This is a genomic window from Paenibacillus sp. FSL R5-0810 (assembly GCF_038002285.1).
GTDB classification, from domain to species: domain Bacteria; phylum Bacillota; class Bacilli; order Paenibacillales; family Paenibacillaceae; genus Paenibacillus_AQ; species Paenibacillus_AQ lactis.
The window spans coordinates 5,826,953-5,884,623 of the sequence record NZ_JBBOCF010000001.1 but is presented as its reverse complement, the minus strand read 5'-3'; the positions used below and the strand labels follow the sequence as shown (position 1 = coordinate 5,884,623).

At 52.9% G+C, this 57,671-nt stretch carries 38 protein-coding genes, 1 tRNA gene and 3 rRNA genes (2 of these 42 running past the window's edge); 3 read left to right on the top strand and 39 right to left on the bottom strand.

Going from position 1 to position 57,671, the window contains the following annotated elements; translation table 11 throughout:
• A protein-coding gene (locus tag MKX76_RS25915; protein ID WP_007132591.1) for a PIN/TRAM domain-containing protein crosses the window boundary here: on the bottom strand, positions 1 to 539 show its beginning. The gene continues 550 nt to the left of window position 1, outside the view; the window shows 539 of its 1,089 coding nt (coding positions 1-539); its start codon is at positions 537 to 539; its stop codon lies beyond the left edge, outside the window.
• 276 nt (positions 540 to 815) lie between these two features.
• Between MKX76_RS25915 and MKX76_RS25910 the strand changes: the two genes are divergently transcribed.
• The gene (locus MKX76_RS25910) at positions 816 to 1,211 is read left to right on the top strand and encodes a hypothetical protein (RefSeq protein WP_007132592.1); all 396 of its coding nucleotides are present in this window, start codon (positions 816 to 818) and stop codon (positions 1,209 to 1,211) included.
• A gap of 184 nt (positions 1,212 to 1,395) precedes the next feature.
• On the opposite strand, the gene pssA is transcribed toward MKX76_RS25910, so the two are convergent.
• From pssA to MKX76_RS25760, 30 genes are all read right to left on the bottom strand, one after another.
• A complete protein-coding gene (gene pssA / locus MKX76_RS25905) occupies positions 1,396 to 2,127 on the bottom strand; it encodes a CDP-diacylglycerol--serine O-phosphatidyltransferase (protein ID WP_007132593.1) in 732 nt (243 codons plus the stop codon).
• 59 nt (positions 2,128 to 2,186) lie between these two features.
• Positions 2,187 to 3,263: a DNA integrity scanning diadenylate cyclase DisA gene (gene disA, locus MKX76_RS25900; protein ID WP_007132594.1), complete on the bottom strand. Its 1,077-nt coding sequence runs from the start codon at positions 3,261 to 3,263 to the stop codon at positions 2,187 to 2,189.
• Positions 3,264 to 3,276: 13 nt separating this feature from the next.
• Positions 3,277 to 4,644 carry a DNA repair protein RadA gene (radA, locus tag MKX76_RS25895; RefSeq protein WP_007132595.1) on the bottom strand — a complete coding sequence of 456 codons (1,368 nt, stop codon included), beginning with the start codon at positions 4,642 to 4,644 and terminating at the stop codon, positions 3,277 to 3,279.
• A gap of 401 nt (positions 4,645 to 5,045) precedes the next feature.
• Entirely contained in the window at positions 5,046 to 7,502 is a 2,457-nt protein-coding gene (gene clpC / locus MKX76_RS25890; protein WP_007132596.1) for an ATP-dependent protease ATP-binding subunit ClpC, read from the bottom strand.
• 204 nt (positions 7,503 to 7,706) lie between these two features.
• On the bottom strand, positions 7,707 to 8,774 hold the full coding sequence (locus MKX76_RS25885) for a protein arginine kinase (protein ID WP_144873031.1): 1,068 nt from the start codon (positions 8,772 to 8,774) through the stop codon (positions 7,707 to 7,709).
• Between the two features lie 41 nt (positions 8,775 to 8,815).
• Positions 8,816 to 9,340, bottom strand: coding sequence for a UvrB/UvrC motif-containing protein (locus MKX76_RS25880; protein ID WP_007132598.1), 525 nt, complete (start codon positions 9,338 to 9,340; stop codon positions 8,816 to 8,818).
• A 24-nt stretch (positions 9,341 to 9,364) separates the two neighbouring features.
• The gene (locus tag MKX76_RS25875; protein WP_007132599.1) at positions 9,365 to 9,826 is read right to left on the bottom strand and encodes a CtsR family transcriptional regulator; all 462 of its coding nucleotides are present in this window, start codon (positions 9,824 to 9,826) and stop codon (positions 9,365 to 9,367) included.
• A gap of 415 nt (positions 9,827 to 10,241) precedes the next feature.
• The gene (locus tag MKX76_RS25870; protein WP_040740231.1) at positions 10,242 to 10,958 is read right to left on the bottom strand and encodes a GntR family transcriptional regulator; all 717 of its coding nucleotides are present in this window, start codon (positions 10,956 to 10,958) and stop codon (positions 10,242 to 10,244) included.
• A gap of 13 nt (positions 10,959 to 10,971) precedes the next feature.
• Positions 10,972 to 11,988 (bottom strand): PfkB family carbohydrate kinase, encoded by a 1,017-nt coding sequence (locus MKX76_RS25865; protein WP_144873034.1) that lies wholly within the window; start codon positions 11,986 to 11,988, stop codon positions 10,972 to 10,974.
• Positions 11,981 to 12,736: a 2-dehydro-3-deoxy-phosphogluconate aldolase gene (gene dagF, locus MKX76_RS25860; protein WP_341034841.1), complete on the bottom strand. Its 756-nt coding sequence runs from the start codon at positions 12,734 to 12,736 to the stop codon at positions 11,981 to 11,983. Before dagF ends, MKX76_RS25865 begins: the two co-directional genes overlap by 8 nt.
• Before the next feature lies 1 nt (position 12,737).
• The gene (locus MKX76_RS25855) at positions 12,738 to 13,841 is read right to left on the bottom strand and encodes a DgaE family pyridoxal phosphate-dependent ammonia lyase (protein ID WP_007132603.1); all 1,104 of its coding nucleotides are present in this window, start codon (positions 13,839 to 13,841) and stop codon (positions 12,738 to 12,740) included.
• Positions 13,819 to 14,922 carry an amidohydrolase/deacetylase family metallohydrolase gene (locus tag MKX76_RS25850; RefSeq protein WP_213616953.1) on the bottom strand — a complete coding sequence of 368 codons (1,104 nt, stop codon included), beginning with the start codon at positions 14,920 to 14,922 and terminating at the stop codon, positions 13,819 to 13,821. Before MKX76_RS25850 ends, MKX76_RS25855 begins: the two co-directional genes overlap by 23 nt.
• Before the next feature lie 263 nt (positions 14,923 to 15,185).
• Complete coding sequence (locus MKX76_RS25845) at positions 15,186 to 17,387, bottom strand: glycoside hydrolase family 3 N-terminal domain-containing protein (protein WP_341035080.1); 2,202 nt, start codon at positions 17,385 to 17,387, stop codon at positions 15,186 to 15,188.
• 17 nt (positions 17,388 to 17,404) lie between these two features.
• Positions 17,405 to 19,819, bottom strand: a complete 2,415-nt coding sequence (locus MKX76_RS25840; protein ID WP_341034840.1) for a beta-galactosidase — start codon at positions 19,817 to 19,819, stop codon at positions 17,405 to 17,407.
• 202 nt (positions 19,820 to 20,021) lie between these two features.
• On the bottom strand, positions 20,022 to 21,299 hold the full coding sequence (locus MKX76_RS25835) for a hypothetical protein (protein WP_341034839.1): 1,278 nt from the start codon (positions 21,297 to 21,299) through the stop codon (positions 20,022 to 20,024).
• Positions 21,300 to 21,332: 33 nt separating this feature from the next.
• The gene (locus MKX76_RS25830) at positions 21,333 to 22,592 is read right to left on the bottom strand and encodes a glucoamylase family protein (protein ID WP_341034838.1); all 1,260 of its coding nucleotides are present in this window, start codon (positions 22,590 to 22,592) and stop codon (positions 21,333 to 21,335) included.
• 28 nt (positions 22,593 to 22,620) lie between these two features.
• On the bottom strand, positions 22,621 to 23,559 hold the full coding sequence (locus tag MKX76_RS25825) for a carbohydrate ABC transporter permease (RefSeq protein ID WP_007132609.1): 939 nt from the start codon (positions 23,557 to 23,559) through the stop codon (positions 22,621 to 22,623).
• A gap of 13 nt (positions 23,560 to 23,572) precedes the next feature.
• On the bottom strand, positions 23,573 to 24,430 hold the full coding sequence (locus MKX76_RS25820; RefSeq protein ID WP_341034837.1) for a carbohydrate ABC transporter permease: 858 nt from the start codon (positions 24,428 to 24,430) through the stop codon (positions 23,573 to 23,575).
• Positions 24,427 to 26,631, bottom strand: a complete 2,205-nt coding sequence (locus MKX76_RS25815; protein ID WP_341034836.1) for a DUF5696 domain-containing protein — start codon at positions 26,629 to 26,631, stop codon at positions 24,427 to 24,429. Before MKX76_RS25815 ends, MKX76_RS25820 begins: the two co-directional genes overlap by 4 nt.
• Positions 26,624 to 28,654: a YIP1 family protein gene (locus MKX76_RS25810; protein WP_213616939.1), complete on the bottom strand. Its 2,031-nt coding sequence runs from the start codon at positions 28,652 to 28,654 to the stop codon at positions 26,624 to 26,626. Before MKX76_RS25810 ends, MKX76_RS25815 begins: the two co-directional genes overlap by 8 nt.
• Before the next feature lie 11 nt (positions 28,655 to 28,665).
• Positions 28,666 to 29,538 (bottom strand): carbohydrate ABC transporter permease, encoded by an 873-nt coding sequence (locus MKX76_RS25805; RefSeq protein ID WP_007132613.1) that lies wholly within the window; start codon positions 29,536 to 29,538, stop codon positions 28,666 to 28,668.
• Between the two features lie 12 nt (positions 29,539 to 29,550).
• Positions 29,551 to 30,510 (bottom strand): carbohydrate ABC transporter permease, encoded by a 960-nt coding sequence (locus MKX76_RS25800; protein WP_034274210.1) that lies wholly within the window; start codon positions 30,508 to 30,510, stop codon positions 29,551 to 29,553.
• Positions 30,500 to 33,457, bottom strand: a complete 2,958-nt coding sequence (locus MKX76_RS25795) for an extracellular solute-binding protein (RefSeq protein ID WP_213616937.1) — start codon at positions 33,455 to 33,457, stop codon at positions 30,500 to 30,502. Before MKX76_RS25795 ends, MKX76_RS25800 begins: the two co-directional genes overlap by 11 nt.
• A gap of 32 nt (positions 33,458 to 33,489) precedes the next feature.
• On the bottom strand, positions 33,490 to 34,914 hold the full coding sequence (locus MKX76_RS25790; RefSeq protein WP_007132616.1) for an extracellular solute-binding protein: 1,425 nt from the start codon (positions 34,912 to 34,914) through the stop codon (positions 33,490 to 33,492).
• 118 nt (positions 34,915 to 35,032) lie between these two features.
• Positions 35,033 to 36,025, bottom strand: coding sequence for a LacI family DNA-binding transcriptional regulator (locus MKX76_RS25785; protein ID WP_007132617.1), 993 nt, complete (start codon positions 36,023 to 36,025; stop codon positions 35,033 to 35,035).
• A 363-nt stretch (positions 36,026 to 36,388) separates the two neighbouring features.
• On the bottom strand, positions 36,389 to 37,135 hold the full coding sequence (locus MKX76_RS25780; protein WP_341034835.1) for a hypothetical protein: 747 nt from the start codon (positions 37,133 to 37,135) through the stop codon (positions 36,389 to 36,391).
• A 1-nt stretch (position 37,136) separates the two neighbouring features.
• Positions 37,137 to 37,835, bottom strand: coding sequence for an ABC transporter ATP-binding protein (locus MKX76_RS25775; protein WP_341034834.1), 699 nt, complete (start codon positions 37,833 to 37,835; stop codon positions 37,137 to 37,139).
• Positions 37,836 to 37,860: 25 nt separating this feature from the next.
• Positions 37,861 to 38,226: a GntR family transcriptional regulator gene (locus MKX76_RS25770; RefSeq protein WP_007132620.1), complete on the bottom strand. Its 366-nt coding sequence runs from the start codon at positions 38,224 to 38,226 to the stop codon at positions 37,861 to 37,863.
• A gap of 51 nt (positions 38,227 to 38,277) precedes the next feature.
• Positions 38,278 to 39,033 (bottom strand): ABC transporter permease, encoded by a 756-nt coding sequence (locus MKX76_RS25765; RefSeq protein ID WP_341034833.1) that lies wholly within the window; start codon positions 39,031 to 39,033, stop codon positions 38,278 to 38,280.
• Entirely contained in the window at positions 39,026 to 39,967 is a 942-nt protein-coding gene (locus MKX76_RS25760; protein WP_341034832.1) for an ABC transporter ATP-binding protein, read from the bottom strand. The genes MKX76_RS25765 and MKX76_RS25760 overlap by 8 nt, the downstream gene beginning before the upstream one ends.
• A 268-nt stretch (positions 39,968 to 40,235) precedes the next feature.
• Here MKX76_RS25760 and MKX76_RS25755 point away from each other — a divergent pair, with 268 nt between their 5' ends.
• Positions 40,236 to 40,475, top strand: a complete 240-nt coding sequence (locus MKX76_RS25755; protein WP_007132623.1) for a hypothetical protein — start codon at positions 40,236 to 40,238, stop codon at positions 40,473 to 40,475.
• A 176-nt stretch (positions 40,476 to 40,651) separates the two neighbouring features.
• Here MKX76_RS25755 and rrf read toward each other — a convergent pair.
• The 4 genes from rrf to MKX76_RS25735 form a co-directional block, all read right to left on the bottom strand.
• A 5S ribosomal RNA gene (rrf, locus tag MKX76_RS25750) occupies positions 40,652 to 40,768 on the bottom strand.
• 277 nt (positions 40,769 to 41,045) lie between these two features.
• Positions 41,046 to 44,091 (bottom strand): 23S ribosomal RNA (locus MKX76_RS25745).
• 271 nt (positions 44,092 to 44,362) lie between these two features.
• A tRNA-Ala gene (locus MKX76_RS25740) sits at positions 44,363 to 44,438 on the bottom strand.
• Between the two features lie 122 nt (positions 44,439 to 44,560).
• Positions 44,561 to 46,114: ribosomal RNA gene (locus tag MKX76_RS25735) — 16S ribosomal RNA — on the bottom strand.
• The 16S, 23S and 5S rRNA genes sit together here with 1 tRNA gene alongside, the layout of an rRNA operon.
• 485 nt (positions 46,115 to 46,599) lie before the next feature.
• Between MKX76_RS25735 and MKX76_RS25730 the strand changes: the two genes are divergently transcribed.
• Positions 46,600 to 47,856, top strand: a complete 1,257-nt coding sequence (locus MKX76_RS25730; RefSeq protein ID WP_341034831.1) for an MFS transporter — start codon at positions 46,600 to 46,602, stop codon at positions 47,854 to 47,856.
• A 216-nt stretch (positions 47,857 to 48,072) separates the two neighbouring features.
• On the opposite strand, the gene MKX76_RS25725 is transcribed toward MKX76_RS25730, so the two are convergent.
• From MKX76_RS25725 to pcrA, 4 genes are all read right to left on the bottom strand, one after another.
• Positions 48,073 to 48,267: a hypothetical protein gene (locus MKX76_RS25725; protein WP_007132219.1), complete on the bottom strand. Its 195-nt coding sequence runs from the start codon at positions 48,265 to 48,267 to the stop codon at positions 48,073 to 48,075.
• Between the two features lie 137 nt (positions 48,268 to 48,404).
• Positions 48,405 to 52,973, bottom strand: coding sequence for a S8 family serine peptidase (locus tag MKX76_RS25720; RefSeq protein WP_341034830.1), 4,569 nt, complete (start codon positions 52,971 to 52,973; stop codon positions 48,405 to 48,407).
• 399 nt (positions 52,974 to 53,372) lie between these two features.
• On the bottom strand, positions 53,373 to 55,388 hold the full coding sequence (gene ligA, locus MKX76_RS25715) for an NAD-dependent DNA ligase LigA (RefSeq protein WP_341034829.1): 2,016 nt from the start codon (positions 55,386 to 55,388) through the stop codon (positions 53,373 to 53,375).
• Positions 55,389 to 55,518: 130 nt separating this feature from the next.
• On the bottom strand, positions 55,519 to 57,671 hold the 3' portion of the coding sequence (pcrA, locus tag MKX76_RS25710) for a DNA helicase PcrA (RefSeq protein ID WP_341034828.1). 178 nt of this gene lie beyond the right edge of the window; the window shows 2,153 of its 2,331 coding nt (coding positions 179-2,331); the start codon falls outside the window, past its right edge; it ends in the stop codon at positions 55,519 to 55,521.

The following is a 57,671-nucleotide window of genomic DNA, read 5'->3' as shown; positions in this document are numbered from 1 at the left end:
CAAATATCGGCAATTCTTCCGTCGATAATGACGCTGGTATCCAGAATTTTATGCTCTTCGACGCGCCGGCTTTCCGGCTCGGCCGCCTGGCTCCATCGTCCCGACATCCACAAGGAAGCCAGTTCTTCCTTCTTCTCCAGTCCGATCCGAAGCCCGAGATACCCGCCCAGCACGGTAATCCCCACCTGCAGCAGCTGCCCGACTTGTCCTAACAAGGATAATCCCGGCGAGAGAAGCAAGGATAACAGAAGACCGCCTAATAGCCCGGCTGTTCCGGCTGCCAGATCATTCATCGGAATGCGTGAGAACGAAGAGATCAGGCTGTGCAGGCTTCGGGTCACCCGTTCCGCCGACAGCACGCCAATCATGCCGAATAATAAACCTCCCAGCAGCGCGAAGGCACCGCTCCCCGCCGCAAACACGCCTTGACCAAACATCGGCGAGAGCTCGGGAAATGACCGTTCGATTGTATGATATAACGTATAGCCGCTCCATGCTCCGCATAATACCGTAAATGCTAAAATAGCTTTTTTTAACATGAGCTTTCGCACACCTCCTTATTGTAAACTGAATTATGGTTATTTCTATTTTCCAGTATGCTCCAATTTCAGCCGACCTAATCGTTACGGGGCATATTTTTTATCAGGATCCCCATACCGCACGCCTTCCCCCTGTTGAAACTCACGCGATTTCCAGGCCCGCAGCGTGGGCCGCAATCTGGAATCGAATCCCTCTAAACGCCTGAAACTGGTTGAAATTGGCCGAAGTAGTGGAATATAATGAACTCAATTCATAATATCGAGGTGGATGTATAAATGAGCGCTCCTAGTTTACAGGCCTTTCAGGATCAAGTTTCCGAATTGTTGCTCCGTCACCGCAGTCTATTGGATGTTCTGTCGAAAAATGGTCAAAGCAATGCATCAGTCAACCGTGCCGTTACCAAAGCCATCACAGAATGCGGATGCATCGAGCTCCATGCCACGAAGCAAACCTTCGATATCAACGCTGATCTCGAATCCGCCCGGGAATTAGTGGGCACCCATGTCCAGGGCCATCTGTGCGAGAACTGCCGCGAAGCGGTTAGCTCCGAGCTTGGCCGCAACCTTTTTTATATGTCGGCCCTTGCCAATCTGCTCGATATTCAGCTGGATGACGTGGTGGTGAAGGAGTCGCAGAAATGCTCGACGCTGGGTCTGTTCAATCTGTCCTAAAGCTGCCATGTTCCGGATAAGTGATTGCAGGTATTTAGGGTATTCCAAAATAAACACAAAAAAGCATTTATCTCTCTGCAAGGAGCAGGGAAATAAATGCTTTTTATTTAATGTGCGCGGGCACCAACGTTTCATACCCCGCGCGGTTTGGATTGCAAATGAAGTTAATGAAGCCATAGCGGACCTACCGGTCCGAGGAGCGATAGGCTTCATCCGATTGGCTGTCATCCTTGCGGCGCTTTCTCCGCGTCAGTCTGCGGAAATTTTGCTGAAGGCCGTACCCGGCATACAGCACGAGCGGGACAAAGATCAGCATGGAGGTCTGCTCCGGAAAGAACACGGCCACCATAACGGCACCGATAATGACCAATGGCGTGAATTTGATCGCCGTTTTCGGAATGCCGATCTTCTTGAAGTTCGGGTACTTGACGGCACTGACCATGAGATAAGAAAGAAGCAACATGCCAAAAATCATATAAGGTGCCGTAATCTCTTCATGGAACAGCGCCAGCGTAGCAAGCACGCCGCCTGCAGCGGGGATCGGCAGGCCGATAAAGTATCCCGGTATTCCCGGACGGACGTTGAATCTCGCAAGCCGAAGCGCTCCGCACATCGGAAAGATCGCGGTCACGGTCCAGGCCAAGGCTGAATTGATATCTGTAAAAGCAACTGTATACATAATAAGTGCAGGTGCTACACCAAATGAGATCACATCCGATAAGGAATCCAGTTCCTTGCCGAATTCGCTCTGTGCATTCAGCGCCCGGGCCACCCGGCCGTCCAGACCGTCGAGAAGCATGGCGATGATAATCATAATGGCCGCCATACTTGTTCGGCCTTCTGTCGCCAAGATGATGCCAATCATTCCGAGAAACAGATTACCTAAAGTAAACATGTTCGGAATTGATTTCGTCATTTTATATTCACCTCGTATAATTGAACGTTCCAAACACCGATTGTTCGATTGTAGGCCTTTTAAATCTGTCTGTCAATGAACACTTGCTCCTGCAGCCTCTTCAATCCTTCCTTGATGTTCCGTGCCCGTACCTCGCCGATGCCGTCGACTTCGTCCAATTCGTGGATCGAGGCGGACATGATGCTGGACAGATCCTGGAACCGGTCGACTAGGTTACGGATGATGACATTCGGCAGACGCGGGATCTTGTTCAGGATCCGGTATCCGCGCGGCAGAATCTCTTCTTCGGAAGCGGCGGCGGAAGCTGGATAGCCGAGAAGTCTGACGATATGGTGAATGTCCAGGAGCTCTTCATCGGTCGAACGTTTAAGCGCCAGAATGATCTCGCGGATCTTCTCTTCGCTGTATTCGCGCGCATAATCCGCGTACAAGAGCCATGCTTCCTCCTCCATATTGCTTACCAGCTCATCCATCTGCATGCTGATCAGCCGGCCTTCATTGCCAAGCTCGTTAATATATCGCTTGATTTCCTTCTTGATGCGCAGCACCATCTCTACGCGCTGGATGACGTTGACCACTTCGGGGATCGTAACCAGCTCCTCGAATTCCGAGGCGGACAGGTTGGTCAGCGACTGGTTGAGCACGGCTCTGTACCGCTCCAGCGTCTGAATCGCTTGGTTGGCTTTGGTCAAAATAACGCCGATTTCCTTTAACGCATACCGCAGCGAGCCTTGATACAATGTAATGATATTCCGGCGCTGCGAGATGGACACCACCAGCTTGCCCGTCTGCTTCGCCACCCGCTCCGCCGTCCGGTGACGTATCCCTGTCTCAATGGAAGAAATGGATGAGTCGGGGATGAGCTGGGTGTTGGCATATAGTATCCGTTTCAAGTCTTCGCTCAAGATGATGGCGCCGTCCATCTTGGCAAGCTCATACAAATAGTTCGGCGAGAAATCGCAGTTGATGGAGAAGCCCCCGTCGACAACCTCCATCACCTCGGGGCTGTAGCCCACAACGATCAGCGCGCCCGTCTTCGCCCGCAGCACGTTCTCCAATCCGTCGCGAAACGGCGTTCCCGGTGCTACCAGCTTTAGCAAATCATTCATTTTGTCCAGTTGGCTCGTTTCCTTCACCTTCGTATGCCCCCTAATCTAACGCAACCGCTAATGCATCTGCAACGGTATTAACTCCGATAATTTCAATTCCTTTGGGGTGCTTCCACCCCTTCAAGCTCTTCTCTGGTAAAATCACGCGTTTGAAGCCGAGCTTCTCGGCTTCCTTCACCCTTTGCTCCGCCCGGGAAACGGCGCGAACCTCGCCGGTCAGCCCGACCTCGCCGAAGATAACATCATACGGCTTGGTCGGAATATCGCGAAAGCTGGATGCGATGCTGACAGCGATCGCCAAATCGACGGCAGGCTCATCCAGCTTGACGCCGCCGGCCACATTCAAATAGGCGTCCTGCGTCTGCAGGAACATGCCCATCCGTTTCTCCAGCACGGCGATAATCAGGTTCATGCGATGATGGTCGACGCCTGTGCCCATCCGTCTCGGTGACGGAAAATGCGTCGTGGATATAAGCGCCTGAAGCTCCACGAGCACAGGACGCGTTCCCTCCATGCTGGCAACGACGGTCGACCCGGCTACGCCTAGCGGACGCTCGGAGAGGAACAGCTCGGACGGGTTACCCACTTCACGCAGACCGTCCTCTCCCATTTCAAATATGCCGATCTCATTTGTCGAACCGAAGCGGTTCTTGACCGCACGCAGCAGGCGGTACGTATGATGCCGCTCTCCTTCAAAGTAAAGCACGCAATCCACCATATGCTCCAGCATCCGCGGCCCTGCAATGGCCCCTTCCTTGGTCACGTGGCCGACCAGCACCGTGGCAATGCCCTTCACCTTCGCCAGACGCATGAATCGGGAGGTGCATTCCCGAACCTGGGATACGCTTCCCGGCGCACTCGTGACCTCCGGCAGGTATACCGTTTGAATGGAGTCGATCACGACAAAACCCGGCTGAACGCTCTCCACCGCTTCCTCGATCGATTCCAGGTTCGTTTCGCAGAGGACGAACAGCTCCGGCGACAGCGCGCCGAGCCGGTCGGCCCGAAGCTTCGTTTGCCGAACCGATTCCTCACCCGATATATACAGGACGCGGATGCCGCTTTGCGCCAAACGGTTCGAGGCTTGCAGCAGCAGCGTCGATTTCCCGATGCCGGGGTCTCCTCCAACCAGCACGAGCGATCCGGGAACGAGCCCGCCGCCGAGCACACGGTTCAATTCCGCAATCCCCGTCTGGATTCTCGGTTCCTTTCCGCTCTCTATATTTATGATGGAAAGGGGCTTTTCTTTACTATGAAAAAGAGGGGAATTCATCCCCTGCGTCTTGATTACCGTCTCGGTCTCCTCTACCATGGAATTCCATGATTGACAGCCCGGACATTTCCCGAACCATTTCGGCGCTTCATAGCCGCATTCGGTACAGAAAAATTTCGTCTTAGTTTTGGCCATGGAAGTCTCCTTTATGTTGCCTTTTCCTTTGTCGGAATCCGTAAAACCCTGCAAAATCAGGCATTAATCAAAGTTTACCATTTCTTCTAATTGACCGTAAAGGCAAATTGCACAACTTTACACAGGATGGGATGGATTTGTCTAAAATTTAAAGAGCCGAAGGAGAATCGGCATTTGTTTAATGATCATTTACGAACAAGCGGTGTGTCCGCTTCGCTGCCTGATCATTCTTACGATCGCTGTTAAACAAGGGGAACTGGAATGGATTATCGTGGTGGCTTCCCGGTTTTTAAAGGCGAGCGCTGTCGCTTCTTCGGAACGATTCCATCCTCTCCGCTAGGTTGGTACCCTAAAATCAAAAACCCCCGCTGGAAATAATCCAGCAGGGGGGGAATCTACGCTTATTCGGTCTCGGACGATGCGGCAGCAACGCTATCCTTCTTGCGGACGGACAGCTCGCCGTTCTCCTCGTCGATGATGAGGGCATCGCCTTTCTTGACATTGCCCTTCAGCAGTTCCTCGGAAAGACGGTCCTCGATATGCTTCTGGATGGCCCGGCGCAATGGACGGGCACCGAAGGCAGGGTCGTAGCCTTCTTTCGCGATGAACGCCTTCGCCTGATCGGTAAGCTCGAATTCCACGTCGAATTCGCGCAGCCGCTTGCGCAGCTCGTCGGACATCAAGGTCACGATCTCGGCGATATGCTTCTCTTCGAGCGAGTGGAACACGATGATCTCATCGATCCGGTTCAGGAACTCCGGACGGAAGCTCTTCTTCAGCTCATCCATCACTTTCGTCTTCATATTGTTATAATCGCGGCCCGCATCGGTCACGGCGGTGAAGCCGAGCGTCGAATTGCGCTTGATCGCCTCGGCGCCGACGTTCGACGTGAGGATGATCAGCGTGTTGCGGAAGTCAACGACGCGGCCCTTGGAATCGGTCAAGCGTCCGTCCTCCAGCACCTGGAGCAGAATGTTGAACACTTCAGGATGCGCCTTCTCGATCTCATCCAGCAGGACGACGGAGTATGGCTTGCGGCGAACCTTCTCGGTCAGTTGGCCGCCTTCCTCGTAGCCCACGTATCCCGGAGGCGCTCCGACGAGACGTGCCGTGGAATGCTTCTCCATGTACTCGGACATGTCGATCCGAACGACCGCATTCTCATCGCCGAACATCGCTTCGGCAAGCGCGCGTGCAAGCTCGGTTTTACCAACGCCTGTAGGTCCAAGGAAGATGAAGGAGCCCATCGGACGCTTCGGATCTTTCAGACCTGCGCGTGCACGGCGTACCGCACGGCTGACAGCCTTAACGGCTTCTTCCTGACCGATGACGCGGCTGTGCAGAATCTCTTCGAGATTGAGCAGGCGCTCCGTCTCTTCTTCCTTCAGCTTATTCACCGGAATTCCGGTCCAGTTCGCCACGACATCGGCGATATCCTCAGGCGTAACCTCGGAATCGGTGCGGCCCTGCTTTTCCTTCCACTGATTCTTCGTAATTTCGAGCTCTTCGCGCAGCTTCTGCTCGGTATCGCGAAGTGCAGCGGCCTTTTCGAATTCCTGGCTTTGGACAGCGGCATCCTTCTCCTTGCGGATGTCTTCCAGATGCGCTTCCTGGTCTTTCAGATTCGGCGGAATCGTGTACGTATTCAAGCGTACCTTGGAGCCCGCCTCGTCGATCAGGTCGATGGCCTTATCCGGCAGGAACCGGTCCGTAATGTAACGATCGGACAGCTTCACGGCTTGCTCGATCGCCTCATCCGTAATCTTCACGCGGTGATGCGCTTCATATCTGTCACGCAGCCCGTAGAGGATCTGAATCGCTTCCTCCGGAGAAGGCTGATCCACCGTGATTGGCTGGAAGCGCCGTTCAAGGGCAGCATCCTTCTCAATATATTTGCGGTATTCATCCAGCGTCGTCGCCCCGATGCACTGCAGCTCGCCGCGCGCCAGGGACGGCTTCAGAATGTTGGAAGCGTCGATCGCGCCTTCCGCACCGCCTGCACCGATCAGCGTATGCAGCTCGTCGATGAACAGGATGATGTTGCCCGCTTGGCGGATCTCATCCATAATCTTCTTCAGCCGGTCTTCAAACTCGCCGCGGTATTTCGTGCCGGCCACGACCGAGCCCATGTCGAGGGTCATGACCCGCTTATCGCGGAGCGTTTCCGGAATTTCATTATTGATAATGCGCTGAGCCAAGCCCTCGGCGATGGCCGTTTTACCGACCCCTGGTTCCCCAATCAAAACCGGGTTGTTCTTCGTGCGGCGGCTCAGCACCTGAATGACGCGCTCAATCTCTTTGCTTCGGCCGATGACCGGATCCAGGTTGCCTTCCTTGGCAATCGCGGTCAAATCGCGGGCCAAGCTGTCCAGCGTAGGCGTGCTTACGTTTTGCGGCGTGCCGTGGTGGCTCGATACCGCCTCGCTGCTGCCGAGCAGCTGCAGCACCTGCTGGCGCGCCTTGTTCAGGCTGATGCCCAGATTGTTCAGCACGCGTGCTGCCACGCCTTCGCCCTCGCGAATCAATCCAAGCAAAATATGTTCTGTTCCAACGTAGGTGTGCCCCAGCTTGCGGGCTTCATCCATGGAAAGCTCAATAACCTTCTTTGCCCGCGGCGTGTAGGCAATATTGGTTGGCTGCTCTTGGCCGCGTCCGATCAAGGTCTCTACTTCGTCTTGGATTTTCTCAAGACCAAGCCCGAGGCCGATCAGCGCTTTAGCCGCAATGCCGTCTCCTTCGCGGATGAGTCCGAGTAAAATATGCTCTGTTCCGATATTGTTATGTCCCAGACGCACGGCTTCTTCTTGAGCCAATGCAAGCACCTTCTGAGCACGTTCCGTAAATCTGCCAAACATCATAATATTGCACCTCCACGTTTCATGTATATTTACCCTCACGAATTTCGGTGTATCGCCGCCCCGAAGGGTCGCGACGCTGCCCGATTCGCCTATTAAAAGAAACAACGGTTATATTCCATTAACCGAACCCTGGCATTTTTATCCCGGGTCAAGAAATATTCTTCCTGAAAGCCCTAGATTCCTGTCTCTTAATCAAAAGTTCATCTACGGCTTCGCAGCCAGCGTTTCCCTGATGAGCTTGGCTCTGTACATATCGCGTTCCGAAGGATTCATGCTCTCCCCGAACGTCTTTTGCAGGAAGCCCGGCTGCGTCTTCACATTAAGCTCATTCATCACCGAGCTGGCCGGACCTTCAAGCAATCCCAGATCCACACCGAGACGGACATCGGACAGCCGCTGCGCCGCTTCCTTGGAATCCATAACCGCCGCGTAGGACAGTATGCCATAGGAGCGCATCACCCGGTCCGTGATCCGCAGCTTGGATTCATTAAGAAGACGCTGTCTGGCGTTCTTCTCATGCTCAATGATCTGCAGGGCGACACTGTGAAGATTTTCAATAATCTCGGCTTCGGTCTGGCCAAGCGTAATCTGGTTGGAGATCTGGAACAGATTGCCCACAGCTTCGCTGCCCTCGCCGTAAATGCCCCGAACGGTCAAGCCCACCTGAGACACGGCCGAGAGAATCCGGTTGATCTGCTGGGTCATCACCAGCGCCGGCAGATGCATCATAACCGAGGCACGGAGGCCGGTTCCGACGTTCGTCGGACAGCTGGTCAGGTATCCCCGCTTGTCATCAAAGGCATAATCGACATGCGCTTCGAAAATATCGTCCAGCGCCGTCGCCCGCTCCCAAGCTTCTCTAACCTGAAAGCCCGGATATAAACACTGTATGCGTAGATGATCCTCTTCATTGATCATGATGCTGACGGATTCGTCCTCTGTCAAAATGACAGCGCCGTTTCGGGATTCATTGGCCAGATTGGGACTGATCAGATGCTTCTCGACAAGCACCCGTTTATCCAAATCGTCAATATCGCTCAATTTGATAACATGCAGCTCCCCGAAATCGTTCAGCCGCTCCCTATCCTTGATGACGCTGATCAGGCGCTCTAGCACTTCGCTCGACTGCTGATTCGTCGCCAGCAGCGGGAAAGGAAGCTGCTGCAGATTGCGCGCCACCCTGACACGGGTGCTGATGACAATGTCGGAATCCTGACCATTCCCGCGCATCCATTCGCTCAGCGCCGTATCGGTAAACCGGTGATTAGACATCACGCATTCCTCCTAGCTAAAAGTGCATCATCATAAGTTCCTCATCCTTGGGCGATATTTCGCTCAAGCTCGCGGATCCGGTCCCGAATCTCGGCGGCCGTTTCAAACTCCTCCTGCACGATCCGGAACTGAAGCTCCTTCTTCAGCTCCTCAATCTTGCGCTTGAGCTGAATGACACCGCCGGTCCGCTTCGGCACCTTGCCGACATGGGACGTATTGCCATGCACTCGCTTGAACAGCGGATCCAGGCGATCCGAGAAATATTTATAACACGAGCTGCAGCCGAAACGGCCAAGCTTGCTGAATTGGGAATACGTCATGCCGCATTCCTCGCAGCGCAGTGTCTGCGCCGGCTTGGCTCCCGCATTCTGGCCCTTGCCGGAAGGATCCAGATCCAGGAGCCCTGACAGCAAACTGTGTATAGAAAAACCATTCGACGTCCCGGGGATCAATTCCCCTTTTTCACGGGCACAAGATTCACAAAAATGAAATTCGGTCTTCTCGCCATTCACGATTTTCGTAAAATGCAATGTCGCTGGTCGTTTACCACATTCCTGGCATATCATACTCCATGCCCTCCTTACACAGACTCACTTACCTAACAAAGCAATAAGCATGGCCTTCATGATTCTCGCACGGAGCTCATCCCGGTAAGGAAGCTTCACATTGAGGCAATCCCTCGAAATGGCGGCCCGCATCAAGCTGGCCTCTCGTTTGTTCAAGAACCTTGACTCCTCCAGCTGGTAGATCAGCCCTTCCGCGACCGTCTGGTCGATCCGGCTGCCGATCGTATGATGCAGATGCTGGTGGAGTGCGGAATGCTGGGGAAGCTCGATCCGCTGGATGCGGATATAACCGCCGCCTCCGCGCTTGCTCTCGACGAGAAAGCCCTTCTCCAGCGTAAATCTGGTGCTGATGACATAGTTGATCTGGGAAGGAACGCAGGAGAACTGCTCCGCCAGATCGTTCCGTTGAATTTCAACGGTTCCCTCCGGGCTTTCCTGCAAAATGCTCTTGAGGTATTGTTCGATAATATCAGAGATATTACGCATGGTCTGTTCATCCTCCACTGTTTGAAACGATAAGACGGATTGTGATCTTACACGTCCGCACAGAGTCATACCTTTAAATTTTAACCATAATCAAAATCAGCGAACCCTGCCCGTTGACTTTGACTTTCTTTGACTTTAATCTCATTATAGCATAACTTTAAAATTTGCCAAGGGGGGGCCACAAAATTTTCGCGCCGGTCTGTTATTCGTAGTCTGCCCATTTTTTCTCACCCTTATAGCCACAGCCCCGCAGGAATTTTGCCTCTTCGAGCGCCTTCCAAGCCTGCCCTTAATCCCCACAACGCGCGCCCGCAACTCGAGGCTATAGAAAAAAGCAGCCTGTCCCGGTTCCCCGGCCATAAGGCTGCTCTTCCCTGACTTTATTCCTTTCGAGCCTTCCCGCTGCGCCCTGTCTTTACGCGTCGTAGCTGATTAAATAATGCTGAAGCTCTGTATTGTAATAACCAATACTGTATTCAATAATCGTCCCCGCACCGTCGTAAGAGGATCTTAGCCGCTTGAGAAGCGGCGTGCCCGGGCTGACGCCAAGCAGACCCGCCATCTCTTCATCCGCTACGGCCGCCAGAAAACGGTCACGGAAATTCTCCAGCGTAATCTGGCTTTCTTCAATCCGGTCATAAAGGGAAGGGAGCTCGCCAGGCCCAAAATCCCCTCCCATATCGACAAGCGGCGAAACATAATGCGTATAGTGAATGTAGGGCTGCCCGTCCAGCAGGTACAACCGCTCGATGCGAAGGCATTTTTCGCCGAATTTTTCATACATCTCGCTATCCGGCTCGTGAAACACCCATTCGGTCTTCAGATGGCGCTTCTGAATCTGATGCCCTTCCTCGACCAGAATCTCGGTAAACAGCTTGCCCTTGGAAAGCTTCGAGAACGAGGTGTTGCGGGTTACAATCGTCCCTACCCCGCTGCGTTTCTCGACATAGCCCTCCTGGTGCAGCTCCTGAATCGCATTGCGCACGGTCATCTTGCTGACGTTGAATTCCTGCTCCAGCTGCGGCTCAGAAGGAATATGGGTTCCCAAAGGATACACCCCATGCAGGATCCGGTCCTTGATGATCTTCTTGATCTGAAGATACAGCGGACCGTTCTTACGCGTGATCGACATACGTTCGTTCACCTTACCTTTCCACATCCGACCTATGATCACCCATTGCTCGCAGAATGTCAAGCTCTCCTGCTGTCGGCGTATCTCCAGGTACCGTGTGGGCCAGCATGGCTGCCGCTGCCGCGAATTCAACGGTCTGTACAGGATCATATCCCTGCAGCAGGCCATGGATCACGCCGCTGGCATAAGCATCCCCCGCTCCGATCCGATCATAAACGGAGAAGGTCAACGTTCTCGAAAAATGAAAAGCTCCATCCTTATACAAATATCCCTTCAGGGAATGGGTATTGTCTCCATTAATATGGCGGTGGGTGCCGGAAAGGGCGGAAATGCCGTACGTCTCCGCTACCTTCGGTATCAGCTCCCCGAGCTGCTCCGCCCGGTCTTCCCGCTTCGTTTCCATCCCGAGAATATAAAGCGCATCCTTCTCATTCATGAAGACGATATCCGCAAGGGACAGCATCTCCTCATAATGCGGCTTGGCAAAAGCATAGCCGTCCGCGCCCCACAGGGATGGCCGGTAGTTGCAGTCGAACACCACCGTGCCGCCGTTAGCCTTCACTTCCCGGGCCAAGGTCTTCATCTGCCCCCGGACATTCTCGTTCATGGAAAGCGTGATTCCGCAAAAGTGGATCACATCGATGCTCCGGGCAATCGCCGAAAAATCATACATCGCAGGGTCCGCCGTATTAAAACTGCTCCCCAGCCGGTCCGTATAAGTGACCCGTCCGGGCCGAACGCCAAAGCCATTCTCCAAAAAATACATGCCGACGTACTTGCCGCCGCGGCTAATGAAGGAGGTGTCGATTCCCAGCTTGCGTAGATACGCAATCGCCGCATCGCCGAGCGGGTTATCCGGCAGCGTACTGACCAAATAACCGGCATGCCCAAGCCTTCCAAGGGCCGAAGCGATATTAACGCCGGTCCCCGAGAAGGAATAGTTCAGGCTGCTCTCTTGCGCCAAGGAGGCATAGCCCGGCACCTGCAGCCGCATCATGACCTCGCCGAATGCCGCAATCACCTTAGGCATATTGATCAACCAACGCTTTTAACGTCTGATGAAGCTCCTGCACATCGCTGACAATCGTATCGCCGCTCGCCGAATCGATGATCGAGGAGTATACATGCGGGATCACCTGGCGCACGCCGGCTTCCAGCGCGATCCGGACGATCGCTTCGAAATTGTCTTTGTCGATCCCGCCCGTCGGCTCGAGGGCGAAATCCTCTTCCGCACACGCCTTGGCCACTGCCCGGTATTCCTCTTCCAGCTTCAAGCCTTGCATCGGGAAGTATTTAAGCGCATTGCCGCCCATGTCGCGTACCAGGGCAATCGCCGCCTTCACGGGAACGATCGCTTTGTCCGTACCCGCCGCACTCGCCGGCCCCGTCGAAATATTAACGTAGCCTGCTTGGCCGGACGGGGAAACAAGGCTGTTGATCCAGCCGTCCTGACCGTTCAGATTGGCGCGCGTCGCGCCGACTGCCGGGAACACCTGATTGATGTGAGTTCCAGGGTAGCTCTTCACGATTTCCGCCACGACGGCCGCCTGGCGGTTGTCGCCTGCGCCTAGCCCGATCGACACGGCATCCTCAATCGCCGCGCCGTACTCCTTCATGGCAATGACCGCTTCCTGCGCGCTCGGGTAATTTTTCGAAAGCACGCCGACCAGGACATGCCCTTCCGCTGCTTCAAAGACGTCTTTGGCATTCTGGATGCTGCCTGCCAGCACATTCAATGCCGTGCGGTTTTTATATAATCGTTTCTCCATGTTCGACATGTTATTTTCCCCCTGCAATCTGCTGAATTCTTGTTATGATGACCTGCAGATCATCGCCGGCGAGCGAGCGTGGATCAATATCGAAATATCCCTGACGTACACCGTAGTCCCGGGTGTATACGGCGATCTCGCCTTCCCGTAGCTGATCATTCATCGCCTTGGCGCTGATGCCCGCTGCCTGCTCATCCACTTTGACCCGTCCACGGAAGATCGCTCGGCCGGCCTCATCCTGCACGATGGCCACGTCGATGCCCGGCAGGCTGGACAGCGTCTTAAGCTCCTCCAGCGCAGCCTTCTCCTGCGCGCTCTTATCTTCCTTCACCATATACTCATCAAGTGCCTGAAGCAAGCCGAACGTTGTCTCCTTGCCTACCTTCATGCTTCGTCCGATACCATGAAGCTGCGCCTTGACCCACTCGACGTATTGGCGTTTGCCGCCGACGATGCCGGAGGTCGGGCCTTCGATTGCTTTGGAGCCGCTGTAGATGGCCAGATCCCCGTATTTCACATACTTCTGGATATCCTCCTCTGCCGCCGCATCGACGATAAGCGGGATACCATGGGCTCTGGCGACTTCGGCCGCTTCCTCGACGGAAATCATGTTTTTCTGAACGCAGTGGTGCGACTTCACATACAAAATCGCCGCGGTGCGCTCATTAATCGCTTCCTCGATATGCTCTTTGCGTCCTTCATTGGCATACCCGACCTCGACCACCTTGCCGCCGCCCAGATAAACCATCGTTTCGACCGGTGCCCCGTACTGGACGTTATGTCCTTTGAACATGATGATCTCATTCTTCGCGATCGGCTCTTGATGGAGTCTGTCGCTCCGTCTCCGCTGGCCCTCCGTCACGATGCCCGCTACCGACAAGGCGATGCCGCTTGATGCCGAGTTCACGACGACGGCGGCTTCGGAGCCGAGAATGCGGGCGATATAATCGCCTGCCTTGTCTACCAGGTCCGCTATTTCGACGTAGCTCTGACCGCCGATCCGCATGGCTTCCATGACGGTATCCGTTGGTGCCGACACTCCGAGTATGCTCATGCGGCCGCTGGCATTGACAACTCGCTTGAGTCCGTATTTAGCATGCAGTGAATGATCCATTGACTACCACTCCTTTAGGTTCGATATAACGGTCGGCAATGCGCGTCTCTCCCTCGGAATCGGTCAAGCTCTGCGGCCCCTGCCGAACCGCAAACAATGTGAGGTGGGCCGCATCGCCCACATGAATTCGGCCGAGCTCCGGCCGTTTCAGCCAAGCCGCCGCCTTGACCGTGACGGCAGAGATGACTTCCTGCAGACTGTAGCCGAGATATAAAAATTTGGTCATCACGCTTGCCAAGCTGTATACGGGGCCATTGATCCGGTTTCCCCGGTAAATATCGGAGCTGATCGTTCCCGGCTCGATCCCATGGTCTTTCGCGTATTCCGCTACCTGGAACGAGAAGCTCGCTGTGCCATGGCCGACATCCATATGAACGCCTCGCTCGATGGCCTTGACCAGGGACGGAATCGGCTTGCCGTCCGGATCGAACAGATTATTCTTTTTGCCGTTCAGATAATGCGTGACAATGTCCCCTTCCTGAAGCAGGTCCAGCACCTCATTCACCGGCGGTGGTCCGGAACCGATATGCACCATAATCGGCAGCGATGTGCGCCCCGACAATTCCCGGGCACGCCGCAAAGGTTCTACCCCGTTGTCCTTTACAACGCTTTGGCTGATCCGCGCCTTCAGGCCCACGATAAAATCGGGATATGCACGGGCCGCCTTGACCGCTTTCCCCTGATCGATCCACTCCAGCCTGGACAGCTCATCGATCCGCTGCAGGCCGATGCGGGAGATGTTCAGAAACGCAAACACATTCGTCTTCGAGCGGGCAACCTCAGCGGCCAAATCGCCGATATCGTCCGCTCCGCAGCTTCCTGCGTCCACGATCGTGGCTACGCCCTGCTTGACGCCGATCTCGTCGATGGCATCCCCGTAGGGCTCCAGCTTGGCAACCGCATGAACATGCATATCAATCCATCCGCTGGACACATACAGCCCCGTACCGTCAAATCCGTCCTCGCCCGCCGCCGTGTTGGCCGCGGCAAGCTCGGTGATGAACCCGTTCTCAATCACGATATCGAAGGGTTCTTCCTCGTGCACCGTTCTTACATTCCGCAGCACAAAACGCTGCTTCATTCTCATCACCCCTTCGCATGGCAGAATTTCAGCTTTTTTCTTGAGGCGCATCCATCCGCCAATAGCCTTGCGATAAACCATTTATAGGTATAGCATAGCACAGATCATCGCATACGTGAATATAACGTTATAATGTTTAATCGAATAGTTACTCCACCTTCCATTCCACTAAGATGAGGCTGCCTTTTGTATGGCAAATAAAAAACAGAGGCTCTCCCAAAGCCATATGGATGACTTTTGGGACAGCCCCGCCAATTCTCAGTTTATAAGGTATAGGTAAATGTGCCGCACTCGATCAAATCTCTAGCGTTCTTGCCGATGAACACCTTGAAATCTCCTTCTTCCACCTCATACTGCTTCTTGGCGGTGAAATACGAGAGCATTTCCGGCTCGATTACAAACTCCACCATCGCTTTCTCTCCCGGGGCAAGATGGATTTTATGAAAGCCCTTCAGCTCAAGCAGCGGTCTGGACGTGCTGCCCCATAGATCGCGAACGTACATTTGTACGATTTCTTCGCCGGCGTAGTCCCCGGTATTCTGCACCGTCACCATCGCCTTCACGCTGCCGCCCGGCGTTAACGTATCGCCGATCAGCGCGGCGTCCGAATACGTATATTCGGTGTAGCTCAGTCCGTAACCGAACGGATAGAACGGCGCATTCGGAATGTCGAGATATTTGGAGAGGAAACGGAAGTCGTTATCCTCATGCCCTTTCGGTCTGCCGGTGTTCAAGCAGTTGTAGTACACCGGCACTTGTCCGACGGTATACGGAAAGCTCATCGTCAGCTTCGCCGAAGGATTCGCGTCCCCGAACAGCAGGTCGGCGACCGCGTTTCCTCCCTCCGTTCCCGGGAACCACGCTTCCAGAATCGCGGGAACGTGCTCGTGGTACCACTTGAGCTCCAGCGGACGTCCATTGAAGAGAACAAGAACGGTAGGCTTGCCGAGCTTCAGCACCTCCTCGACCAGCTTCGGCTGAACGCCCGGCAACGTTAAGTACGCTCGGCTGCCCCCCTCGCCGCTCATATGATCCTCTTCGCCCATAGCGAGAATGACGACCTCTGACGAGGCGGCCGCTTCCAATGCGGCTTGGAAGCCGGAAACGTCATTCGAGCTGTAATCGCACCCGGCTGCAGCCGTGATTTTCACGTCATTTCCTAATTTATTGATAAGACCTTGTTTTACGGTGACCGCCTCTTCCGGTTTTCCGAGCCCGCTCCAACCGCCCAAAATCCGGCCGCTGTCGGCGAACGGTCCGATAACCGCAACCGATTTGACGTCCTTCTTCAGCGGCAGAATGCCGTCGTTCTTTAACAGCACCATCGATTTCTGGGCAGCCTCTCTCGCCAGCTGACGATACTCAGGCTTCAGGTGCGCTTCTTTTTCGCGCTCGATGTTGATGTAACGATAGGGATCGTCGAACAGACCGAGCTTGAATTTCAACGTGAGGATGCGTCTGACCGCCTCATCGATCAGCGCAACGTCTACCTCGCCCCTTTCAACCAATTGCTCAAGGTGGCTGATGTATTCCGTCGATATCATCTCGATGTCAAGACCCGCTTCCAGCCCCTGCTTCGCTGCGTCTTCGCCGTCTTTGGAGCTCATATGGAAGATCGTTTCCCAAAGCGAGGTGTAGTCGGAAATGACCACGCCCTCAAAGCCCCACTCCTCTCTGAGCACGTTTCTCAACAGGAAGGAGTTGGTTGTAGCAGGCACCCCGTCGTAGACGTTAAAGGACGTCATGATCAATTCGGCGCCTGCGTCGAGCCCCGCCTTGTAAGCAGGCAAATAGTAATTGCGGAGCGCAGCTTCCGACATATCGACGGTGTTGTAATCCCGTCCGCCCTCCGCCGCGCCGTATGCCGCAAAATGCTTCACGCATGCCGCAACCGTATCGAGCGCCTTCAGATCGTCCCCTTGAAAGCCTCTTACCATCGCTGCGGCCATTAGACCGTTCAAATACGGGTCTTCTCCGGGGCTTTCCATTACCCTTCCCCATCTCGGATCGCGAACGAGGTCGGCCATCGGCGCGAAGGTCACGTTAATGCCCGAGGCGGCGCCTTCCGCTGCGGCAACCCTGGAGGTATCCTCCGCAAGCTTCGGCTCCCAGCTGGAAGCAAGGCCGAGCGGGACCGGAAACACCGTGCGGAAGCCGTGAATAATATCGAACATGAAGAGCAGCGGGATTTTCAGCCGATTATGTTCAAGGAATACCTTCTGCACTTCGTACGCCGTTTCGGCATCGGTCGCGCTCAAGATCGAGCCCAAATTCGAAATGAGATCCTTGCTGAGTGTACGCTCGGATACGGGACCGGTCACCGGCGTCGAGACTTCGATTTTTGAATTGTAGGAACGCAGCACGGTTCCCGGGTCGGTCTGGTACATTTGCCCGATTTTTTCGGCAAGGGTCATCTGGGATAGAAGCTCTTCCACTTTCGTTTGGATCGTTGAATCGGTGTGCATCAAGTTGTAGTTCCCTCCTATGACACGAAATGTAGTGTTAAGCTGTCGTTTACTTTGGCGTGCTGGCGCGACACGATCCATGTTCTGCCGTCGTCCTTACGGACCGTGAAGCTTTCGTTCGGAATCACTTCGCGGTCCGTCTCGAGCACGATGATATCTTCAGGCTGGGTCAGCCGGAATTCGAGGCGGTCGTTCTCCACCTTGGCAATTTCCGCGGTCGAATACACAATCTTCACTTCGCCAAAGGTCACATTGAGCGGCAGCATAACCCCGTCTTTGCTTTGCAGCAGCAGTTTACGTCCGCCGAACAGCGGTTGGCCGTTCTCCAGAATACCGATCTCTTTATCGAAGCCGTCCAAATTCAGCACATGGACGAATCGTTCCCCTTCATTCGTTGCCGTTGAAGTCATAAAGATGCCGTGGTTTTTGCAATCATGCGTCAGCCCCGCTTTCGCGCCGAGAAGCTCCAAGGCTGTCCGGAACAAATCGATATCACACCGATACGAATTGCCGAATACGATCGCGCGTCCCGCTCCGACCTTCGCATCGAACGCGGTCACTTCACCGCTGCCGTACACGCGCATAATCGGCGTTTGGCCGCCGACGTCGAACGTCTGGGCGACATATGCACGCATTTCCGGCCGCGGAGCCGCCCACCCTTCGGACACGATCGACAGGTAGAAATGGCCCGAATCGCGGAGCAAGCCAAGCGGCTTCACCCCTAACGCTTCCGTCAAAATCGTGCACGGCTTGCCTTCCATATCAAAGCTCGGCAACTCACCGTAAACGAGCAGGCTTCCTCCCGCATGCAGGTAGTCGGCCAGCTTCCGCTGGATATGGCCGTGCATATAACGGGCAGACGGCAGCGCGAGAACCGGGGTGGCCGAAGGATCAAGCGGCTTATTTTGAATATCGGAGGCGCCGAACCGATAGCCCGCCAGCAGCATGGCCCGGCCCATGATCTCCCAAGCGCCGTGCGCGCGGTTCCCTTCGATATTTTGCAGGATTTCCTTCACGCGCTCGCTGCCCGGATAACGGTATTCCGTCATGTAATAATCCGGAATGAACGCGAAGCTGACGTCGTCGCGTTCCTCGTTCATTCGCGCGAGCTTATCTCCGACAGCCAATATCGTCTTGTTCGTGCGAGCCATTCTCGGAAACGTATAATTGTACTCGCCTTCCGGACTAATCGGAGCGGCAAAGCCGTGGCGTTCGCCGGTAAAGGCGATTCGGTCGTTCCCGTCGCTAGGCGGCATATCCATCCGATAGTTATAGCCGCCGGTCAGCAAATAATAATTGAGAAGCCGATTCCCTTGCGCGATGCACATCCGTGCTTTAAAATCGGCGGCCGAAGGATCGTTGCGTCCTCCGTACGTCTCGCCGAAGTTGCTGTCGCCGCAGTTGAATTCGACGGAGGTGAGCGGCTGGTCCGGCGTATGCACCGCGTCCATAAATCCGTTGATGATATAAAGATCCTGGAACGTCACCATGTCCAAATCCCCGAAATAGATGTCGGAGCCCGATAGATATCCCGGCGCCTGCGTATATGCTTCATACAGCTGGCTGATGCCGATCGGGAACGTGAACCCGCGGCCCCCGTCCGTCCCGTGAATGTTCACAACGAACGGAACGTCCTTGACGCCGAACTCCTCGGCATATGAGCGAAGAATGGCAACATAGCGGGCCGCTCGGTTCCGCATATAATAGCCTAAGTCGTGCGTCAGCTCCGGCGCGTATCCTTCCTTCGGAGAGCGAATGCCGGTCTTGCGCGCTTCGGCGTCATCCAAGGAGAATGGATAACGGGCCGAGAGCTGCTCCGCGGAATACCGCTGCTTGAGCCAAGCGGCGAAATCGCTCAGCACGCTGTCCGTAAGGTCCGGACAATTGCTGACCCAAGCGAGCATGCCGATCTCATTGTCCAGCTGCACCGCGATAATATTGCCTCCGTTCGTGTAGAGACGGGGCGCCACGACCGCCATCACCGCCCGATACCAGTTTTTGCTGGCCTCAAGGAATCCGGGGGCGAGGTAGTCGACCGTCTTCGTCGTCGCCGGGTTTCCGTCCCAGCCGACCGGAATAATTTCCGGATACTTTGTATAAACCCAGTAAGGCAAACCTTCGTTTTTCATTTCCGCCATAATGAACGGGCCCGGTCTAACGAAAAAGTACAGCTCGTTCTCCTTGCACAGATCGATAAAGCGGATGAGGTTCAGCTCCGGGTGCGTATGACCGTCAAAATCGAACTCCCCTTCCGCCGGCTCATGACAGAGCCACGGTACATAGCTGGCAACCGCATTGCAGCCCGCTTCCTTCAGCTTGTCGATGCGGTCCTGCCAATCCTCCGGCTTAAGCCGGTAATAGTGAATTTCGCCGCACATGATGATCTGCGACTTGCCGTCGATGAGGATTTGCTTGTCTTTGATTTCAATCATCGTTTCAAACCCTGCCTTTTTTCATTTCGAATTGGTCTAGCGGATGATAACGGCGAAACGTTTCGACAAACGGTGACAACAATTACTTATAGTGCGTGTTCAAAAAGTCGGATTTTCACGAGATTCGATGCCGAGTCTCTTCTAGACTCCCTTCGTGATCAAAAAATGACTTTATGAACAACCTCTTCTCTTATAGATGGTGTTATCTCAACCGGTCCGTGAAGAAAGACATCCCCCGTTTAAAGGCCGTCATGCCGTACAACATGGAGCTCCAGTCGATCACTGTCACTTTCTCGGGGTACCAGCGGTCCCTTCCTTCCAGATGCCACCAGGAGTAACGATGCAATCCGTATTTGTAAGCCGCTCTATATTTCACTTCATCATCCCGATCCCTCGGATTGGAATAGGTGTCGTACGGAATGTGCAGCCGATATAACGCATAAAGGTCGTGGATGCCCGCAGGGTAGACCGGCAGGAAGCCGGCAACAATGTAGGCGGAAGCGACGTTGCCAGGTGAATCCTCGATTTTATCCGCATGATAAGTGTTGTACAGACCGTCATTGGCGCCGGCTCCATACCCCCATACGTAGGAAGGCACATCGGTAAGCTCTTTCCACTTCAGCCGGTCAGCCGTGCATGCATTCTCATAGTACTGATTGTAGATCTCGCTCTTCGCATAATCCGGAACCAAGAAATAAGGGAACTGGTGCACAAACGAAGACAAGAACTTCAAATCGCTCGGATCCTTCGTGTTCGTATCGGTAATAACCGGAATGTCCCGGTAATATTTCATAGGGAATTCATTAATCTTGTGTTCCGCAAATGTGTTATCCCACAACTCTTGGATGTCCGGGTCTTCCGGCTGGGCGATTTTCGCCAAGTGGGCAACCAGCACATATTCGTTGTAAGCCGGGAGCGGGGCGATTCCTTGGCCGTCCTTCACGATCATGTTGATGATGCCTCTATGCTTATCCGCGATAACAACACGCCAGTCGATTTGCTCTAACAATTCATGAGCCATCTCGTCGATTTCGGGCATTTTATCCTTAAAATGCTTCCCCGCGAACAAGGCTCCCGCTACCAGCAACGATGTATCGATCGTCGAAATTTCGGAGCCCAGATTCGCGCCTGTCTCCATGTCGATGAAGTGCGCGAAGAAGCCCGTCGCGGCGTCTCTAGCCGGCTTGCAGCCTTCCACATGGCCGAGGACGGCATTAAGCGTAAGCTTGACCTTCTCAGCCGCCTGGTCGTCCCAGCCCTCGTAATCGGCAACAACCAGGCTGATCAAGCCGACCCCGGTCGCAGAGACCGAGCAGCGGGCCTCCGGATTTCTCGCGAAACTGTAATATGCGTCGCCGTAAAGGCCTGTGTGCGGATTGCGGCAAGCATCGATCAACCGGTAGGAGTCCTTATGCTGGCGATCGACAAACGCCTTCACCTTCTCCGAAAGCTGATCATAAACATTCGTCGTTTGTTTCATCGTAATCTCTCTCCATTCGCCGCCTGAAATAGCCTATTTATTTTTGAATTGCAGGGCTTCAAGCCCTTTCTTCACGTAAGGAACCTTCATGAACATGTTCCATACCGTCTCGTCCCGGTAATTGGCGGCCATCAGCAGCGTGATCCCTTTATCGATGCCGATATAATCGGGACCGACCCAGTCGGCATTCAGATTGAATGCATCCTTCAGCCCATATTCGCCGCTTAGATCCGGAACCGTTAGGAAATACTTCAACGCCTCTATGGATTCTTCCGGTGTAAACACAACCGAGCCCAGCGCCCCGGCCGGCGGAACGGTGCCGTCCGCTTGATGGGCCGCATTGTCATAGCCGGAAGGCGGCGAACCGAGCAATCCGTTATAGCCGGCGGGCGAGTCGGATGCGGTAAAGCCCCACGACTGCTCGCCCACGCCTTTAAACTTCTCGCTTAGATCGATGGCGAACTGCCGGCTCGCCTGGGAGGCGACGACCGAGTTGTTGAACCAATCAACCCCGTCACGGTCTACCAAGCCGCGAAAGTCGACCCAGGCATGCGAGAACTGATAGGTGAACAGGGAACCGAACCAGGAATGGATGAACGGCTCGGAATTCTTATACGATGCTTTGTGGCGTGTAAAGCCGTCGTAGACGTCAATCGGATGCGTCGGCGAACCGGCTGCCAGCACGTAAAGGGACAGCTGCTCGGCATAGAAGTCCCAATGGCCTTGAAACCCTTTCTCCGGGGAATATGCCATATAGAACTGATTTTTGCCTTTGTCTACGAACCAGGGCCACTCGACGCGCTCATACAGCTGCTCGCTCTTCTTCTGGACATCGCCGCCGAAGTATTGCCCCGCCGTCAAGACGCCGTTCATTAGCAAGCCGGTGTCGATGCTCGAAATTTCGCTGTTCCACTCCCGCTTCCCGGTATCGATGTTCACAAAGTGGTAAAAAAATCCGTGCTCATGCTCCATCCGCAGAAGCGTATCGAGCGTGCGGTCCGCTCTGTCATAGCCTTCCTCGCGGCTGATCCAGCCGTTCTCCACGCCGATCGGAATCGCCGTGAGCGCGAATCCGGTGGCCGCCGTGCTGGCGATCTTCGGATTGCCCGGGTACCGGTCCCTCGTCAAGCCGTAGCCTTCGGAGCCTTCCTCGCGGTTCGTCTGCTCCCATAGATAGTTGAACGACGCCTTGGCCTCAAGGTCCAATTCGTCCGGCTGCTTCTGCAAGCATCCCATCGCCGCCAGCAGCACCACAGCACCGGCCAGCCATGCGATCCATCTTCTGTGACGCAAAGCAAGTGCACTCCCTTCTCAAGCGATCCTATTCGCCTGTGATGCCTGATCGTTCAATGCTCTCTACGAACCAGCGCTGCGTGAAGAAGTAAACGATCAGCAGCGGGATGATATTCAAAAACGTTCCGGCCATATTGATCGCTTCGTTCAAGCTGCGTCCGGTCTGGGCGTTCGGATCGGCCGGGAATACCTTCTGGTACGTTACCGCGAAGTTTTGCAGCTCCAGCGGCAGCGTCGTCAGCTTATCGCCCAAGTACAGCGCCGCGAGCAGCGTTTCGTTCCAATACCAAACCATCGAGAACAAGAAGGAAATGATGAAGGCCGGCACGGCCATCGGCACGCAAATAACGGCAAATATTTTGTAAGCACCGGCTCCGTCGATTTGTGCAGCCTCCTCGAGCGACTTCGGAATCGACCGGAAAAACTGATAAAAAATCAGAATGAACAGACCGCTTTTGATCCCCTGTCCGAACGCCGCCGGAATGATATAAGAAAATATGCTCCCGATTAATCCGAGATCTTTAAACATCAGGAACTGCGGAATCATCGTAATTTGCGGCGGTATGATGAACGTTGCCAGTACGAGCGCAAACAAGACGGATTTCCCCGGAATCCGGAAGCGGGCAAAGCCGTATCCGATAACGGCCGCCGAAACGGTCTGGACGACGGCAGGAACGAAGGAAGCAAGAACGTTCTGCCACAAGGTATTAAGAAAGTCCATGACCTCGGCTGCCTTGGCGAAATTGTCCATATAAAATCCCGACGGAATATAGGTGATCAACGGATTGATCAGGTCTTCCGTATTCATGAAGCTGTAGGTGATCATATAAAACAACGGGTACAAATAGACGAAGCCGATCAGAGACAGCAAGAAGTATACGGCTAATTTGTAGACAATGCCTTCTCCCGTAAACCCCCACAGGACCCGCTTCGTCTTGTCGATCGTTCTGCGGTCAATCCCTTTCATACCATCCCACCTCCTAACGGTTCGTTTCCCGCTGCCTGGTTACGAGCACCAGCACGCTTAGCAGCACCAGCATGACGAGGAAATAGATCCACGCCATCGCAGCGGAATAGCCCATTCCGTATTTCGCATCATACATCGCGCTCTGGATCTGAGTAATGACCGGATTCAGCGAAAAGACGGACTGCATGATGACGGTATACACCATATTGACGATAATCATCGGGTTCAGCGCCGGCAGCGTCAGCTTCCAGAACGATTCCCATCTGGAGGCGCCGTCGATGCTCGCCGCTTCGTACATCGAGGAATCCAGCTTCTGCAGGCCTGCCAGGAAGATCAGCATCTGCACGCCGGAGAACCAGAGAATCGTAATAAACGACGTCATCAGGAACACGATCAGATCGGCGAGCAGCTCCGGCATGCTTTCATGAAGCTTGCTCATTTCGATAATCGTCTGGATGCCCGGGAGCGTAGTGGCTCCTTGATCCATCAGCTGCTTGATGACAGGTCCGCTTGTAATAATGACCGGAAGAAAGTAAATCGTCCGGAAGATGCCTTTGCCGCGGATTTTCACGTTCAGCAGAAGGGAGACGATTAACGCGAACACGACGATGATCGGCACGATCACAAGCGTCTCAACAAAATAGGTAGCCAAGGTATCGCCGAACTCAACGTTCAGGAACAGCGCGTTCCGGTAATTTTCCCAGCCAATGAACGTTGTCTTGACTCCGTCTGCGGTAATCTTTACTTGGCTGAAGCTGAACAACAAGGTGCGGATCAAAGGGTAGCAGGTGAAGACCAAAAAACCAACGATCCAAATCCAGATAAACGATAGGCCGATAAGCGCCTCTCTAAGCCGGTAACGGATTTTCATGAACGGCCTCCTTCCCGGACCAAGAACCCTTGCGCCGGAATCTTGTTCCCGTCCGCCGTAACTTCATTCATGGTGTAATTGACATAGATGACGGTGCCGTTCGAGTAAGTGTTTCTAAATACGCCTTCCCGCACTTTTTCACGTTTGTCAAAGGTCGCATCCGCAACAGGCTTCAGGGCTTCCGCAACCGTCCGATATTCATGTACGGCCTGATCCTTCCACACCGAATACTGCGAAGTGAACAGCCACCATGACGACTCTGTGTTAGCCAGCTTGATCGGATCCTCGTCGGTCAGGATGAAGGACGGGTAGCTACCGTAATCGATCATTTTCAGTTGCTCCTTCTGCGGGTTCGCGTTGAAATTGGAGGCCTGGGCGTAATAATCGACATGTCCTTTCAGCACAAGCTGCAGGAACGGCACCTCTTCGCTCTCCAGCAGGAAGCTTGAAGTGCTCATCGGCAGATCCATGACCCGGTCGGCAAACCTCCACAGGTAATAATTCGGCTTGTAAAATGCGTAGCTGTTGATGGAATCCCGGGGCAGCATCGACGTATACGTCTCGATCGACCCGCTGCGCGTAGACGAGGACTTCCCATAAGCGGAAAAAAGATTGCTACCTATTGAGTCCATCGCGATATGGTCGATGCCGTGCTTCTGGAATGAAGAAATTTCATTCTCAAACAGCTTCGCGGACGCTGCCGGCTGCAGGTAGTACGACGTGTCGTAGAACGAAAGCAGCTGCTTGGAAACGGACTGGGCGATGTCCCCCTTGCCGTATCCGTCCGCCGTCGCCCCGGCCATCACGTAATCGGTATAAAAGTACACGGGAATGCCTAATGCTTTATACTTTTCCACGAATGCGTTCCAATCGTCCCCGCTGCCTACCTTTTCTTCAAACGGAAAATGTGTAGGAGATGCTCCGGTAGCGCCGCCCTCCGTGTAGCCGCGGACAACAACCATCATGCGGTCCACTTCATTTGCCCGCAGATCGGTCAGTATATCGTCCATTTGGTCCACGGTGGTCATGGGGATGACTTCGCTCCCAATCAATTGCTTTTGGTTGTCCGCGGCGAAAAATTCGATGCGGAGCGGGAGCGGATCCGCGCCGTCCTTCTTGGCGGGCAGCTCCCCCCGCTGCACAAGCTCGCTCTGCACCCGGTTTGCCATGCCGGAATAATCGGCCTGCGTGCCGGAAAGAAGCATGACTTTCATGGAAGCGTCGAATTGGTTCTTCTCTTCCTGGTTTAAGGTGATGCCCTTGCCCTCTTTGTCCAAGGACTGGAAGTAGTTTTCTCTGTATATCCATTTCGCCGTGGTCCAATTGTAAGTCGTGGTCACATTGCCCGGATAAGCGCGGATTTCCGCGTAAGGGGCGCCGCCCGTGATCATGGAAACGAAAGCGTTGCCGCCTTCCTTATGGGCGATGCCGAACACCGGCAGATACACTTGCTCTACGGGTGTCGCCATTCCTTCTGATAGCTGCGGGCTGCCCTTCATCCCGAGATCGTCGCCGAACACTCTCCCGATATAGGGCTGCGTCGCCAGCGTCTGCTCGTTCAAGCTGATGAGCGCTCCCGAGCCGTCAGGAATGAGCATATATCCTTTATCCGGCTGAACTCCCTTGGTTGCCCCAAAGAACGGATACACGTAGAGAGATTGCAGCCGGTTGTCCTTATTCGTCTCCTGAATCGAATTCTCCGGAACCTTGAATTCGATCGCGTCTTCCGTCAACCGAACTTCCAGCTTCAGCGAGATTCCCAGCCTCTCGTAATTCACGTTCGCCGAGAAGCCGTCCTCCATGGGCTCAACCGCAATCTTTGCTTGCTCTCCGGTTACCGGCGCGGTGCTGATTTTCCGTTTGGCATCCATGTATTCCACGCTCAAGCCCGACTCGAAGAGCGATTGCCACGATTTGTTCAGCTTGTCGTCCTTCTCATCGAGCGTGCCGTCCCATACATAACCGTTCTGTTTGTCTTGGACTTTGATGCCGAGCGTGTCCTTATTTACATAAAGCGCCAAGCGAGCGTTTTCCGCAGCTTTCTCGTATGATGCGAGTCGATCGCCCGATGCGTCCGCACCGGCGCCTGGAGCTTCCGGTTGGTTCACTCCCTGCTGCGCGAGCGCCGCGATCGAGATCAAACCGGCCAACAGCAGGAACGTTAACGATAGAGCAGCTATTCGTTTCACTTTGTTAAGCACGGTTTCTCATCTCCTGAATGATCGTTTGAATGAATTCCACTTCTTGATTAAATAAGAGCACTAACAAGAAAATAACCAGGGCAGCCAATACGATGCCGAAGACCGTTAGGAACAAATTCCGCACCGTCTGCCTGAACGTATAATCATGCAGCTCCTTCACCATGATGCAAACGAGAAGCAGCGACCAGCCTTGGATAAACATCATCGAATAGTCGTAGACGAATTTTTCGTTATACGTCAGCACGTTGCTGATCCATGCGATCGGGAGCGCGAATATCAAATAAGGCGACAGCGCGTAAATCGTGCCGATATAAACCTCCGACAGCTTTCCCTCTCCGTCGCTGATCGTGCTGACCATATAGTTCATAACGACCCAGAATATTAGCGGAACGGCCGTGGTCAGCATGATCGGCAATAAGTCCATTTGGTCGGGATCTCCGCTTGCGAACAAGTATCCTTTGGCATAGACCAGAATGATTTGAAGCAGCAGCATCCAGACATACAGAACCGTCGCCGAACGGACGGTCGCCCTTTTGTGTTCCTTCAGCTCCTGGACCGCATCGATCGGATGCTTGAGGAAGTAGAACATGAACCCGATTTCTTTCACCAGCTTAATGTCCGCCACGCGGTTTCTCAATCGTACAAGCGGCTGCAGCACGCGATACCGCCGATGCAGCGTTCGGATGACGTAACCCGCAACGATGATGGCAAATACGGTATATACGACGACATTAATGTTTTGTTGAAGCCAATCATTGCGGATTTTCCAGAATGCGTCGGAATAACCCTCCTTGTCTTCCGCCATCCGGAAGCTCTCCAGAGCCTTGCTATTCTGGTTTTGCTTGAAATACGATTCAGCCAACGATTTGTACGACAAAATAAAATAGCTGTTCATCTTGAGGATCTCGTTCCAGATGTCCTCGCTCTGCACGTATAATCCTTGCTTGTACTGGTCGACGCCCTCATAAACCTTCGTTCCGAACGGGGTGATCGAATAGCGGTTAATGACGTTCCGCTCTTTGTCGGCGACGTACAGCGTACGCCCGGAGTCGGTGACGTCAATGGCCGAGGCGCTTTTAAACAGCCCCTGGCGCTCATACTTGTCGTCCCCTCCGCCAAACATGAACAGCAAATTGCCAAAGCTGTCGTAAACGCAGATGAGCCCATTGACGTCTACCGTATAGATGTTTCCGCCCGCATCCACGTCGATATCCACCATCGAATCACTGGTCCAAGAGCTTGAGGACAATATGTTATCGCCGACAATATTCAGCTTCTTGATGCCGTCACTGCTAATTCCATTGGTTACCGTGTACAGCAGCCCTTGATAATCAAGCACAATGCTGGTCGGGGACGGCGGCGTCGATTTGAACAGCTGCGCCTTCTGTCCTTCGGTAAAAATGAAGCGTTGAATGAGCATTTTCATCGACAGGCTCGTTCGGTTCGCGCCGACGTAACCCAGGAAATGCCCCTCGTTGTTCAACTGCACGACACCGTTGATGGAGCCTTCGCTGATGACGTAGATGTTGCCGCGTTTATCTACCGCTACCTTCTTCGGTGCAAAATCATTCTTTTTGCCGTAAATCGGTTCCTCCGGACGGCCGAACTGTTTCACGAGCTTTCCCTGCTCGTCGAACACGACAATTTGCTTCAACCCGTAATCCGCGACGTAAACGAGTCGATCGGCGGCCACATACACGCCGGAAGGATTCGATAAGACGTCTTCTCCGATCGTTTGCGATGCGTTGTTCTCTTCATACACTACGATTCTTGCATTTCCGGGATCCGCGATATACAGCTTTCCGGTCGGCTCATCATAGAACAGATCCGCCGGCTGGTTTACGTCAAGCCGAATCATTCCGTCCGGTTCATATGCGGTTTGCGTCCCGACGATCATGCCTCCCGGGCCTTCGGTCCCTGTTTGATACGGCGCAGCGGCCATAGCCGGAGCCGAGAATTGAACGAGCAGAAAGCTTGCAATTACGACGAGCAACACCCATCTGCCTACCGTCTTCTTTTTCATCTGCTTCACACCTATTTCAGACCGGAATGAGCCATCGTATTCATAACCCGGCTTTGCATAAAGATAAAGATCAGCAAATTCGGGATAAACATGATGAGCGCGGCCGCCGCGGATATCCCTTGGCCCGCCACTTCATTGTTGGTCGCCGTAAAGGTCGACATATAATAAGCAAAGTTCTTCAATTCCTCGTCATTGACGTACAGCGTCGCCGGCTCTATGCTGTTCCAGCTGAGCTGGAACGCCAGGATCGCAATCGTGGCGATCGCCGGCATCGTCATCGGAATGATGATTTTCCGGAAGATCGTAAAGTCGTTCGCTCCGTCAATCTGGGCAGCCTCTATCAGCTCATTCGGAATTTGGTCAATGAACTGCTTCAATAGAAACAAGCCGACAGGCATCGCCAAGAGCGGAAGAATATTAACCGAGAAGTCATTGATCAATCCGAGCTTGACGACGAGGAAGTACCTCGGAATGGAAACGGCGACCGGAACAAACATAAGCGCGAGGGTATTAATCGAAAACAGCGTGTTCTTCAGCTTGAAATTTTTCTTAGAGAAGGCGTATCCGGCTGCTGCGCTGATATAAATCGTCGCGAACACCGTCACGACCGTAATGACGACGCTGTTGAATATATAGCGGCTGACCGGAATGCCGGAAACCGTAAACGTCGACAACAGGAACCGAAAGTTATCCATCGTCGGATTTTGAACGAAAAACCTCGGGGGAAACGCAAACAATTCGTCCATCGGTTTAAGCGAATGCGAAAATATAAAAATGATCGGCATCACCATGAAAACCGAGAGGGGAGCCAGAATCAGGTAGAACTTCAACTGACTGATATGAAATCGGCTCGGATTCATCTTTGTTCCTTGAAATGAAGCCATACTTGTTCCCTCCTACTCTTTCTCGGCGAACATTTTCCATACGAACTTCGAGCAAAGCCAAATAACCAGGAGAAGAACGGTGGAAATGGCCGAAGCATAACCCATCTCGTAGCGGATGAAGCCGTAATCCTCAATGTGATTGACGATCAACTGTCCGGCATATGACGGCGTCGGGTTCGTACCCGACAGCTGAACCCCGATGAGCCCTGCTTGAAATGTGTTAACGACCGCCATGACGGCACCGAATAGCATTTGCGGTTTCATGGACGGAATCGTAATATGAACGATTTCTTGAAAGCGGTTCGATATCCCGTCGATATATCCTGCTTCATACATCTCCGAATTGATGTTCAAGACGCCTGCAAGCATCGCCAAAAACCCGATGCCCATACTGCTCCAAATCGTGACGACCATCATGATCGGCAGCAAATACTCGGGCGATTGAAGCCATTGGATCGGCTGCGTGATGAAGCCGTTGCGAATCAGCAGGCTGTTAATATAGCCCGTCGGGTCTCCGCTGAATATCGTCTTCCATACGACCGCCATCGCGACGCCCATCGTAAGGGAAGGCGAATAGATGAGCAAGGCGAGCACCGTTCTCGGACCGCGCTGAATTTGCGCCAGCATCCAAGCGAGAAGGAACGATAAAATATACGAGATCGGGCCGACGATGAGCGAAAACTTCAAGGTGTTCGGCAAGACGTACTGCATGAACACGCTGTCTCTCATAAATAGATCGATATAATTTTTGAGCCCCATAAACTTCGGCATTTGAATCGCGTTAAAGCTTGTGAAAGAGAGCCCGACCGCAAATATGACGGGAAGCACGATAAAGATAAAAAAAAGCAATAGATAGGGAGCGAGGAAAAGGTAGGCGGAGCCTTCCTTTTCTCTCCATTTCTTAAATTTGCTGCGGGTTTGTGGCGTCCCGTCGATTCGCGGCAGCGCTGCTGTTTCGGACTTAGTTTCCATCTCTTCCTCTCACCCAACTTTCTACATCCTCGATTGTTGCGATACGGTAAGGAGCGACAACCTTGCCCTGTTTCATATATCCGAACTCTTCCATCTTTCTTGCCGTTTCCTTGTCGATCTCGTTCACTGCGTCTTCCACGGCCGAACGGATATTTTCCCCGTCGAATACAACCTTGGTCCAAATATTGCTCAATTCGCGTTCGATTAAATAGGCGCTAGGCGACTTGGGCACTTCCTTGAGCCATTTCCACTGCTCCAGAACGACCTGTTTGTCTTCCTCCGGCCAATACAGCTGGGAGAAGGCTTCGTTATTGGCGGTATTCCACAAATATTCTTTGCCGTACAACGTTTGCAGCTGGTTAGCAAAGTGCACCTGCGTCTCCGTTGAAATCCACCATTTTAAAAATTGCCAGGCTTCGTCGGGATGCTTGGTGCTCTTAAAGATCATCGACACTTGCGCCGAGCCCGGCTCCCATCGTTCCGTCACCCCGTTGCGCGTAATCCCTGGCGCGGGAGCGATTTTCCACGAGCCCTTCAGCTCGGGAGCCGCCACTTGCATTTGGATATACGTAGCGAAGTTGCTGACGCCCAGAGGCATTTTTCCGGAACGGAAGTGCTCATAGAATACGGGCACCTGCATCTGCAAACCATACAGCTTGAACAAATTCGTCATCAGCTCTATGCCTTTCAGCGACTCCTTGCTGTCGATTCCCGTCTCAAAAGCGTCCTTTCCGAATATATCCCCGCCCGCTTGATAAATGAAAGGCGCGGTAGCCATGAACGGCTTCATTCCCGTCGCGCCGGCGATCGGCGAATAGAAATTCATGCCATACCGCTGCAGCTCCGGCATGATTTCGATGACGTCGTCCCATGTATCCGGCACAGGAATGTTGAGCGAATCCAATATATCCTTCCGATAAAACAGTACGTAAAAATCTTGCGTTTCAGGAACACCGTATACTTCGTCATTCACGATGAGCGGCAGCAGCGCCCCGGGCGAGAACGGTTCGATCACTTGGCCGAAGTCGCCAAATTGCTTTAGATCGAGCGCTGCGCCCCGGAAGCCCAAATCGAATGGGATATTGTTGCTGATACCGAGAGCCAGGTCCGGGGCGATGCCGGATGAGGCGGCAAGCGTAAGCCGCTGCTCGTTAGGCAATGTCGAGAAATTCACCTTGATGCCCGTCTTCGGCGTAAACTGTTCGTCCACCATCCGCTGCAGGAGCTCCATATAGTTTCTAGGCCGGTTCATCCAGACGTTCAACGTTATTCCATCGTCGTTGTCCTGCCGTTTCGGCGACCGGAACGTATGGAAGAACTGCTTTGTGCCTTCATATACGGAGTTGATCCAGGAGGCTTTATGCTCCGGATAAGAAGCGCCTTTGTTCGAAATGTACAATTGGTCTACCGTTAGCGGCTGCATTTCGAAATCGGTGATCGCATTCGACAAGTTCTGCGTCACGGAACCGGCCCCGCCGTTCAGCTCATTCAGCTTACGCGGAATTTGGTTCGGCTCGGCCGCCAGCTTCTCCAGGCTGCCCACCGCCATCTTCATTGCAGTCAGGCCCTTGGAGCTGTCTACGCCGCCGTTCAGCATGACCACCTTCTCATACTCTTGGCTAAGCGCCTTCGCTATATCAATTAAATCTCCCTGAATAGTCGGAAAGTGCTCCGTAATCTCCCACTCCCGATTCTGATCCACGTCGTTGCCCACTAATTTGCGGATTTCCAATGTCAGATCGTTGGTCTGTTTAATGGATTGCTGCAGCAATTGCATCACATCGTAATACGGGCTCGCATCCGCCATAATCCCGATTCGATGCGTTCCTTTGCTTAAGTAAAACAGATAAGGGCCTTCAACTCCTTGCAGCACTTCGGTCTTCCATGAAGTCGAATACTCGAAAGGATAATGCTTCGCTTCCTCGAAGGGAATATGCCCGTTGATCGTAAAGGTCCGGAACACTCGGGAATTCGGTTTGTCCTCTTGCTTATATTTAACGCCGATTTGGTACAGGCCGTCCTGTTCCACATGGATGTCGTAATAAACCGTTTGGCCCGATATATCCCATGTTTTTCCGCCAAGCGTGTTGAGCAGCAGCAGGTTCGTCGCATAAGGGCTTACTCCCAAGTTTCTGCTTGGCAGCGGGTTGATCGTCGTATCGTTTTTGAAATCGGGCTTTTCCGCTTCCTTCACAATCATCGCCGACTTCGCTTCTGTCTTATCGATGTGCTGGGCGGCATATTGCGCATACGACGGCAATGCAGCCGGAGCTGCAACGGTAATGCTGCCGTTTAACAATTCTCCGTTCATCAATGTAAATTTAATGATGTTTTTCCCTTTGTTCAGCTTGATCTTGATCGGCTCCGGATTCATCCGGTTCGGATCCGCGAATTCAATCGTCTGCCACTCGTCCGCCCGCACCTGCGTCGGCATCACTTCGTTCCCGTAGCGGTCCTTCGGAAACGTATCCGTGTTGCTTTTCCACAGCGGCGGGAGAACAAATCGATTGGCTTCCAGAGCAGGGGATTTTCCGTTTACTTGAATGCTGTACTCCGTAGATTGCAATCCTTCGGCAAGAATAAAATAATCGAATGACAGGGTATACTCGCCTTCCTTCGGAACTTCAATTTCGGCTGCGAAGGAGTCGCCCTTCTTCAGGTGAATCGCGCCGTCATCGTAACCGTAGGCAGCCTCTCTGGCAAGAATCGGTAAGTTGGAATCGGCTATAAAACGGGATGGGGCGATCCTGAAGGATCCCCCGTCGGCCGGAATCATTCCTTCTTTCTCCCTTTGATCCAGAGAGGCAGAATTACGGTTATTGACCATATTGGAATTGGAATCGGCATCACCATTCCCTCTGCTAATAAAGCCGCTGATGCCTGAGATCATGATGATTCCAATCAAGATCAAGCTGAAGGTGATCTTGGCTCCTCTACGCCTTAACATGGATTCTACCTCCTCTGGCCACCGGTCGTAGGTTACTGTGTCAAAGCGGAGATTGCGTCGGCTGCTGCCTTGTATTCATCGTTCGCAAGCTTATTGATTTGTTCCGCGTAATCTTCGATCTTCGTACCTCCCTTAATGCTGTCAAGAATCAAATCGCCGAGGTTGGCGTTTTCCTTGTCGCCGACTTTGACGCCGGTTGGCGCTTCCCATCTGGATCTAACAACGCCCGGAATGAACTTGACGCCCTCCAAAATCGCATTGTCGATGTTATCGTAAGCCTCCTTCAATCCCTCATAGCCGCCGTTAGCGAAATATTGATCAAGGATGCTTTGGTCCGTCGTCATCGGCAGGGATGTATACGAACCGTCCGTGTTCAGCTCCATACGCTTCAAAATGCCATCTTTGCCGAACGTCATATATTTAGCGAATTCGTATGCTTCTTGTTGGTGCTCGGTGCTCTTCGAAATACCGATGAAATCACCGATCAAAATAAATTTGCCGCCAGGGATGCCGATAAACTTGGATTTGAAGTTCAGATTGCTGAAATCCTTCGTTGCCCATGTGCCTTCCCACCGGACTGCAACCTTTCCTTGATTCCACACGTCGCCGTGCCAGGTGGCATTGTACTTCGCTTTTTCGTCTTCGGACAGGCTATCGAACGTGTATTTGCCCTGCATAATCTCCTTCGCCTTGTTCACGCCTTCAATAAACACCGGGTCGTTCAAGTGATACTGCTGTCCGTCCCATGTGAACCAGCCGAGCTTCGAATTCACGGAGGCCGGGTACCAGTCCGGAATTTGGACCGCTTCGGACAATCCAAGAACGTCTTCCGAAGGATTGTTCAGCGTTTTTACCGCGTTCAGGAACTCATCCCAAGTCGGAGAATAGTTCAGCTCCGGCAGGTTAGCTTGCTCAAACAAGTCTTGGTTGATGAAGTAACCCTGGAAGAACATCCCCGCAGGAACTGCGTAGATTCCGCTGCCGTAATGCGTGGCGTTCTCGAGCGCTTTCGGAATGTTTGCCCACTCCGGATCGGATGCAGCGATGTCGTTAAGGTTGAGCAGCCATTCGTTCGTCAAGCCGAACGGAATGTTCGGAAGCATCATGACGTCGGGCAATTTGCCCGCAGCCGCTGCAGCCGCCAGGGAATCGCCGTATTTCGAATAGTCGAACGATTCGTCCAGCTGGATATCGATGTTCGGATGAGCCTCTTCGAACGCCGCGATCATTTTTCTTTCAATGTTGTTTTCGGCTTCGGTGCCGAGGTTCCAATTCACATAATTGATCACAATCTTCTCGCCCGAGCCGACATTTGCATCATCGCCAGGCTTATTCGTTTGTTCCTGGTTCTGCCCTTGGTTCGGCTCCGTTGCGTTGTCGGTCTTGCTCGACGAACAACCGCTTAACAGTGCGACCAGCAGCGTAAGAATAAGAGCGAATACAACGGTTTTCTTCATACTGATCCCTCTCTTTTGATTATTGTTGTTTATTTTCCATCGCCTTCCGTGAAAAGCGTACGGCGCTCAAACCGGGTCCTGGATAATGGCAACGCTTTCACTTTAATTTTGCGAAGGCCTAGTAGCGAAGCTTGCAGGATCTTCGCACGACCAGCTCCGTCGACAGTACATACTCATGCTCAAGCTCGAGGCCGTCCAATAGCTGCACAATCAGGTGGGCAGCTAGCGAGCCGATCTCGTACTTGGGCTGACGGATTGTCGTAAGCGGCGGGTTCATGTGCTCGGCGAGGAAAATATCATCGAAGCCGACGATCGAAATATCGTCGGGAACCCGGATACCGGCCTCTTGGAAAGCTTTAATGCCGCCTGCCGCCATCTCGTCGTTCGCATAAAAAATCGCGTCCGGGAGCTGGCGCTGGCCGATCAGCAATTTTGTTGCCATATAGCCGCCATCGATCGTAAATCTTCCGTTGATATTCAAGTTGGATGTGCATTCGAGATTGTAATCGCTTAAAGCTTGCAAATACCCTTTGTAACGCAGCTTGTGATCATAGGAATTGCTTGAACTGCTGATGTACGCGATTTGCTTGCAGCCGTTCTTGATCAGCAGCTCCGTCGCCATATAGCCGCCTTTCTCGTTATCGACAAGAACATTGTAGATATAATCGCCCTTGAGGTACCGGTCAAGCACGACGATCGGGAAGCCTTTGCGTGCGGATTGTAAAATCGCTTCGTCATGGAGATTGTGTTCCGAGATGATGACGCCGTCTACGCGCTTCTCTCTCAGAAATTTAATCGCGGTCGATTCGTTGCCGCCGAACGAACTGCAGGCAATAAGGTCGTAACCGTTCTCGAGCGCGACTTCCTGCACCCCTCGGATCAACTCCGAATAATACGGACCGGACATGTCGCTTAAAATCAGCGCAATCGTCTTCGTGCTGCTCCGCTTCAGGTCTGTCGCCAAACCGTTCTTTTGATAATTCAACTGTTTGGCCGCCTCGATAACCTTCGCTCTTGTCGCTTCGCTGATCTTGCTGCTGCCGTTGATCGCGTAAGATGCAGTCGACAAGGACACCCCCGCCGCTTTGGCTACATCCTTCATAGTTGCCATTCACGTAACTCCTTCTCTTCTCTCAAACTTATATTTATCAGTTGAAACGTTTCACTTACCGATATCATAATGGAGAAAAATGACATCGTCAAGATTTTTTTGTAACCGCTTTAATATATTTTTGATCAAGTTCATATTCTTGCATAAATGCTTGTATACCAAGGGTTATTCGAAGTCCCTCTAACAATTCCTTGATTTTTTATGGTGGTGAACAACAGGTGAAATTTAAGTGAAACGAATCGTATGTTAACCTCTATCTCCGACACCTGCCTCGGAGTTTGGGCGCCGACATTGATCCCCAGCCCAAAAAAAAGAGGAAACTGCCGTGACGACAGTTTCCCAAAGGTTAAGCTTTATGATTCGTTACACTTCAACTTTACGATCTATCAGATATGCGGTTGCATAGACGATCAACGCTGCTATGACGAGTTCAAACGCAAGTCCGCCCCAGGCGAACACGTACTCCCCTGGCGATATGTTCACGCTGGTTTCGTTCCCGAACTGAATCGTAGCTGCAGGCCCGATCCACAGATCCTCCGTTCCGAAGAGCAGATGATTCATCCAACCGAGCAGGTAATGCAGCACGAAGAATACCAGGATGCCGATCCAGACGCTGCCTTTTTTCGTAACGCTCCTCGACACGGTAATCGCGAAGAAGATCGTTATCATTAAGAAGATAAACTGCCATGCAGCCAATAAAGCGTTCGCCACATAATACCATATCGGCAATTCGGATAGATGGAGAGCTTCCCATGGCAAACCGGACATTCTCCAATATAGCCATGCATGGGCAAGCATCAAAATAGACAGCACCAGTAGCGTTGCGCACGCCAGGAACAGGGATGACGAAATGCTCCACACCGAGCGGACGGGAAGCAGTCTGCGGTGATATGCTTTAATGTTGCTGGCGAAGTTCTTGCAGGTAACTACGAGCAGCAGCACGCTTGCGGAGCCGTAGGCAAGCATACTTAGGATCATCATAATGCCCGGTTCCCAGTGCCTTATCGATCCGGTTACCGTAATGAGAACCTGCACAATCAGCAGCACCGCGAGGGCCCCCAGCAGCGTCGTCGCATTTCTCTTCCAGTCGTACTTCAGCAATCTCATCATGTTATGCATACACCTCTTTAAACATCTCATCTATGCTCTTGCCATGTTTAATTCGGATGTTCTCCACCTCGTCATGCATGACGATCTCTCCGTCCCGAATAAAGATGACTTCATCAAATATCCGCTCGATATCGCTGACCAAATGCGTGGATATGATGATGCTGCTGTCCTCATTGTAGAATTTGACGATGGCGTCCAAAATTTTGCCCCGGGCTACGGGGTCGACCCCGCCGATCGGCTCGTCAAGCATATACAGCTTGGCATTTCGGGATAGTGCCAGCGTCAGCTGCAGCCGCTCGTTCATCCCCTTGGAGAGAGTGCTTACCCGGTCCTCCGGGTTCAGCTTCATGAATTCCAGCATGCTGCGTGCTTTATCGGGGTCAAAATCAGCAAAGAAATCCCGGAAGTATTCAATCGCATCCGATACCTTCATCCAGCCTTCGGTCAACGGGCGGTCCGGCATAAAGGATACCTCCGCCTTCGTTTCAAGGCCGACCGGCATGCCCGCAATTTCCATGCTTCCCTTCGAAGGCTGCATCAGGCCAGCGGCGATTTTCATGAAGGTGCTCTTTCCGCTTCCGTTCGTACCCAGCAGTCCGATGATTTTACCGCTGCCGATGCTTAAGGATACGTCGTGCAGCGCCTTACGCCCTCCGCCATAAACTTTGCTTATATTTCGGGCTTGCAGCAGATTCTCCATGTTCGCTCCACCTCACTTGTATTCATTAAGGTTCTTTCACGGCATCTTCAACGATGCTGACGATGTCCTGATCCTTAAAGCCCAGCTCCTGCATGCCGCGAATGAACCGCTCCAGCAGCTCGCCGGCCATTTCTTTCTTAATGGTCATAATTTTCGATTCCTCGCTTGTCACATACCGGCCCAATCCCCGCCGCGTCTCCACAATACCCTCACGCTCCAATTCTTGAAAAGTTCGCTGCACCGTGTTCGGATTGATCTGGAGCTCGGCTGCGAGCTCCCGCACTGATGGAATTTTATCTCCAGGCTGAAGATTGCCGATAATGATCTGTTTCTTCAGATAGGTCATGATTTGCAAATAGATCGGCAGATTATTGTCAAATTCAATACTCACTGTCCGGTAACTCCTTTCCGCCGCTCATCTCGGTCTTCTTGGCTTTCTCTATTAAGCGACATCCCGTTTTTTAAACGTAACAAAGCCTGCTCCGAGAAACAAGAGAAGATAGGCAACGAGCACAGTAATGGAAAATGCTAAGCTCATGCCAGGGACCGGCGAGGACCCGCCTCCGCTGTACATGGACAAATCCACATTCAGGAACAGCAGATACTTCGACCAGCTGTAACGTGCGAGCAGTTGTACCACCATGCTCTCCACAATGACCGAAAACATGCCGATACCGATGGCAGCTCCCGACGACCGGGTTAGGATGCCTACCATAAACGTCAGGGTTACGTAGACAACCGTGTAAATGAGATTGTACAGGGACCCCTGCAGGACATCATTAAGCGTAGCCGAGCCGTTCTCCATGCCGAAGGTAATCTGACCAGTTAGCACTGACACAGCTAGCATACACGCTACAAGGGTTACTACATAAATCAGAATGGCCGTATATTTCGAAGCCAAAATTTTGGTCCGGCTTTGTGCGCGGATCAGCAGCAGCTTGATCGTTCCCATGCTGTGCTCCTTCGCCACCGTCCCTGCGGTTACGACGACCGCAAGCAGCGTCAGCATTTGGCCCATCCCTCTGGTGGAGACGGCCATCTCCGCAAATCCGTAGCCGTTGTCTCCACCGGAGAAGTTATACAGCATCACGGCAACGAGAATGACAGCGCCTGCCAGCAGCAGATAAGGCAAAAAGAAGCTGCGTTTCTTGAACATTTTGAGCCATTCGTTCCATACCAGGTTTCCAAAGCTACGCAATGCGGTTTCCTCCCGTCCATTTCAAGAATTCATCCTCGAGCGATGACTTGTGCTCCTCAACCCGATAAATGCGCACCCGCGCGTTACACAGTGCGGATATCAGATCGGGAATATCCTCTTCCTTCAATCGAACCGTCAAAGCTCCTTCATCCGGGATCGAACCGATCCGAGTCAGAGCATCCAGTCTCGAGGCAGTCTGTTCGGCGAGTTCAAGATCATTGACGCGAAGCGTTACGGTAGACAGCTCTTCGTTCTCCCCGGCCTGGCCGATCGCTCGCTCCGTCACGAGTTTCCCCTCCTGAATGACAACGACACGGCTGCACATCAGTTCCATCTCGGAGAGCAGGTGACTGGATACAAGAATCGCAATTCCTTCTTCGCGGGCAATTCGCTTCAGATAATCACGCATTTCGCGGATCCCTGCCGGGTCCAGACCGTTTGTGGGTTCATCCAGAATCAATATCGATGGGTTGTGCAGAAGAGCCTGAGCGATGCCTAATCGCTGGCGCATCCCGAGGGAATAGGCACGGACCTTCTTGTGAATCGCGTCCTGAAGCCCGACCAGCTTAACGATCTCCATAATTCTTGTGATGCTTACGCCGTCAGACATACGCTGGTATTGTCTCAGATTGTCATAGCCGCTCATATACGGATAAAATTCAGGATTCTCGATAATGCCTCCGATATGACGAATCGCCTTCACAAAGTCTCCCTTAATACTATGCCCTTGCACCAGCACGTCCCCGCGGGACATCTCAATCAGACCGACAATCATCCGGATCGTTGTTGTCTTACCGGCGCCGTTAGGACCGAGCAAGCCTACGATTTCTCCGTGATGTATATCAAAGGTAAGGCCATCTACAATATTTCGACGACCGATCGTCTTGGTAACTCCGTTTACGGATAGAACGGGAGTTGTATTCGTTCCGACCATGGTTCCACTCCTCTTTTGTATCAGTGTTATAGTTGAATAGTACACTAAGATATTGGTATTGTAAAGCCCCGATAAGAAAAAATGAAAAGAATTGAATTCGAAATGGCGGAAAGCAAGCTAGGAGGCATAGGTGTCACCTTAAGGCTATCTATTTTAGTTGGAGTGGGATACCGCAGGAGTGATATTTACAGGTCCACCTTCTGGACCAGCTGGATTGGCATGAAACATTATACATACCCAGGCAAATGGCATGAAGGGTGTCAAGATCGTGGAAATCGTTCCAGGCGCGTCCGCAGACGGCATTCTTGAGGTAGGCGATATCATTATAAGCACCGATAATAAGCAAATTCGGCAGTATGATGAGTTAGAGGGAATCGTAACGGCCGTGCAGCCTGGCGAAGAAATACACTGGCGTTTATTAGAGACGGTCAACAGCAACAAGCAACACTTACCGTACTCCCCTACGGTCAGCGAAAGCCGGTTGGCAATCCTCACTAGAGCGGAGTAGGAACATTAATCCTTGCAGGATACTTTCGGGGGCGAGTTGAGCTTCACGCCCCTTAAAGCTCAACCCTGAGTTCTTCTTAAGAGGCGCCGGTAAACGATTTACTATATAAAATATTAATGACATACATATTTAAAAGGCCGTCATCGATTGCTCGATAACGGCCTTTATGGTTGTTCGCTTGGCGGCGTCCTACTCTCCCGGGACCCTTCGGTCCAAGTACCATCGGCGCTGGAAGGCTTAACGGTCGTGTTCGGTATGGGAACGCGTGGAACCCTTCCGCCATCGCCACCAAACATGATTTTTGCGCTGCCTTTGCTTCATGATTGCTCATCAGCAAAATATCAAGCCTTAGAAAAGGCATGCAGCTTCAAAATCGTTTCAAGATCTTTTGAACCTTGAAAACTAGATACGAAACGTCTTTGCGTTGTTTAGAATCCGTAGCATTGTCCCTTCAGATCCTCAGATCTTTCCGGGCCCCGCCAAAGTAATCGGAATCAGCTGCGAAGCTCTTCTTCACTTTGGTGGGTTTTTGTTCATGCTTCCGTAGCGAGCTTTACTTCGTAAAGCTTGTAGGATAAGCCCTCGACCGATTAGTATTGGTCAGCTCCATGCATTGCTGCACTTCCACCTCCAACCTATCTACCTCGTCGTCTTCAAGGGGTCTTACATACTGGGAAATCTCATCTTGAGGGGGGCTTCACGCTTAGATGCTTTCAGCGCTTATCCCGTCCGTACGTAGCTACCCAGCCATGCTCCTGGCGGAACAACTGGTGCACCAGCGGTACGTCCATCCCGGTCCTCTCGTACTAAGGACAGCTCCTCTCAAATTTCCTACGCCCACGACAGATAGGGACCGAACTGTCTCACGACGTTCTGAACCCAGCTCGCGTACCGCTTTAATGGGCGAACAGCCCAACCCTTGGGACCTACTTCAGCCCCAGGATGCGATGAGCCGACATCGAGGTGCCAAACCTCCCCGTCGATGTGGACTCTTGGGGGAGATAAGCCTGTTATCCCCAGGGTAGCTTTTATCCGTTGAGCGATGGCCCTTCCATGCGGTACCACCGGATCACTAAGCCCGACTTTCGTCCCTGCTCGACTTGTAGGTCTCGCAGTCAAGCTCCCTTATGCCTTTGCACTCTTCGAATGATTTCCAACCATTCTGAGGGAACCTTGGGGCGCCTCCGTTACTCTTTAGGAGGCGACCGCCCCAGTCAAACTGCCCGCCTGACACTGTCCCCGTACCGGATCACGGTACCAGGTTAGAACCTAGATACGATCAGGGTGGTATCCCAACGTCGCCTCCACACAAGCTGGCGCTCATGCTTCAAAGGCTCCCACCTATCCTGTACAGATCGTACCCAAATCCAATATCAAGCTGCAGTAAAGCTCCATGGGGTCTTTCCGTCTTGTCGCGGGTAACCTGCATCTTCACAGGTATTAAAATTTCACCGGATCTCTCGTTGAGACAGCGCCCAAGTCGTTACGCCATTCGTGCGGGTCAGAATTTACCTGACAAGGAATTTCGCTACCTTAGGACCGTTATAGTTACGGCCGCCGTTTACTGGGGCTTCGGTTCACAGCTTCGGGACTAATCCCTAACCGCTCCCCTTAACCTTCCAGCACCGGGCAGGCGTCAGCCCGTATACTTCGCCTTGCGGCTTCGCACAGACCTGTGTTTTTGCTAAACAGTCGCTTGGGCCTTTTCACTGCGGCCCCCTCGGGCTATTCACCCTACCGAGGCACCCCTTCTCCCGAAGTTACGGGGTCATTTTGCCGAGTTCCTTAACGAGAGTTCTTCCGCGCGCCTTAGAATTCTCTTCTCGCCTACCTGTGTCGGTTTGCGGTACGGGCACCTTCACCTGACTAGAGGCTTTTCTTGGCAGTGTGAGATCATGACCTTCGCTACTGTAATTTTCACTCCCCATCACAGCCCAGCCTTACGATGTGCGGATTTGCCTACACATCAGCCTCACTGCTTGGACGGACATCCATCAGTCCGCGTCACTACCCTCCTGCGTCACCCCATCGTTCATAACGGTTTACGGTGGTACAGGAATTTCAACCTGTTGTCCTTCGACTACGCCTTTCGGCCTCGCCTTAGGTCCCGACTTACCCTGAGCGGACGAGCCTTCCTCAGGAAACCTTGGGCTTTCGGCGGATCAGATTCTCACTGATCTTTTCGTTACTCATACCGGCATTCTCACTTGTATGCTGTCCAGCGCTCCTTACGGTACACCTTCAACCTGCATACAACGCTCCCCTACCCCTGAATCGACTTCACTCCGCCTTCGAAGTGTGTTTAACCCCTGAGAGCATTTGGTCATCCTTGATTTCATTTCAAGTCTGACAAAAATGTTCAACTCAGGCTCACTACCTCAAAGAAGCAGTGAAGTCGATTCAAGCCATAGCTTCGGTGGTGTGTTTAGCCCCGTTACATTTTCGGCGCAGAGTCACTCGACCAGTGAGCTATTACGCACTCTTTAAATGGTGGCTGCTTCTAAGCCAACATCCTGGTTGTCTGTGCAACTCCACATCCTTTCCCACTTAACACACACTTGGGGACCTTAGCTGATGGTCTGGGCTGTTTCCCTTTTGACAATGGATCTTAGCACTCACTGTCTGACTCCCGGATATAAGTCTATGGCATTCGGAGTTTGACTGAGCTTGGTAACCCTTGCGGGCCCCGCACCCAATCAGTGCTCTACCTCCACGACTCTAATTTCCGAGGCTAGCCCTAAAGCTATTTCGGGGAGAACCAGCTATCTCCGAGTTCGATTGGAATTTCTCCGCTACCCCCACCTCATCCCCGCACTTTTCAACGTACGTGGGTTCGGGCCTCCAGTGCGTGTTACCGCACCTTCACCCTGGACAGGGGTAGATCACACGGTTTCGGGTCTACGTCCACATACTAAAACGCCCTATTCAGACTCGCTTTCGCTGCGGCTACGGCTTCTCGCCTTAACCTTGCATGGGAACGTAACTCGCCGGTTCATTCTACAAAAGGCACGCCATCACCCCTATAATGGGCTCTGACTTCTTGTAAGCACACGGTTTCAGGTTCTATTTCACTCCCCTTCCGGGGTGCTTTTCACCTTTCCCTCACGGTACTGCTTCACTATCGGTCGCTAGGGAGTATTTAGCCTTAGCAGATGGTCCTGCTGGATTCATACGGGGTTTCACGTGCCCCGCACTACTCGGGATCCGTCTCGGAGGGTTCACATTTTCGATTACAGGGCTTTTACCTTCTATGGCCGGCCTTTCCAGACCTGTTCGTCTAATCTAAACCTTTGTAACTCCATGTGAGACGTCCCACAACCCCAGAGAGCAAGCTCTCTGGTTTAGGCTGTTCCGCGTTCGCTCGCCGCTACTGACGGAATCACTCTTGTTTTCTCTTCCTCCAGGTACTTAGATGTTTCAGTTCCCTGGGTATGCCTCTAGCTGCCCTATGTATTCAGGCAGAAGTGACTGGCTATTACACCAGCCGGGTTTCCCCATTCGGACATCCCCGGATCGAAGCTTGCTTACAGCTCCCCGAGGCAGTATCGTTGTTCGCCACGTCCTTCATCGGCTCCTAGCGCCTAGGCATCCTCCGTGTGCTCTTAGTAGCTTAACCTCAAAGTTTCGCTTGCGAAACTAACTTCGAAAGCATAAACTATGCTCCGGTTGTTGTGCTCATCGCTCTGTTGTCCGCTTGTTTCCTGATTGGATAAAACCACTCAATGGTGAAACAAGCTTCCAAAGGATCGATGATCCCAAAACCTTCGCGTGCTACTTTTGTTACTTGGTCTTTCAATGAAGACACAAGCAGCTAAAAGGATATTTCTAAAACGCAAATTCGTTTCGTTATCTAGTTTTCAAGGATCAAATGATTGATGAAATTGATTTGGTGGAGCCAAGGGGGATCGAACCCCTGACCTCCTGCGTGCAAGGCAGGCGCTCTCCCAGCTGAGCTATAGCCCCTCAAATTCCATCAAAACTGAACAAATGAACGCACGTCATTGTCTTTGCTTTCGCAAAGGATCGGCGACCTTGCGGTCAACCGTATTTGTACCGCTTCGCTACGGAAGCGAGGTACTCCATAGAAAGGAGGTGATCCAGCCGCACCTTCCGATACGGCTACCTTGTTACGACTTCACCCCAATCATCTACCCCACCTTCGGCGGCTGGCTCCCGTAAGGGTTACCCCACCGACTTCGGGTGTTGTAAACTCTCGTGGTGTGACGGGCGGTGTGTACAAGACCCGGGAACGTATTCACCGCGGCATGCTGATCCGCGATTACTAGCAATTCCGACTTCATGCAGGCGAGTTGCAGCCTGCAATCCGAACTGAGACTGGCTTTTTAGGATTGGCTCCACCTCGCGGCTTCGCTTCCCGTTGTACCAGCCATTGTAGTACGTGTGTAGCCCAAGTCATAAGGGGCATGATGATTTGACGTCATCCCCACCTTCCTCCGGTTTGTCACCGGCAGTCACCTTAGAGTGCCCACCTTAAGTGCTGGCAACTAAGATCAAGGGTTGCGCTCGTTGCGGGACTTAACCCAACATCTCACGACACGAGCTGACGACAACCATGCACCACCTGTCTCCTCTGTCCCGAAGGCCGCCTCTATCTCTAGAGGATTCAGAGGGATGTCAAGACTTGGTAAGGTTCTTCGCGTTGCTTCGAATTAAACCACATACTCCACTGCTTGTGCGGGTCCCCGTCAATTCCTTTGAGTTTCAGTCTTGCGACCGTACTCCCCAGGCGGAATGCTTAATGTGTTAACTTCGGCACCAAGGGTATCGAAACCCCTAACACCTAGCATTCATCGTTTACGGCGTGGACTACCAGGGTATCTAATCCTGTTCGCTCCCCACGCTTTCGCGCCTCAGCGTCAGTTACAGCCCAGAGAGTCGCCTTCGCCACTGGTGTTCCTCCACATATCTACGCATTTCACCGCTACACGTGGAATTCCACTCTCCTCTTCTGCACTCAAGTCCCCCAGTTTCCAGTGCGTCCCGAAGTTGAGCCTCGGGTTTAAACACCAGACTTAAAGAACCGCCTGCGCGCGCTTTACGCCCAATAATTCCGGACAACGCTTGCCCCCTACGTATTACCGCGGCTGCTGGCACGTAGTTAGCCGGGGCTTTCTTCTCAGGTACCGTCACTCTCATAGCAGTTACTCTATGAGACGTTCTTCCCTGGCAACAGAGCTTTACGATCCGAAAACCTTCATCACTCACGCGGCGTTGCTCCGTCAGGCTTTCGCCCATTGCGGAAGATTCCCTACTGCTGCCTCCCGTAGGAGTCTGGGCCGTGTCTCAGTCCCAGTGTGGCCGTTCACCCTCTCAGGTCGGCTACGCATCGTCGCCTTGGTGAGCCGTTACCTCACCAACTAGCTAATGCGCCGCAGGCCCATCCTCAAGTGACAGATTGCTCCGCCTTTCATAACTCCGCCATGCAGCGGATTTAATTATCCGGTATTAGCTACCGTTTCCGGTAGTTATCCCAGTCTTGAGGGCAGGTTGCCTACGTGTTACTCACCCGTCCGCCGCTAAGCATCAGGAGTGCAAGCACCCCATCAACTCCGCTCGACTTGCATGTATTAGGCACGCCGCCAGCGTTCGTCCTGAGCCAGGATCAAACTCTCCAATAAAGATCGTCCGAGGACGATCGATTGAAAGAGCGATTAAGCTCATTTAGAAGCTAACGTCTTCACGTTGCTTGTGTTTCATTGACGTGTTCCATTTGTTCAGTTTTCAAGGAACTTGATGTTTCGTCTGTCGCGCCGATCAGTTCAATCAGCAGCGCAGGTTTATATCATATCAAGTTATCGACGTGATGTCAACACTTTTTTTCGACGCCGTTCGACAACCTGCAAAAGCGTTTGTCAAAAGCGATAATTAGTAATATACCACCTGGGCGAAAAATTATCAAGGCTTTTGCTCAAAAAAATCGATCTCCTTTTTATTCCATCATGTTTGCCTTCCGAACTTCGGATTTATTTGCATTTTGTTATTCGAATTCATTGATTTCCACACGAAAAGGTTTTAATGTTAGTTCATTACTGAAACGGCGCATGGTTCATGATTATGCCCACTACATAACACCACTCTATATAAGAAGAAAGGAGTTCCTTCAATGGCGGACAGAAGCGTAGCTCTCCAGAAACCCTCTGCCCCCCCAAGCCCCGTCCATGGCGGGACTCAACAGGCGACGGTATATCGGATACTGCTTGCGATCAGCTTCGTACACTTATTTAATGATTCGATTCAATCAGTCATCCCTGCGATCTTTCCTATTTTAAAAGACAATCTATTTCTAACCTTTACGCAAATCGGCTGGATTTCCTTTGCCATCAACTTTACTTCTTCCCTTATACAGCCGGTTATCGGCTATGCCGCCGACCGCAGGCCGACACCGATTCTTCTGCCGATCGGCATGTGCTTTACGTTCGCCGGCGTGTTCCTTCTTGCGCACGCGCATACCTATTTGCTTGTCATGCTCGCCGTTATACTCATCGGCCTTGGCTCGGCAACCTTCCATCCGGAAGGGATGCGGGTCGCCCATATGGCGGCCGGTATGCGAAAGGGCTTGTCTCAATCGATCTTTCAGGTTGGGGGCAATGCCGGACAATCCCTGGCGCCGCTGCTTACGAAGTTTATTTTTGTACCCTACGGGCAAATCGGAGCGATGGCCTTCACCTTCGTCGCGGGGGCCGGCATCCTCGTCCAGAGCTATGTAGCCAAGTGGTACCACGGGATGCTGAAAGCAGGCTATACCTTCAAAAAGAGAACAGCCGGCAGAACGCTTGATCCTGCCCGTCGCAAAAGCATCTGGAACGCGACCGTCGTGCTCGTCGTCCTCGTGTTCATCCGCTCTTGGTATGGAGCAGCGATCAGCAGCTATTACGCTTTCTATTTAATGGATGCATACAAGATATCGATTGAAAATGCGCAAATTTATATTTTTCTATTCCTGGCTTCGGGAGCCGTAGGCACCTTCTTCGGGGGGCCGCTTGCCGATCGTTACGGACGACGGAATCTGATCATCTTCTCCATGGTCGGGACAGCGCCGATTGCGCTCATCCTGCCTTTCGTGTCTTCATTCTGGGCAGGGGTGCTGCTTGTGATCAGCGGATTCGTGCTTTTATCCAGCTTCTCGGTGACCGTGGTATACGCCCAAATGCTGCATCCCGGCAATATCGGCACGGTCTCTGGGCTAATCACCGGTTTTGCCTTCGGCATGGGCGGCATCGGCTCGCTGGTGCTCGGAAACCTCGGGGACGTCTGGGGAATTGCCAATGTCATGATTGCCGTCGGCTTCCTCCCTCTGCTGGGGCTTCTTGCCTTCTTGCTGCCAAGTGACCGAACGCTCGATCAGTGGTCGAAGGAATAACCGTTTCTGGCGATCCCCTTAAATCACTACGGATAAAGAAACAATGGTTCACACGGTGGCCATTAGCTAGATTAAATGTCCAAGACGCTCGCCATTCGCATTTTTGCGGATCGGATGAGCGTTTTTCTTTTTTTAATGTTAGGAATGGCAGATTGTGAGGGAGCTTTATATGAAAAGAGGCCCCGGTGGTCACCAGTGTCTCAGGGACATGCTTGTTTACTTTATTTTACGGACCAGTTTAATGAACCAATAAAGAAAGATCCACGGCAAAACATAGGTCGTCACCCATTCTATGCTTCGCTGGATCCCACCGCCTTCCGCCCCTTCGGCAACGTCACCCAACACGGTAAGTAGTACGAATACGGGTACGATCGCTATAACAAAATAAATGATGATCTTTTGGGTTTTCAACTTTGTTCGCCTCCCGTTATGCTCGTCCATTATCCTTATTACAAGCATTCGTTCATTGTTCTGTCAATAAAAAAGGGCCCGGCTGCAGCCAGCCGAGTCCCTCGATATAATGATGAGTCGTTGTATCAAAACTTGGGTCAGATTTTATTCAAGTAATCCAGCAGACGGTACACGATGACCGATACTTGCGCCCGGGTCGAAGTCTCTTCAGGTGCAAAGCGGTTTCCGTTCATGCCCTTGACGAGCCCCTGCTCAACTGCAAAAGCGACGGCGGCACGCGCATCAGCCGGAATTTGATTCGCATCGCTGAAGGACAATTTGCCTCCTTCGGACTCCACCTTCAAGGCTTCGGCAATCATCGTGACCATTTCTACCCGAGTCAGCGGGTTCTTCGCTCCCGCTTCCTTGCTGCGGGTATCCCAATCGATGCCTGTCTCAAAGATGCGGTCCAAGAGGGTAGCGAACTCTGCACGGGTTATGGTGGTGTTCGGCGAGAAGCGTCCGGCCCCTGTGCCGTACGTGACGTGCTGCGAGGCGGCAACTTCAATCTCATCCTTGGCCCAGTGACCGCTGATGTCATTGAAGGTTACGCTGTTCTCGGCGGCAACGTAGGATGCCGGAACGTAGATCCGGAAGGTAATGGAGCCTTTAGCGGCAGAATGCAGTAAGCCGGCGGACACCATGTCACCTGTTGCCGACTGCATGTAGGCGCCAACCTTGCGCGCATCCTTCACCTTGGCCGAATCATAGTTAAGTGTCATCAAAATCGAATGCTTGAACTTATCGGCATGCTTCACCGTCACGAGCGGCGAAACAACATTCAAGCTTGCAGGATTTCCTGCCTTGCCGGCAGCTACGGACACCGTCAAATTGAATCCGCTGGCCGTCGTGAAATCATCCAGCGCATCGGCAGGCACCGTCAACGCAAAGCCGTTGCCTTGAATGACCAGCGGCTTGCCTGAGGCTTTTAGCTTATCAACGGTTGCCTTGTTTAAAGTAAATGCAACGTCGCTGTACTTCGTGAAGTCCAGCTTTGATACATCCAGCTTCACTTCCTTGCCGTCTCCGGCAATGCCTGCACTCACTGCGGTTTCAGACAATGCAGCGGTTGCGGATTCGGTGCCATCCGTATTTTTCTTCGTTGTTACTTTGGCATCGCCCGATACTTCAGGAGCCGGTGTGGATGGAGTCGTAGAACCGCCACCGGACGATGATCCGCCTCCTCCGCCGGAGCCACCGCCTGGGTTACCCGGATCCGGGTTGCCAGGACCCGGAGCACCGGTAAGCTGCAGATCAACCGTTGCCGTTCCTTCCAGACCTTGACGGTCCTTGACCGAAAGCTCTACCGTATAGTTGCCCGAGGACAGTCCATCAAGCGGAATGGTAAATGCCCCATCCTGCTCAACATCAAAGCTTCCTTCCTTGGCTATGGATTTGTTGGCTCTCTTGATCGTGTATTTGGCATCGAGCCATTCGCTTACGTCGAAGTCGATTGCCCATTCATCCCACATCGCCGGAGCAGCAGTTACATAGAGATCCTCGATTGTACCGCTTAAGGCAGGCTTATCCTTGCCTGAAAGCTGTACATCTTGTTCTGTATGGATAACCGGCGCTGCTCGTTTGACGAAGAACGGGATGGTGGAGTAATCGGAACTTACTTGCAAATTTGTACCCAAAGCTAAAAGTTCAATGGAGTATAATCCATCCTGAACTTCCACCTCTTGCTCGGTTGCATAATCGCCGTATTTTCCGTTCCAACCGATTGTAAAGGACGTGTTAGCATCAAAGTACCCCTGATTCCCGAAAATTTGGCCAATTATTCCATCACCTTCTACCCCCGCTCCTGGGTTCAGGGTGTCGTACAGATCAGCAATGACGATCTGCATCGGATTATAGAATTCGAATGAAACATTCAATTTCCCAAGATTTCCGTACTGATCCAATGGGAAATGCGGAATATATACCTCTGTATCGTTAAATACTTTGGTGTACTTAATTCCTGTAATCTCTAAATTGAAGTACGCTGCATACGGTACAGAATACGTCCGCGTTCCATTTGTCAGCGTAATATAGCCTTGCTGCTCCGAAACACCCGTAATGCCCTCCGGCACTTCCAGGGTAACGACCAGTTCCTCTTGGCCGTTCAGCGCGAAGGAGGCTTTATCTACCGTCACCGAGACACCCGGCGTCTCAACAGTAGAATTGACTGCGACCTTAAACTCTCCCCCGTTTGCCCCCAGTTGCTCTACCCGGATTTTCTTCTGGACCTTTTTAGCTGTCGTCCCCGTAAAGTTGCCGAAACTGATGCTGCCGGTAATGTTGTCATACTCTTTGCTGGTTCCTTTCTCCTGATAAGTTGTCTTGTCGATGACCTTGACCAACGTGTCCGCTTGAATCGTCTGGAGCGCTTGTACGCGGCCTGCCCCCTGATCATTGACTTCGTACAATTCAGTGTTCAGAACCTTCGCATTGTTCATGAGCGCGACCTTAACATCAAACGGCGACCAATGGCTGTTCTTTTCCAGGATCAGAGCAGCGAGACCAGCAACGTGCGGAGACGCCATGCTCGTGCCCGTGAAGCGATCATACGCTTGGCTGTAATCCGCCTCTGGCGAATCCTTGCCGTATGCCGGTACCGTTGACAGGATGCTCGTTCCTGGTGCTACGACATCCGGTTTAATATCCAGCGTTTTCTTGGCTGGTCCTCTTGAACTCGAGGTGTACATTTCATCCCCTTCGGTTTGGGTCCGCTTGAAATCGGAGAACCGAACTTGAAGGTTCGGATGTTCGCCGAGCAATGTCTTAATCTGCTCCCCCACATCCTTGCTAGTACGGAAGGTCGGGATGAATTGGAAGCTGTCTCCAAGATACGCGATCGGATTATTAGGGTCATTCGTATTGTTGTATATGATAATACCCACGGCTCCCGCTGCCTTCGCACTGGCGATCTTGTCCACGAATGGAATGACGCCTCTTTGAATCAATGCGATTTTGCCTTCAGCGTTTACCCCTTGGAAATCCTCAGGATAACCAAGTCCGCCATAGACCAACTCGAAATCCCCTTGAAGAACATCTTCAGGATCTTCTGCCAAGTTCCAGGCCATCAAATCCATACCATATGTTGCTTCAACAACAGTCAACGGTCCATTCTGCTCATCAACAGAACCGTTCCCATCCTGTTCAAGCGGGAGTTGTCCGTTGGTCGATTCGGTGCCTTCGTTCGTTGACGGGGAGTCTACAGGAGTTCCCTGTTCCGAGTCTTGCTTAGTCGATGTACCGGTTGCTGGTACGCTTGTGTCTTCTTCCGTATGACCGGATAGGTTCGATGCCTCTCCATGGCTCTCGGCCTCCGGTTCTGACGCTCCTGCAGATGGTTCTTGTCCAAGATCGGCTTCACCTGCATCCCTTCCTTCTTCCGGAACTGGCTGTTGATCCGGCTGCGTTGCATTCCCCAGCTCTGCCGGAGGATCGCTCGGTTCCGTATTATCGGGCTGATCGCTCTCAAGATCCTCTTCCGCGTAAAAATAACCGGTGGCTGCAATCTCATCACTTGGTCCCGTCGAGTTACCTACAGTTATGGCAAATGCGGAGGTGGCCGGTGACCCGGCCGTCCAGCGGTTCGGACCGCTATTGCCGCTCGCAACAACCGGTGTTACGCCGGCCAATGCGGCATTGTTAACCGCAACCGATGTCACATAATCCGGATCATTGCGGGAATTACCCAGGGATAAGTTGATGACATCCATACCATCCTGAACGGCGCGGTCAATGCCGCCAACCACCCAGCTGGAATAACCGCTGCCGTATGGTCCAAGGACTCGATAAGCGTAAATGCTCGCTTCCGGCGCAATTCCCACAACACCGAATTCGCCTGCTTCCCGTGCAGCAATCGTTCCCGCTACATGTGTTCCATGATCAGTCCAATAGGTGCTTCCATTGTCATCTACCGGAGCCGGATTGGTAGGATCGTTCTCCCAATCAAGAGGCGTTGCTTCATAAGGGTCATTGTCATTATCAACGAAGTCATATCCCCCCTTATAGGCGTCCTTCAAGTTCGGATGCTCGTAATCAATGCCGGTATCAATGACACCGACCTTGATGCCCTTCCCGGTGTATCCCAAATCCCACACGTCTGGTGCCCCGATAAAAGGACCCGTATCCTTCATGTAAGGCTTGACTTCGTCAACCTTCGGACCCGCCGTTACTTCCAGATCCGGATACACACCAAGCACGCCAGGGATCTCAAGCAGTGCTTCGACTTGGCTCCCTTCGATCTCCATGGAAAGACCGTTGAATGCATAGCTATATTGATTTGAAACGTCGTGATTGATATTTTTGGAGTCAAGGCTGTCTATAAATTTCTGCTGCTGCTGTTCCACTTGGGCTTCCGCCTGCGCTTCCATCGATGACGTAAAAGATCTGCCCGACAGTGCGGAAATTCCCTTCTTTAACGCAACAGGCTCGGCCGATAATTCAACAATGACTCTGGTCGGACCTCCCGTTGATTTCCTTAGACTCTGATCGAGTTCAGGAAACTCGGCCAGCTTCGCCCGATGCTCTAACATCTGCTTCAATTGGAATGCTTCTTCGGTGCTTAACGAACTGCTAAGCTCTTGCGATCCTTCCGTAGGAGCCGCAGCTGCAGGTACGACTAGAGATAGTGCCAATAGTAAACTTAATAGAATAGATAACCATCTTTTACTCAAAGCTTTGCTCCTCCCCGAAACATAATGTATAAAGCCATGAAACAGGGTCTTGAAACTAGCAGCAAAAACGCCTCTCTATCACCTCTTTCCATGAAAGACTGACCCGTGGTAAATTACTTCGAGGTGTGAATTTTATATTCCTTCATCCTTTTCTGTATTTATTTGTTAAGTATTGTCGGAAGGATAGGAGGTTTTGGCGAAAGCTCGAATAGTAGGGTCCAGCATCATTTCCATGCCTATAAGGCTGCATGGAGTTGCCATCGTAAATCGTCCTGCAGAGATTTTCACTGCAAAAAAATAGCGACACAGGAACCACTCCTGCATCGCTATTTCAAACTAATTTATTGAGCTGTTGAATTTGGCGGCCTCATCTCGCCGAGTTCAATCCATTCAGCTTGCTCAAGCTTCGTTCAAAAGCCGCACAAACTCTTCTTCGTTATCCAAAATATCAATCCCGAGCTGCTGCGCCTTCGCCAGCTTGCTTCCGGCCTTCTCGCCGGCAATCAGCAGGTCCGTCTTCTTGGAGACGCTGCCCGTCACTTTGGCTCCTAGCGCCTCCAGGCGCTCGGTGGCCTCCTCGCGGGTGAGCAGGTGCAGCGTGCCGGTCAGTACGACCGTCTTGCCGCTGAAGAACGAGTCGGTGCTCACCGGCTTCGGCGCCTCCGGTGCCTTCGCCTGCACGCCGAGCGACAGCATCTTCTCGATGCTCGCGCGATTGAACGGATCCGCGAAATATCCGGCAATGCTCTCGGCCACGATGCCGCCAACGTCCGGCAGCTCCACCAGTTCCTCGGCGGTAGCCTCCATCACGCGGTGAAGATCCCGATAATGGTCCGCAAGCATCTTGGTCGTGGATTTACCGGTATTCGGGATGCCTAGCGCGAACAGAAACGCAGCGAGATCCCGCTCCTTGCTCTTCTCGATCGCATCCAGCAGGTTTTGCGCCTTCTTCTCCCCGAACCGCTCCAGCTTAACCAAGCTGTCGAAGGACAGCGTGTACAGATCGGCCGGCTCCCGCACGCCCAGCTCCTCGTACAGCTGGATCGCCGTCTTGTCGCTGAACGTCTCGATATCCATCGCATCCCGCGACGCAAAATGCGTAATCCGCGCCACGATCTGCGGCTTGCACCCCGTCTTGTTATTGCAGAACAGGTGCGCGCCGCGCTGCTCCAGCGGGAATCCGCAGGACGGACATGCCTCCGGATACAGAATCTCCTCGCCGTCATTCTCTTCCGTGACCTTGCCGAGGATTTCCGGGATGACGTCGTTCGAACGGCGGATAAAGACGCGGGTACCGAGGGCGAACTTGAGATTTTTGCGCTCAATATCCCCGATATTGTTCAGCGTGCAGTTCTGTACCGTAACGCCTGCCAGCTCGACTGGTTCGACGCGCGCAAGCGGGGTGATTTTTCCCGTGCGGCCCACGTTCCAGGATACCGACTGCAGCACCGTAGTTGTCTCTTCCGCTTCGAATTTGTAAGCAACCGCCCAACGCGGGAATTTATCCGTATACCCGAGCGCCTCGCGAGTTCGGAAATCGGTCACCTTCACGACGGCCCCGTCGATCAGGTAGTCCAGCTCGGAGCGGCGTTTCTCGATGTCGGCCAGCTGCTCCATCACGTCATCGAACTGCTCAAAATAGAAAATATACGGATTCACCTTGAACCGGTTCTCCCGCAGGAAGTCCATCATTTCCTTGTGGTCCTTAAACGCGACGCCGTCCGAGTAACCAATGTTGTAAAAATAAGCGTTCAGCTTGCGCTCGGCCGTTACCTTCGGATTCAGGTTGCGCAGTGCGCCAGCCGCGGCGTTGCGTGCATTTTTAAGAGGCTCAACCGCCGCCTTATTGTATTCCTCCAGCACCGACAGATTCATGATGCCCTCGCCCTGCACTTCGATCGTTCCTTCCGTGTACGGAATCGTGAGCGGAACCGATTTGATTGTCTTCACCTGGGAGAGGATGCCCTCGCCCACCACGCCGTTCCCCCGCGTCGAGGCTTGGATGAGCTTGCCGTTCTGATACGTCAAATTCAGCGTAAGCCCATCGAACTTCAGCTCAAGCGCGTAGCAAGGGGTCGGCAGCGGGCTGCCGGGATTCTTCGTATTGTAGTCATTAACCAGCCGGACGACCCGGTCATGCCAGGTACGAAGCTGCTCGATGTTCTGGGCTTTGTCCAAGCTCCAGAGCGGCGCCAAATGGCGATGCGGCGTAAATCCCTTCAAAATCTCCCCGCCCACCCGCTGGGTAGGGGAATCCGGAAGCGTGACCCCGGTCTCTCTCTCCAATGCTACCAGCTGGTCATATAAGGCATCATATTCCTTATCGCTCACGAGCGGCTGATCCAGCGTGTAGTAATGGTAATTGTATCGGTTGAGCTCCGCGATGAGCTTCTCCATCTGTTCCTTGAACTCCATGCAGGGGGAATCCTCCTTTAATATAATACGGGCATCATTCTTCGAACCGTCGAAGCAGGTTATTGCGAGCTTATGCTTGCAGTTACAGTGCTTCCTGCTTTCCTATCTCTTACGTCTCTAATTCTAGCCTTTATTCCACTTTCGTAATCGGAGCGAAGCCGGCCAGCAGCCGTTTTACGCCGACCGGTGCCGGGAACGCGATCTGCAGCTCCATGTCGTTGCCGCTGCCTTTGACCGCGACGATCGTGCCGGTGCCCCATTTGCCATGGGCTACTTTATCGCCGGCTTTGAAATCCGAGCTACCGCCGGCTGCAGCCTGACGGGCCGCCCCGCCTGTCGCCATCGTCACACGGCTCTTCGAAGCGGTCTGGGCGGATGCGGTTGAGCCTCCAAGCGACAGATCGCTCGTGCGGGATGCGCCGAAGTTGCTGCCTCCCCCGCCGCCAAAGCCGCGGCCGGCATACGAGCCGCCGACATTGCCGCCGCCTCCGCGGCGGTAGCGGTCATGGGCCATCTGCGTGTCTTCCTTCAGTTCATCCGGAATTTCATCCAGGAAGCGCGAAGGCGGATTGGCCGTGGTCCGGCCGAACAAAGTCCGCATGCGGGCACAGGACAGGAATAATTGCTTTTCCGCACGCGTTATGCCTACATAGGCAAGGCGACGCTCTTCCTCCAGCTCTTCATTGTCCATAAAAGCACGGCTGTGCGGGAATACGCCCTCCTCCATGCCAATAATGAAAACAACCGGGAATTCAAGTCCCTTGGCGCTGTGCATCGTCATCAGCACGACCGCATCGCTCTTGTCTTCCTCGTCGTCATTCATCGTGTCGATATCCGCGATCAAGGCGAGATCCGTCAGGAAGGAGACGAGCGACTTATCCTCATTGTTCTTCTCGAACTCCTGGGTCACCGACAGGAATTCGTCGATGTTCTCGAGCCGGGAACGGGATTCGAGCGTGTTTTCATTTTGCAGCTCAAGCCGGTATTCCGACATCTCGAGCATTTTCTCGGTGAGCTCCGTCACGGACAGGTACTCCACCATTTTGTTCAGTGCGTCAATCATGTCGTAGAAATTAACGAGCGCGTTGCGCGTCCGCCCGGCGAAGCCGAGATCATCCACAACCTCCAGCACACGGAAAATCGAGATGCCCCGCTCTGCGGCGGCAGCCGCAAGCTTCGCTACCGTCGTATCCCCGATGCTCCGCTTCGGTACGTTAATGATTCGCGTCAAGCTGATATCGTCATCCGGGTTGGAAATGAGGCGCAGATAGGCCAGCATATCCTTAATCTCTTTGCGGTCGTAGAACTTGATGCCCCCGACGATCTGGTACGGAATGTCCGACTTGATCAGAATTTCCTCGATCACCCGCGACTGGGCGTTCGTCCGGTAGAGAATCGCATGGTCCGCGTAGTTTTTGCCGGCCTTGATGTTCTTGCTGATCTCCGAAGTCACAAAATATCCCTCGTCATGCTCCGTATCCCCGCGGAACACCTTGATCTTCGGCCCTTCCCCCTGCTCGGTCCACAGGTTTTTCGGCTTGCGGCCGGTATTGAGGGCGATCACGTTGTTGGCGGCATTCAGGATGTTCGATGTGGAACGGTAATTCTGCTCCAGCAGAATCGTCCGCGCCTCCGGATAATCCTCCTCAAAATTCAGGATGTTCGTGATATCCGCGCCGCGCCAGCGATAGATGGACTGGTCGCTGTCGCCGACGACGCAAATCCGGTGATGGCTGTCGGCCAGCATCCGGCACAGCATATACTGCGCCCGGTTCGTATCCTGGTATTCATCCACATGGATATACTGGAATTTGCGCTGGTAGAAATCAAGCACTTCCGGCACTTCCTTGAACAGCTGGATCGTCGTCATGATCAGATCGTCAAAATCGAGGGAGTTGTTGCTCTTCAGACGCTTCTGGTAATCCACATACACCTTGGCGACCAAGCTCTCGAAATAATCTCCCGCTTTCTGCTCATATTGCTGCGGAGTAATCAGCTCGTTCTTTGCCGCGCTAATGGCGGCTTGTACAGCCTTCGGTTCAAATTTCTTAGGATCGATATTGTGGTGCTTCATCACATTCCGGATCACGGATAATTGGTCGGTCGAGTCCAGGATGCTGAAATTCGACGTAAAGCCAAGCCGTTCAATATCCCTGCGCAAAATACGCACGCACATCGAGTGGAACGTCGATACCCAGATATCCTGCCCTTCCCGCCCGACGAGCTTCGAGACCCGCTCCTGCATTTCGCGGGCGGCTTTATTGGTAAAGGTGATCGCCAGGA

Bases quoted from the DNA above. Each gene is read 5' to 3' on its own strand.
- dagF (WP_341034841.1), bottom strand. From the start codon at position 12,736: ATGTCGAACATGGAGAAACGATTATATAAAAACCGCACGGCATTGAAT.
- MKX76_RS25910 (WP_007132592.1), top strand. From the start codon at position 816: ATGAGCGCTCCTAGTTTACAGGCCTTTCAGGATCAAGTTTCCGAATTG.
- MKX76_RS25730 (WP_341034831.1), top strand. From the start codon at position 46,600: ATGGCGGACAGAAGCGTAGCTCTCCAGAAACCCTCTGCCCCCCCAAGC.
- ligA (WP_341034829.1), bottom strand. From the start codon at position 55,388: ATGGAGTTCAAGGAACAGATGGAGAAGCTCATCGCGGAGCTCAACCGA.
- MKX76_RS25875 (WP_007132599.1), bottom strand. From the start codon at position 9,826: ATGCGTAATATCTCTGATATTATCGAACAATACCTCAAGAGCATTTTG.
- MKX76_RS25825 (WP_007132609.1), bottom strand. From the start codon at position 23,559: ATGAAAGGGATTGACCGCAGAACGATCGACAAGACGAAGCGGGTCCTG.
- MKX76_RS25780 (WP_341034835.1), bottom strand. From the start codon at position 37,135: ATGATGAGATTGCTGAAGTACGACTGGAAGAGAAATGCGACGACGCTG.
- MKX76_RS25845 (WP_341035080.1), bottom strand. From the start codon at position 17,387: ATGCACACCGATTCAACGATCCAAACGAAAGTGGAAGAGCTTCTATCC.
- MKX76_RS25810 (WP_213616939.1), bottom strand. From the start codon at position 28,654: ATGAAAAAGAAGACGGTAGGCAGATGGGTGTTGCTCGTCGTAATTGCA.
- MKX76_RS25805 (WP_007132613.1), bottom strand. From the start codon at position 29,538: ATGGCTTCATTTCAAGGAACAAAGATGAATCCGAGCCGATTTCATATC.
- MKX76_RS25865 (WP_144873034.1), bottom strand. From the start codon at position 11,988: ATGCCTAAGGTGATTGCGGCATTCGGCGAGGTCATGATGCGGCTGCAG.
- MKX76_RS25880 (WP_007132598.1), bottom strand. From the start codon at position 9,340: ATGATATGCCAGGAATGTGGTAAACGACCAGCGACATTGCATTTTACG.
- MKX76_RS25885 (WP_144873031.1), bottom strand. From the start codon at position 8,774: ATGTCTAATCACCGGTTTACCGATACGGCGCTGAGCGAATGGATGCGC.
- MKX76_RS25855 (WP_007132603.1), bottom strand. From the start codon at position 13,841: ATGGATCATTCACTGCATGCTAAATACGGACTCAAGCGAGTTGTCAAT.
- MKX76_RS25760 (WP_341034832.1), bottom strand. From the start codon at position 39,967: ATGGTCGGAACGAATACAACTCCCGTTCTATCCGTAAACGGAGTTACC.
- radA (WP_007132595.1), bottom strand. From the start codon at position 4,644: ATGGCCAAAACTAAGACGAAATTTTTCTGTACCGAATGCGGCTATGAA.
- MKX76_RS25850 (WP_213616953.1), bottom strand. From the start codon at position 14,922: ATGAAGCAGCGTTTTGTGCTGCGGAATGTAAGAACGGTGCACGAGGAA.
- MKX76_RS25775 (WP_341034834.1), bottom strand. From the start codon at position 37,835: ATGGAGAATCTGCTGCAAGCCCGAAATATAAGCAAAGTTTATGGCGGA.
- MKX76_RS25840 (WP_341034840.1), bottom strand. From the start codon at position 19,819: ATGATTGAAATCAAAGACAAGCAAATCCTCATCGACGGCAAGTCGCAG.
- MKX76_RS25820 (WP_341034837.1), bottom strand. From the start codon at position 24,430: ATGAAAATCCGTTACCGGCTTAGAGAGGCGCTTATCGGCCTATCGTTT.
- MKX76_RS25800 (WP_034274210.1), bottom strand. From the start codon at position 30,510: ATGGAAACTAAGTCCGAAACAGCAGCGCTGCCGCGAATCGACGGGACG.
- MKX76_RS25870 (WP_040740231.1), bottom strand. From the start codon at position 10,958: ATGTCGATCACGCGTAAGAACGGTCCGCTGTATCTTCAGATCAAGAAG.
- pssA (WP_007132593.1), bottom strand. From the start codon at position 2,127: ATGACGAAATCAATTCCGAACATGTTTACTTTAGGTAATCTGTTTCTC.
- MKX76_RS25835 (WP_341034839.1), bottom strand. From the start codon at position 21,299: ATGAAACAAACGACGAATGTTTATGATCAGCTTTCGGAGAAGGTGAAG.
- MKX76_RS25790 (WP_007132616.1), bottom strand. From the start codon at position 34,914: ATGAAGAAAACCGTTGTATTCGCTCTTATTCTTACGCTGCTGGTCGCA.
- MKX76_RS25785 (WP_007132617.1), bottom strand. From the start codon at position 36,025: ATGGCAACTATGAAGGATGTAGCCAAAGCGGCGGGGGTGTCCTTGTCG.
- clpC (WP_007132596.1), bottom strand. From the start codon at position 7,502: ATGATGTTTGGCAGATTTACGGAACGTGCTCAGAAGGTGCTTGCATTG.
- MKX76_RS25795 (WP_213616937.1), bottom strand. From the start codon at position 33,457: ATGTTAAGGCGTAGAGGAGCCAAGATCACCTTCAGCTTGATCTTGATT.